Below are 56,004 nucleotides of genomic sequence, written 5' to 3' on the forward strand. Positions count from 1 at the left end.
GGCCGGGGTATGCAGGTCCGCGTTCCCAGTGCAACTCATGGCATTGGCCGACTGTTGATCCGTCATGATCAGCAGCACGTTCGGCGGGCTCACCCGGCTCCTCGCAGCAATGACCGTACGGCCGGTGCCGCGCCCTGCTTAATGAGCCGTTCCAGGCACATGACGACCAGGCCGCGAAAGTCGCGATCCGCGCCAAGGTCACCGCCGAACACGGAGAGTAGCTCATCGACCATGCGCCGCGGATCCGGGCGAGCAGCGACGATCTTGTGGATGTCGGCGCTCAGCGGATCGTGAACGATGATGGGCGCGCCGTCGTCCGTGTGGCCCGCGCTGACGTATCGCATCCAAGCCGCGATCGCCAGCGCGATCCACAGCGGTTCACGGCCGGCGGCCAGGCAATCGCGCGCGGGATCGAGCAGGCGCTGGGGCAACTTCTGCGTGCCGTCCGTGGCGACCTGCGCGGTTCGGTGGCGCAAACCGCGGTTGGCGAACCGGTTCAGCAGCGACCGCTTGTAGGCGCGAAGGTCGAACCCGTCGAGCCCGTACAGCGTCGGTGTGATGTCGTCGTCCATCAGCCGACCGGCCAGTTCGGCGAAGGCGGGCTCCGCCATGGCGTCCGCGATGTGTTCCTTGCCGGCCAGCCCGCCGAGGTAGGCCAGCATCGAATGGCTGCCGTTGAGCAGGCGCAACTTCATGCGTTCATAGGGGCTCACATCCGCGACCAGCAAGGCGCCGGCCGCCTCCCAGGCCGGGCGGTCACTGGCGAAGTCGTCCTCGATGACCCACTGCCGGAACGGCTCGGTGACGACCGGAGCGTGGTCATCGAATCCCAGCCGCGTGGCGGCCTCGGCCCGGTCGCTCGCGGTGGCGGCCGGGACGATCCGGTCCACCATGCTGGACGGGAACCGTACGTTCTCGTGTATCCAGGCGTGCGCGGCCGTACCCCGCCTGGCGCAGAAGTCATCGACCAGACCTGCGAGGACAGCACCACCCTGGGGAATGTTGTCGCAGCACAGCACCGTGAGGGGACCGGCATCGGCCGCGGCGCGCGCCTCCAGGCCACGGACGAGCCGGCCGATCACCCCGCCGCCCAGATAGCCCTTCTCGGTGACGGTCAGCGAGACGATCTGCGTCGCCTCGGCCGTGAGGCGGGCGGTCAGCACGTCTGGGTCATCGCCCGCGTGCCGCACTTCTCTCAGCGGGCCCAGAACGCGCAGCTGGACCTCGGCGTCATCCTTGGCCTGCACGGTGTAGAGCCCGTCCTGCGGCGCGAGCCGGTCGCGTACGGCTGCGCTGCGCTGGCTGAATCCACAGATCCCCCAGCGGTCGTCACCCGTGGCCGCCATCGCATCCTCGGTGAAGACCGCCTGGTGCGCCCGGTGGAAGGCGCCCAGACCAAGATGGACGATCCCGGTGGACCGTGGCTCCGCCACCGGCCGCAGCGCGGGATCGATGCGCGGGAGCACGGCGCGCCGCAACCTGGTCACCACTGGTGCATGCTCCCGTCCATCAGCCGGTTGATCGTGAGGGTCACCACGTTCCGGCCAGGGCAGGTGACGATGACCTCAACGTCGAGGATCTTCATGCGTGTCTCCGTAGGCGGCCGCATCGGCGAAGAGTGTGCTCGCAGTGTGCTCGCGCAAGGCCGAGGCGGGGCAGTCCACCGAGACCGGCCCTTCGAGGGTCGCACGCAGCGCCTTGTGCTTGGCCGCGCCGGGAACGGTCACGATGAGCCGCTTCCCCGACAACAAAGTCGGAAGGGTGAGCGTGACCGCGCGCGTCGGCACCTCATCGAGGGTGGCGAAGCAGCCGTCGGTGACCTGCTGTTTCCTGCATGCATCGTCCAGTTCGACAACCTTCACATGTAGGGGGTCATCGAAATCGGCGACCGGAGGGTCGTTGAAGGCCAGGTGACCGTTGTCGCCGATGCCCAGGCAGATCAGATCCAATGGCCCCGCCTCCAGCAACTCCGCGTATCGGGCGCAGGCCGCCTGCGGGTCACCGTCGGGATCGATGGCATGTGTCTGTCCGGGGCGCACGCTGTCCCAGATCTCGCGACGGAGAAACTTGTCGAATCTCTGGGGCGCCTCCCGGGGCAGGCCAACGTACTCGTCAAGGTGGAAGGCGACGACGCGGGACCAGTCGATGTCCGGGGCGGCGCGCAGCCCCGTAAGCATCTCCAGCTGTGACGGTGCGGCGGCGAACGCGACCCGGGCATGGTTCTGGCGATCCAGAACGTCGCGGAGTGCCTGTGCCGCAGCACTTGCCGCCGCGGCGCCGGCGTCGGCTCGGTCTCGATAGACGCGCACGGTCAGGCGCCCGGCGGAAGTGGAGTGGATCATCGACCATCTCGCTCAAGTGGTGTAACCGATTGCATGATTTCTACTTCGGTAAGGTGCAGGTGGTCAACCCAGCCCGAGCAGGGGGAGCGAAAGTGAGCCGGCCAACGATCTATTCCATCGCCGAGAGGTGCGGGGTTTCGGCCGCGACCGTGTCCCGTGCGTTCACGCGGCCGGAGTTGGTCAGCGCGTCAGTGCGAGCGCGGATCTTCCGCACGGCCCAGGAGCTGGACTATCAGCCGAGCACCGCCGCACGCGGGTTGGTGACGGGCCGCACCGGCATGATCGGCCTGGTCGTCCCCGACATCACCAACCCGTTCTTCCCGCCCTTCGTACGAGCCGTTCCGTTCAGCACGCGGCCGGCCGCACCGGCAACTCGATCGTGCTCATGGACGCCGAGGAGAGCGCGGCCCAGGAGTCGCTGCTGGTAGGGCGGCTGCGTGGCACCGTGGACGGTGTGATCATCGCGTCGCCGCGCTCGACAGGCGCCGCCCTGAGCGAGGCGGCTCGCGGCCTGCCCAGCGTCCTGGTCAACCGGGTTCTGAAGCAACTGCCGTCCGTGGTGTGTGACAACACCGCGGCCCTGTTCGACGCCGGCGACCACCTCTACGCTCTGGGGCATCGCACGATCGCCCTGCTGGCCGGGCCGAGCGCGTCCTGGGCCGCCGCGCGGCGGTCCCAGGCGATCCGTCGCTGGGCCGGTGGCAGCCGCGTGAGACTCCTCGAGCTCGGCCCGTTCCGGTCCACCTTCAAGGGCGGCATGCAGGCGGGTGCGGCGCTGCTGGGCACCGATGCCACCGCGGCCTTCGCCTTCGATGACCTGATGGCCTGCGGGGTCATCGCCGAGCTGACCGCTGCCGGGGTCTCCGTGCCGGCGCAGCGCAGCCTGGTGGGATGCGACGACGTGCTTCTGGCACAGACGATCACGCCCAGCCTGAGCACGGTGAGTGCCCCCATGGACGACCTGGGGAAGATGGCCGTGCAGACCTTGATCAGGCAGATCGAGGCGCCCGCGGGAGAGCCCGTCCACGCCAAGTTGCCAGGGGTGTTCGTGGCTCGCGGATCGACCGCCCCGGCACCGAAACGCTGAGATTTCCCCTCTTGACCGGCCAGGAGTGAGGCGACAAGATACTGCAATCGATTACATTCGTCGCCCAGGGAGGATGCTCATGGACGACGTCCCCTCGCACGTTTCGAGTTGGCCGGACCGATGAAGGCGCTGCGAGGCAGGCTCGCGGACGGGCGGCCGGTCGAGGTGGAGTTCGATCGCGACCGCATTGCCTCCGTCAGGGAGCTCCCGGACGCGCCCGATCTCCTGATCCTTCCCGGCCTGGTGGATGTTCAGGTCAACGGGTATGCCGGACTCGACGTCAACGCCGAAAGCGTCACCGTTGACGAGGTGACCGCCCTGGTCGGCGCCTTGTGGCGGCGCGGCGTGACGACCCTGTGCCCGACGATCATCTCCGCACCCGAGGAAAGGATCGTCAGGGCGCTGAAGGTGATCGCCGACGCGCGCGCCAGTGACCCGCTCATCCGCCACGCCATCCCCGGGATTCATGTAGAAGGGCCGTACCTGTCCTGCGACGACGGCCCACGTGGCGTCCACGACATCCGCCACCTCAGGGATCCCGACATCGAAGAGTTCGAGCGCTGGCAGAAGGCATGCGGCGATCTGGTGCGGATCGTCACACTCGCCCCGGAGCGCGCCGGATCCGCCGCCTACATCTCCGAGGTCACGGGCAGGGGAACCATCGCCTCGATCGGTCACACCGCGGCCTCGGCGGACCAGATCCGAGCCGCGGCGCAGGCCGGAGCGCGACTGTCCACCCACCTCGGCAACGGCACCTCGGCTTCGTTGCCGCGCCACCCCAATCACCTCTGGGCACAGCTTGCGGACGACCGCTTGGCCGCGACCTTCATCGCGGACGGGCATCATCTGCCCGCCGACACTTTCACCGCGATGGTCCGAGCCAAGGGAATGGATCACGCACTGCTCGTCAGCGACGCCGCGACGCTGGCCGGCTGCCCTCCTGGCGATTACACGACGCCCGTCGGCGGCCGCGTCTCGGTCGCGCCCGACGGACGTTTATTCCAGACCGATTCGAATCTGCTGGCAGGCTCGGGCCGATGCCTGACCGAATGCGTCGCATGGGTCTGCACCCACACGGAGGTCAGCCTGCCCGCAGCCGTACGGCTGGCCGCCACGAACCCCAGCCGACTGCTGCGTCTTCCCGATAGGGGAGAGATCGCGCCAGGCAAGCGAGCCGACCTCACCGTGACCACGCCCGACTTGTCGGTACGGACGACCTATGTCAAGGGGGAGGCCGTTTATGAAACCTGACGTCACCGTTGGCATCATCGGCTACGGGCTCATCGGCCGCATTCACGCGGAGGCGGTCTCGAAGGTCGATGGCGCCATTCTCGCCGGCATTGTGAGCAGCGGCGAGGACGTGCCTCCGGGAGTGCACCGATGCGCCACGGACGAGGAGTTGTACGCCGAGGTTGCTCCTGACGTGGTGGCGATCTGCACGCCGCCGACCCTGCATGCCCGGCAAACGCAGTCCGCACTTGAGCATGGCGCCCATGTCCTTGTCGAGAAACCTCCCGCGATCACCGTTGCCGAGCTACGGGATCTGCAGAAGCTCGCCGAGTCAGCCGATCGGCGGTTTGCGGTCGTCTCACAACAACGGCTTCTCCCGCACCTGGCGCACGTCGCGGAGATCGTTCATTCCGGACGGCTGGGGCGGCCACTGCTCGGCGAGGTCCGTCTGCACTGGCATCGCCCGCAGAGTTACTACGAGATCGCCGCGTGGCGGGCGACCGACCCGCTCGGTGGTTCTCTGCCCAATCAGGGCTGGCACGCCGTCGACTTGCTGACCTGGTATCTCGGTCCGGCCACATGGGTCACCGGCCAAATCGGAACTCTCGCTCACGTGGCCGAGGTCGAGGACACGGCCGTCGCAACCGTGCGATTCTCCGGCGGCGCACTTGGATCGATCGTCACCACCACCACGACCCCGCCCGGCCATCCAACCGAGATCAGCCTCTTCTTCGAACGCGGTACCGTCCGCATCCACGACACGGAGATCGTCACCTGGCCTGACGAGATCCCCTTGCCTGGCCGTGGTCGCGTGTCCAGTGGTGCCGCCGATCCCGCCGCGATCGGCGCTGACGGCCACCGTCGCCAGTGGCAGGACCTCATCGACGCGGTCCGGACAGGCGGGCGGCCGGCCGTGACCGCCGCCGAGTCGATCCACACGCTGGCCCTGATCGAGGCCGTTTACACGTCGGCGAGAACGGGCCGAGCCGTTGCTTTGGAGCGAGCATGACGATCAAGCTTGCCGTGGCCGGTGTACGGCATCCGCACATCAACACGATCCTGGCCGAGGCGGAGTCGCGGCGGGACGTGGAGCTGGTCGGCATAGCCGAGCGCGATCAGGAGCTCAGGAGCGGCTATGCCGAGCGATATGACGCGCCCGCCTACGAGGACCACACCCAGCTGCTGGATGCCGTTTCCGCGGATGTGATCGCCATCGGCGACGTCTTCGGTGATCGCGGGCCGATCGCCGTTGACGCGCTGTCCGCGGGCGCTCACGTCCTGTCCGACAAGCCGCTGTGTACGGCCGGCACTGACCTGAACGCGATCCATGAGGCGTGGCGGCGCAGCGGGCGGATGTTGTCGGTCGCCTTCGAGAAACGCTTCTATCCGCCGACCATCGCGGTGTCCGAGCTGCTCAGGAACGGTGAACTCGGTGAACTGGCGTTGATCACCGCCACGGGGCCGCACAAGCTCACCCGGCACAACCGGCCGGCATGGATTGCTCTGTGCCTGGGCATTCACCACATCGATGTGATGCTTGCCCTGATGGGACCATGGCGGCGGGTGAGTGCCATGGCCGCACGGCTGGCGCGGGACATCGAGACCGACGACGTCTCGATCGCGATCGTGGAGTTCGCCAATGGGGCTCTGGCGACGGTCGTCAACAGCGCCTTGTCCCCGCGAGAGGTGAGCCACCTCCGGATCGACACCTCACGCGCCACGATCGAGGTCAGTCATCTGTACGGCTACTCCAACGCCGATTGGACCTACACACCCGCCCCGCAGGTCGCCCCCGAAGTGGCGGCGAAGTGGCCGCCGGATGTGGACGAGCCGAGCGGTCACCTGGCCCAGTTACGCGAGCTGGTCGCGGATATCCGGGCAGGGCGACGGCCGGAGACCAGCGGTGCGGGCGGACGCGCCGCGCTGGAGCTGATCACCGCGATGTACAAGTCGGCGTTCACCGGTCAGCTCGTTGACCAAGGCAGCATCGGTCCGAGCGATCCCTTCTATACGTCTCTCCACGGCGAGGCGCAGTCACACGGTCCCGAGATCGGAAGGAACCCATGAGGAGATCACTTTCACGAAGGGCACTGTTAGCGGTCGTTCCCGGGGCCGCGTTGGCGGTGGCATCGGCGACTGCGGGACACGGCCAGGAATCGGCGTACTCCGCGTTCCGGCTTGCCCGCCTGCGGCCGGGAGATCCCAGCCGACCGGAGATCACACTGCCCGACGGTTACGTGTTCGTGCCCGGAGCGAAATACGACGTGGCCAGCCGCGCGGAGTATTACACCTTCGTCCAGGGGCCCGCAGCGGACGGCGTCGAAGTCCACGTGCGTTGGCCCGACGTCCGCGTTGAAGCGGTCGTGCACATGGACGACCGGCTGCCAATTCGCCACGACCCCGGTGACCCCTGGGCCTTCACCTTCACGCTGCCCGTGAGAAACCCCACGATCGACTCGCTCCAGCCGACCCTTCAGATCTGGAGCCACCCGGAGGTGACCGGCTCGTTCTATTGGCGAATTGAACACAACGACCCCGATCGAGCCGCAGGACCGTGGACCGAGGTGGCGTGGCCCGCGAACCAGGTCCAATCGCAGATCCATCAGTTGTTCGCCACCGAGGCGATCTGGCGGGACTCCGGACTCCTGGCCACGGCCGCGGCCAAGGGACATCGCTGGGTACTGATGGGCTTCGAGACCAACAACACCCTGCACCCGGACAATCCGCCGCACTGGCACATGTCCTACAACGCCGGTCCGGACTGGAGCTCGCCGACCAACAACCCACACTTCTGGATCGACAAGGACGGCAGGAACTTCTACAACGGCATGGACGTCACCGGCCACGGCCGCCTCCGATACCGGGTCGGCGACCCGGCACCGTTGTACGACTTCTCCGGCGACGCCAACGACGGTCGCGGCGAGCTGGTCGTCACCATCACCATCCGGGAGGACGGAGGGCTGGATGTCGACCCACCGGGCGGGCCTCGTTACTCCATGACCGCCGGGCCGGCCGGAGACCTTGTCGACGAAGTCGCGGTACGCCGGGCGGATCGCCCTTGGCTACGCATCCGGACCCGCGACAGAGTGCACGCAGGCCTGCTGACCGCCAACCTCCATGACCTGCAGGAGCCCTCGCGGACTCAGCAGATCGTCCACCGCTACGACAGGCTCACCGGCGTACTCACCAAGTAGCGGATCGACCCCTCGGGGCGCACTCCAGTCGGCGACCGTTGGCGCGCCACCCAGGTGGCCCGGTCGGTCTTTCCTCCTCCTGGGACCCAGGGGGAGGACGGCCTGGCCACAGCGGCCGTGCCCAGCTCGCAGGCGAAATCTCGTGGATGCCATAGCGGAAACGCAGATCATGCCGTTTTTGCGGTTAATAGATGGCATTTAGGCTGGAATGTGCGACAGGTATGGTGGGGTTTGTGACGAGGTTTCGGATCAGCGAGGCAGCCGGGCTGCTGGGGGTCAGCTCCGACACCGTGCGCCGCTGGGTGGACGCCGGACGGCTGACGGCCGAGCGGGACGAGCACGGTCACCGGCGGGTTAACGGCGGGGACCTGGCCGCGTTCGCCCGTGCCCAGGTCGAGGCGCCCGGCGACGGCGGTCGCTCCTCGGCGCGCAACCGCTTTCGCGGGATCGTCACCGAGGTGCTTCGCGATGCGGTGATGGCGCAGGTGGAGATCGCCGCGGGGCCGTTCCGGGTGGTGTCGTTGATGAGCCGCCAGGCTGCTGACGAGCTCGGCCTGGAGGTGGGGGTGGTGGCGGTCGCCGTGATCAAGTCCACCAACGTCGTCGTCGAGATTCCCGGCCGCGAACACGTGCCCGGCAGCTAGATAAGGAGCCCTTCTTGGTGTCCAGGCGTCTTTTCCGATGGGCCCTCGCGCTTCCCCTCGCGCTCGCGATCGCCGGGTTGTCCGGCTGCGGCTCCAGCCAGCCGGACGCCTCGACGGCGTCCGCGTCCGCTGCCGCGGGCGGGGGCGCCAAGGAGGTGACGGTGTTCGCGGCGTCGTCGCTGACCGGCACGTTCACCGAGCTCGGCAAGACCTTCGAGGCCGCTCATCCGGGCGCGACGGTGAGGTTCAACTTCGGCTCCAGTGCGACGCTGGCCCAGCAGATCACCCAGGGAGCGCCCGCGGACGTTTTCGCCGCCGCCAGCCCGGCCACCATGAAGACCGTCACCGACGCCTCCCTGGCGGGTTCGCCGGCGACGTTCGCCCGCAACAAGCTGCAGATCGCCGTGCCCGCGGACAACCCGGCCATGGTGGACGAGCTGAAAGACCTGACCGACCCCAAGGTGAAGGTCGCCCTGTGCGCCGAGCAGGTGCCCTGCGGAGCCGCCGCGATCAAGGCGCTGGACGCGGCCGGGCTGAAAGTCACCCCCGTCACCCTCGAACAGGACGTCAAGGCCGCCCTCACCAAGGTCGAGCTGGGTGAGGTGGACGCGGCACTGGTCTACAAGACCGACGTCATCGCCTCTGCGGGCAAGGCCGAGGGCATCGACTTCACCGAGGCGGACCAGGCGATCAATGACTACCCGATCGCGACACTGGCCAAGGCGCCCGCCGGTGACCTGGCTCAGCGGTTCGTGGACCTGGTGCTGTCGCAGCAGGGCAAGGACGTGCTGGCCAAGGCCGGCTTCGAGGCCCCCTGACTCCCATGGCCGCCGCCGAGCAGAAATTCCCGGCCGACCCGCAGGACGGGTCCGCCGGCCGCGCCACCACATCCCGCCGGACTTCCGCGCGTCCGCCGTGGATGCTGCTGGTGCCCGCCGTGGCCGGGCTGGCGTTCCTGGTGCTGCCGCTGGCCGGGCTACTGATCCGCGCCCCGTGGCCGACACTTCTGGCGCGCCTGGCCGAACCGCACGTTCTGGAGGCGCTGCGCCTGTCGCTGGTGTGCGCCACCATCGCCACCGCGGCGTGCTTGCTGCTCGGCGTGCCGCTGGCGTGGCTGCTGGCCCGGGTGGACTTCCCGGGCCGACGCCTGGTGCGTGCCCTGGTCACCGTTCCGCTGGTGTTGCCCCCTGTCGTGGGCGGTGTGGCGCTGCTCCTCGTGTTCGGGCGGCGCGGCCTGATCGGGCAGTGGCTGGAGGCCACGTTCGGGATCACGCTGCCGTTCACCACCGCGGGCGTGATCGTCGCCGAGGCGTTCGTGGCGATGCCGTTCCTGGTCATCAGCGTCGAGGGCGCGCTACGAGGCGCCGACCAGCGCTTCGAGGAGGCCGCAGCCACGCTCGGCGCTTCCCGCTGGACCGTATTCCGCCGCGTGACCCTGCCGCTCATCATGCCGGGCGTGGTGGCCGGGGCGGTGCTGTGCTGGGCGCGGGCCCTTGGGGAGTTCGGCGCCACGATCACCTTCGCGGGCAACTTCCCCGGCACCACCCGCACCATGCCGCTGGCGGTCTACCTGGCGCTGGAGACGGAGCCGGAGGCCGCGGTCGTGCTCAGCCTCGTCCTGCTGGCCGTCTCCGTGATCATCCTGGCCAGCCTGCGCGATCGGTGGGTGAGCAGCCCATGACCCTGCAGGCGCACCTGGTGGTCACCCGGCCCGCCTTCGCCCTCGACATCACCCTGCAGGTCGCGCCGGGGGAAGTGGTGGCACTGCTCGGTCCCAACGGCGCGGGCAAGACCACCGCCCTGCGTGCCCTGGCCGGCCTGACGGCCATGGCCGGCGGGCACATCAGCCTGGACGGGCAATCCCTGCACACCACGGCCGCCGAGCAGCGGCCGATCGGCATGGTCTTCCAGGACTACCTGCTCTTCCCGCACCTGTCCGCCCTGGACAACGTCGCTTTCGGCCCGCGCTGCCAGGGCGCCTCCAAGGCCGAGGCGCGCCGCGTCGCCGCTGCTCAGCTCGCGCGCGTCGGCCTGGCCGAGCACGCGGCCGCCAAACCCCGGCAGTTGTCCGGCGGACAGGCGCAGCGGGTCGCGCTGGCCCGCGCGCTGGCCGTACGGCCGCGCCTGCTGCTGCTGGACGAGCCGCTGGCCGCGCTCGACGCCCACACCCGGCTGGAGATCCGCTCCCAGCTGCGCCGCCACCTGGCCGGGTTCGACGGCGCCACCGTCCTGGTCACCCACGACCCCCTGGACGCGATGGTGCTGGCCGACCGGCTGATCGTCATCGAGAACGGCGCCATCGTCCAGCAGGGTGCCCCGGCCGACGTGGCGCGCCGCCCGCGTACCGACTACGTCGCTCGCCTGGTCGGGCTCAACCTGTACCGAGGGGTGGCCGATGGCCGGACCGTCAAGGTCGGCGAATTGCCGCTCAGCACCAGCGACCCCCTGCAGGGTCCCGTGTTCGTCGCCTTCCCGCCTGCCGCCGTCGCCCTCTACCGCACCCGCCCCGACGGCAGCCCCCGCAACCAGTGGCCGGCCACCATCGGCGGCATCGAACGGCACGGGGACAACGTCCGCGTGCACCTCGACGGCCCGATCACCGCCTTCGCCGACATCACCCCTGCTGCCCTAGCCGACCTCGACCTGATGACCGGGCAGCAGGTGTGGGCGTCGGTCAAGGCCGCCGAGACCCACGCCTACCCGGCATGAGCCGCCCGGTGTTGATCGGTCGCACGTGTCCTTGCGCGCAGCGGGGGCGCATGCGCCCCGGGAGCGCGGGTAATGACCGCCCACCGGATGAAGGATGGGTGGCATGGGATTGTGGATGAGGTTGAGGGGTCGGTTCGGGCGGCAGGGGCGACGGTTGCGAGCCGTGGCCCTGCAGCGCTTCGGCTGGCGGAAGCTGCGCCCGGGCCAGCAGGAGGCGATGGAGCACTTACTCCACGGGCGTGACGTGCTGCTCGTCATGCCGACCGGTGGCGGCAAGTCGGCCGTCTACCAGGTTCCCACGCTGCTGCTCGACGGACCCACGATCGTCGTCTCGCCGCTCATCGCACTCCAGCGTGACCAGGTGACCGGCCTGCTCAAGGCCGACGCGGGCGGCGCCGTGGCGGTGAACTCGACCTCGTCTGCAGCGGCCGGGTTGGAGAAGGTGACGGCAGGGGATGCGGCGTTCGTGTTCCTGTCCCCGGAACAGCTCGCCAAGCCCGCCGTCGTCGAACGGCTCGCGCAGGCCGCGCCGTCGCTCATCGCGATCGACGAGGCCCACTGCGTCTCATCCTGGGGGCACGACTTCCGCCCCGATTATCTGCGGCTCGGGAAGGTCATCGAGCGTCTGGGGCATCCGCCTGTGGTGGCGATGACCGCCACCGCTGCGCCGAACGTACGCGAGGAAATCGTCCGCTCGCTCGGCCTGGCCGACCCGGCGGAGATCGTCAGGGGGTTCGACCGGCCGAACATCTCGCTGGAGGTCCGGCGGTTCGTCCGCGCCGCGGACAAGAGTCGGGCGCTGGTCGAGTATGCCGCCTCCCACGAGGGCCTCGGCCTGGTGTACGTCGCCACCCGCAGAGAGACCGAGGAGTACGCGGCGACGCTGGCCGGCCGGGGACGCCGGGCCGAGCCGTACCACGGGGGCATGCGAACCGCCGAGCGTACCCGCGTACACGAGCTGTTCACCAAGGGCGACGTGGACACCATCGTCGCGACCTCGGCGTTCGGGATGGGCATCGACCGGCCGGACGTGCGCTACGTGCTGCACGCCGGGCCGCCGGAGTCGCCCGACGCGTACTACCAGGAGATCGGCAGAGCGGGCCGGGACGGCGCGCCCGCCTCGGCGGTGCTGTTCTACCGGCAGGAGGATCTGGGCCTGCGCCGGTTCTTCACCGGCGGCCGAGCCAACGGCGAAGCGCTGCTGCGCGTGGCGACACTGGCTCGCGAGCACGCCGGCACGGTGCCTGCGGGCGAGTTGGCGGCGCTGCTCAAGATGAGCACGTCCAACCTCACCAGGCTCGTCAACCTGCTGGAACGGGCCGGCGCGCTCACCGTGACCGACACCGGCGACCTGCGCTACACCTCCGGCAGGCTGACGCCGGAGCGGGCCGCCGCGCGGGCGGCCGAGCTGGACGAGGCACGACACCGCGTCGACGACTCGCGAATCGACATGATGCGCGGCTACGCGGAGACCAGGGGCTGCCGCCGCCGGTTTCTGCTCGAATACTTCGGCGAGCCGTACGCCCGGACGTGTGGCGCGTGCGACACCTGCGCGAACGGCGAGGCGCGCGAGCTGGAGCCGGCGCCCGGCAAAGGGGCGTTCCCTGTGCGAGCGAAAGTGACGCACAAGATGTGGGGGCCAGGGACGGTCATGAGCCGGGACCATGACCGGATCACCGTGCTGTTCGACTCGGTCGGCTACAAGACCCTGTCGCTGGCCACGCTGAAGGACGTCCTGCGAGATCAGGGTGACTCGGACACATGAGCCGCGGCGATGTCCGGGGCGTAGTCGTAGATCCATCCATTGGCGACCAGCGGGTCCGCATCGGAGAAGGCCCGGTCACGTGCCTCCTGCTCCGGCCCGTCGGGCAGGTGGTTGACGTGCGACCGTGCGTGGCTGAGCTCCTGGATCCGGCTCGTGCGCGGAATGCGCAGCGCCTCGTAGCGCTGGAGTGCCCCGGCGGGATCGCCGACCTGGTCGGCGAGGCAGCGGGCGAGGACGGCGGCATCCTCCATCGCCTGCGCCGCGCCTTGGGCGAAGAACGGGAACATCGGATGCGCGGCATCCCCGAGGATCGTGACCGGCCCGCTGCTCCAGCGGTGCAGCGGTGCCCGGTCCAGCAGCGACCAGCGTCCCGGCGTGCCCCCTGCGCGGATCAGATCCAGCAGCCTCGGGTCCCACCCGGCGAACTCCGCGAGGAACTCCTCAACTGTCGCGGTGGCACTCCACGACTCGACGGAGTCGTCGCCTGCCGGGGCGAAGGCGACCAGATTCACGAACTCGCCTGCGGAGACGGGATAGTGCACCAGATGGTGGTCCGGCCCGATCCACAGCGACTGTGCGGGCCTGCGCGCGAAGGCGGGCGCGCGGTCGGCCGGCACCAGCGCGCGAAACGCGCAGATTCCCGAGTACGTCGCCCGCGTGGGCCCAGCGATCGCATTCCGGATGATCGAGTGGATGCCGTCCGCCCCGATGACGACGTCGGCCTCCACCACCTCGCCATCGTCGAATCGCAGGACCGGACACCCGGTAGGGGAGATCAGCTCGACGCAGCGCTTGCCGAGCCGGAGGGCGGACTCGGGCACCGTGGACTTGATGGCGTTCAGCAGATCCGCCCGGTGCGCGGTGTACGTGTGCTCGCCGTACAGTCGCTCGCACGACGCGGCAAGGTTCTCCGCGGACAGGACGGTTCCGTTCTGCCAGCGCCGGAACTCCCATCCCACCTCCAGCCGGACCGCCCGTCGGGCGAACGCGTCCAGCACGCCCAGTTGACGTAGCAGGCGGGCCGCATTGGGTGCGACCACCAGTCCGGCACCGACCTCCTTCAGCTCCGTCGCCTGTTCGTACACGGTGCTGGGCAGTCCCGCTCGATGGAGGAAAGCGGCCGCGGCGAGGCCGCCGATACCGCCACCGAGGATGGCGATTCGCGGTGTTCCGGTGGTTGATCCGGTCATTCTGTTGCACTCCAGTCCGTCGTGGCTCGCCTGGCGAGCCGACCACGGCCGTCATGGTGACGGACCCGGATCGCTCTTCGGACAGACATGGTCATTCAATGAACATCGTTCTTGCATAGCATCGGGGCGATCGCCAGAGAGGGGCACGAGCGGCATGCCACGAACCAACGAGCCGGGCCGGAGTGTGAGTTCGCGCCTTCTCGACATCCTCTTCGCGTTCCGATCCGATCAGCGCGTGCTCAGCCTCGCCGATCTCGTGCGCAGAACGGGCATTCCACACGCCACCGTTCGTCGGCTGGTCATCGAGCTCGTGGACGCCGGTGCACTCGACCGGAGAGAGGACGGCCGGCTCACCGTCGGGCTGCGACTCTGGCAGCTCGGCACCCTCGCGCCTCGGACGGAATCCCTCAGAGCGCTCGCCCAGCCGTTCATGGAGGATCTCTACGCGGCCCTCCACCAACACGTCCAGCTGGCGATCCGGGAGGGCACCGAGGCCGTCGTGATCGAGCGGCTGTCCGCGCCCGAGGCGCTCGGGCTCGTCTCCCGCGTCGGGGGACACCTGCCGCTGCACTGCTCGGGCGTCGGCAAGGTGCTGCTCGGCCATGCCGGCCGCGAGTTCGTCGACAGCATGCTTGCCGACGGTCTGCGGCGGCACACTCGGCAGACCGTCGTCGACCCCGGCATCCTGCGGAAGGAACTCGCCGAGTGCAGGCGGACCGGGATCGCCACGGTCCGGGGGGAGCTGACGGCCGACGCCGACTCGGTGGCCACCCGGATCGTCGACGGGGACGGCCGAGTCGTCGCGGCGATGTCGGTCGTCGTACGCGCCGGCTCCTTGAAACTGCAGGCGGCGCTCCCCACGCTCCTCGCGAGCGGCCTCGGGCTGTCACGGGCGCTGGGATGGCGTCCCGGAGTCAAGGTTCAGGGCCTCTGACTGGCTGTTCCCCCAACTCGCCAAAATCCCGGACCGCCAGGCGGACGGGTGGCAGGTCTCCGGTTCCACTGCGGTTCCCTGGCCGCCGGTCTCCTACAGGGGGCTGATCGCCCGGTCCCTGGCGGACGTGACGATGCTCCAGGGCAACTCGGGCAACGGGAGCCGGTCCGACCCCGGATCCAGGAGCAGGGAGCCGGCGGGCAACCGCGGTGAGTTGGCCGCCACCACCCTGCCTTCGGCGTTCACCAGCGTGATCTGCGTGGGGCTCGCGGCCAGCACGCCGAGCAGCAGCGCCTCGAACCTGGCCGCTCGCACGTCGGCGCCCACCACGCCGAGGAATCGGCCGTCCACCTCGGCGGGCGCGGTGAACGTCAGCATGTACGTGTCGGTGCCGCCGTAGTCGACGTACGGGCCGACGATGTGGCGGCGGCGGGTGCGCTCGGGCACGGCGAACCATTCGGCGGCCGTGTAGTCGTAGAAGTCGAGGCTCTCCGGGTCGAGGTCCACGTCGAGGAAGATCGGATCCTGTTCGGGCGGCGCCTGCCACCACTCCAGCCACCGCCGGCGGTCGGCCAGCACGCCGGGCGCGACGATGACGCCGGCTCCCGCCACCACCTCCTGCGTCCTGCTCAGGCAGGCGAAGATCTCCGGCCGGACCGCGGCCAGGTCGGCACAGACGAACGAGCCGGAGGCGCGATAGCACGCCACGACGCTCGCCAGGATGCGATCCAACGAGCTGAAAATGTCCGCGACGATCGTGTGGACCCGGTCCGCCACCTGGCCGACGTGCCGATCGCTCATCGTTGCCTCCTCACTCGGATGCGACGAGCCGCCAATGGAACTCCATCAGACGCTCTATCCCCTTGTCGATGTGTTCCTCGGTGAGCGACCTTGCCCGGGCCGGGTCGCGCGCCTCGATGGCGTCGATCACCTGGGTGTGGCTGCGTACCACGTCCTGCGGGTCGACGGCCTCCCCGTACGGGAGCCAGAGCAGCTCGCCCACCTCGGCCTGGATGTCGATCTCGGCGCGCGTCAGCCGTACGGACTGGGCGGCGGCGGCCACCTCGATGTGGAAGCGGCCGTCGGCGCGGCGGCGGTCGCCCACGGAGGTGGCCGCGTCGAGGCGGGCGAGGACCTGGCGCAGGCGCGTGACGTTGTCGGCGGAGGCCCGCAGGGCGGCCAGCCGGGCGGCGGTGCCCGCGATCGCGGAGCGGTAGTCGCCGATCTCGCGCAGCTCCGAGGTGCTGAGCTCGCGCAGGCGGCGCCGCAGCCGGGCCGTGGACGGGTCGGAGGGCGCGAGCACGAACGTTCCGCCGCCACGCCCCCTGCGGGTCTCGACCAGCCCGCGCTCGCGCAGGGCGGCCAGGGCCGCGCGCAGCGTCACGGTGGAGACGTTGAGCGCGTTCGCCAGCTCCAGCTCGGCGGGCAGCTGGTCGCCGTCGGCGATCAGGCCGAGCGCGATCGCCTCGGCCAGCCGGCGCACCACGACCTCCACCCGGCCGGAGCCGTCATCGAGCGGCGCGAAGACCGCCGCCTTGGGGAGCGCCCCCGCGCGCTGGTTCATGAGCAGAGCATATTGCCTTTTGAAATATGAACTCATAGTTTTAAGCGCAACCCACCCTAGGGAGGCCACATGCCGGATCCCGAGAAGAGGTTCGCCGAGGAGTGGCGCAACGCCGCCTACAACTGTTTCTCCTCAGGCCACAAGTTCTGCCGCGAGGTCTGCCCGGTCATGCAGGTCACGCGGAACGAGTCCTGGAGTCCCACCGCCTTCCACGCCAACGTCGTGGCGATGGAGAAGGGTGAGCTCGAGGTCGCGGACGTCGCGGCCGACTACGTCAACTGCACCGGATGCGGCGCGTGCGAGCTGCGCTGCCCCAACTCGCTGTTCACCGGCGACTTCTACCGCTTCCGCACCCGTACGGTCGACCTGGTCAAGGCCGTGCGCGGGCTGGCCGTCTCGCAGGGCGTGCACCAGCCGGGCTGGCAGCGCTGGAACCTGCTCACCGACGAGCGCAGGCACGAGCCGGTGCTGAACGGCACCCCGGTCGACCAGGCGCGGGTACGCGACTGGGCCGACGGGCTGGACCTGCCGATCGGCGGGGAGACCATCTTGTTCGTCGACTGCGAAGCGGCCTTCTACCGCACGTCGGTGCCGCGCTCGGTGGCCCGCATCCTCAACCTCGCCGGCTACAAGTTCGGGCTGATGAACGAGCAGTGGTGCTGCGGTGGGCCGGCGGCCGAGATGGGCTATGAGGAGCAGGCGCGCCGGTTCGCCCAGCACAACCTGGACGACTGGCGGGCGGCCGGGGTGCGGCGGGTGCTGGTGCTCGACCCGCACGACTACATCACCTTCACCGAGGACTATCCGAAGTACTTCGGCGACACCTACGACATCGAGATCGTGCTGGTCGTGGAGCTGCTGGCGGAGCTCATCAGGGAGGGCAGGCTGACGCCGCACGTCCCGGTCGAGCGTACGGTGACCTACCACGACCCGTGCCGGCTCAACAAGCGCAAGGGCGTCTGGCGGGAGCCGCGGGAGATCCTGCGGGCCATTCCCGGATTGACCTTCCATGACGTGGACCGGGTGACGCAGTGGTCGTACTGCTCGGGTGGGGGCGGCGGGCTGCCCGTCGAGAAGCCGGAGCTGACCGCGAAGATCAGCGAGAACCGGGTCGAGAAGGCGGCGGAGCTGGGCGTGGACACGCTGGTCAGCGCCTGCCCGTGGTCGGAGCGGCCGTTGTCGGAGGCCGGCCAGGCGCGCTCGATCGACGTCGTGGACCTGCACGAGCTGCTGGCCGAGTCGCTGGGGGTGGCCCCATGAGCGCGCCGGAGGTGGCGTCATGACCGTCCTACTCGGCGACCCCGTGCTGGAGGAGCTCCGGCAGATTCTCGGCCCCGAGCACGTGCTGACCGGCAAGGCCGACCGGCTCAACCGGGCGCGCGTGCCCGCGCCGTTCCCCGTGCACCGGTGGGCGGAGCGCATGCCGGACCTGGTCGTGCTGCCGGCCTCCACGGAGGAGGTCGCGGAGGTGCTCAGGCTGGCCAACAGCCTGCGGATCCCGGTCGTGCCGCGCGACGGCGGCACCGGGCTAACCGACGGCGCGGTGCCCCTGCGCGGCGGCATCGTCGTGGACGTCAAACGGATCAACCAGATCAGGGAGATCGACCTCGACAACCGTACCTGCACGGTCGGCACCGGGATCAACGCGCTCAAGCTCAACGAGGTCCTCGCCCGGCACGGCCTGATATATCCGGATGATCCGGCGTCCTATCCGTGCTCGCTCGTCGGCGGCCGGATCGGCACCAGCGGCTGGTCGCTGATCGGCTCCCGCTACGGACACACCCGTGACCTGGTGCTCAGCTTCGACCACGTGCTGCCGACCGGCCGGGTCATCCACATCGGCGACGGCATCGGGCGGAAGATCACCAAGAGCTCCAGCGGGTACCAGCTCAAGCACCTGTTCATGGGCCATCAGGGCACGCTCGGCATCGCCACCGAGGCGACGCTGAAGCTGTTCCCGAAGCCGGAGGCGGAGTTCTCGCCGTTCTGGGCGTTCGAGGACTACGACAGCGCCTACCGCACGGTCGGGGCGCTGGCGCGGGCCGGCGTGGCCACGTTCGCCGGGGCGGTGCTGTTCGACGAGTGGAAAGTCGACTACCTGCGGCGCGACGACGAGGCCTACATCCCGCAGCCGTCGTCGGTGAAGGCGCTGGTCTGCGCCGCCATGTACGGCTACGAGGACGAGGTGCGGGCCGGCGGCAGGAGGCTGCTGCGCATCGCCCGCTCGCTCGGCGCCCGCTATCTGGGCGACGAGATCTCCGAGGGCGACTGGGCGGCCAGGCACGACAGGTACGCCACGCCGCTGCACGGCCGTACCCGGTCGGGCCAGGTCGTCCCGATGAGCTGGCACTGCGAGGACGCCTCGATCAACTACACGAACCTGCCCGCCGTACGGCTGGCCTGGCACGAGATCGCCGACCGGCTCAGGCGGGAGAGCGACGTGTTCGACGACTGGGGCATGTTCGCCTACACCAACGGCGCGACCGGCGCCGACTACCTCACCGAGATCGACATCGGCATCTGGGAGCAGCGGCTCGACGACGCCGCCTGGGAGGCGTGGGTGCGGGCCAAGCGCGACCTCGCCGCCGTGTCGCTGGCGCACGGCGGCTCGATCAGCGCCTGCCACGGCTCCTGCCGCGAGGGTGAGGTGGATCTGGTGCCCGTCGAGCTCGGCGGCGGGTACGACGTGATGCTCGACATCAAACGGGCCATCGACCCGAACAACATCATGAACCCCGGCAAGTATCTGCTCGACCAGGCATACGCGGAGAAATCGTGAAATATCGCTATCAGGAGGAGATGTCGCCTCCACCGGTTCAGCGGGTGACCGACGTCGCGATCACCCGATTCGAGCACGTCTTCGAGGTCGAGCCCGGCCTCATGGCCGAGCACGTCACGCAGCAGGCCTTCCCCAACTGGGACACGCTGCGCCTGGTCCGGTCCCGGGCCGACCACCTGGCCTGGATGCACCGGCACTTCGCGGACAAGGTGATCTCCGGCGAGGAGTTGCTCGATGACCTCGACGAATGACGCCCCGCTGAGCCCTGGGGCTGACGCAGGGGACGACGCCCGGCTGGCCGACCTCGGCTACACCTCCGAGTTCCGCAGGGACATGAGCCTGTGGGCCAACTTCTCCCTCGGCTTCACGTACCTGTCTCCCGTGGTCGGGATCTACACGCTGTTCGCCTCGTCGCTGGCCGTCGGCGGCCCGCCGATGATCTGGAGCCTGGTCATCGTGGGCGCCGGGCAGTTCCTGGTGGCGCTGGTCTTCGGTGAGATCGTCTCGCAGTACCCGCTGACCGGCGGCATCTACCCCTGGGCCAGGCGGCTATGGGGACGGCGGTGGGCCTGGATGACGGGCTGGGTGTACCTGGTCGCGCTGCTGGTGACGATCGCCAGCGTGGCGTACGGGGCGGGGCCGTACTTATCCGCTTTTCTCGGGATCGAGGTGGGCACGGGGAACACGATCCTCTGCGCGCTGATCATCCTGGCCGTGGCGCTGGCCATCAACATGGCCGGGACCAGGGCTCTGGCGATGGCGGCGATCATCGGCTTCGCGGCCGAGCTGGTCGGGGCGCTGGCCGTGGGCGGGTGGCTACTGCTCACCCAGCGGCACCACGGGCTCGGGGTGCTGTTCGACTCGTTCGGCGCCGGGTCGGAATCCGGATATTTCATCGCGTTCCTGGCCGCCGGGCTTATCGGGATATTTCAGTACTACGGATTCGAGGCGTGCGGTGATGTGGCCGAGGAGGTGCCCGACCCGACGCGGCGCATCCCCAAGGCCATGCGCATGACCATCTACGTGGGCGGTGCCGCCGCGACGTTCGTCTGCCTGGCGCTGCTGCTGGCGGTGCCCGACTTCGCCGCCGTCGTCTCCGGCGCCGACGGCGACCCCGTCACGAACGTGCTGACCACCGCCTTCGGCGCCACCGGCCTCAAGGTCGTGCTCGGCGTGGTGCTGCTGTCGTTCCTGTCGTGCGCGCTCAGCCTGCAGGCGGCGGCCAGCAGGCTGCTGTACTCCTACGCCCGCGACGACATGATCGCCGGCAGTCGCGTGTTCAGACGGTTCTCCAGGGCCAGGCGCATCCCGCCGAACGCGCTCCTGGTCGCCGCCGTCGTACCCGCGCTGGTCGTGCTCGGCTCCATCGTGTCGGAAGACGCCCTCATCAAGATCATTTCCTTCGCGGTCCTCGGCATCTACCTGGGCTTCCAGATGGTGGTGCTAGCGGCGTTGCGGGCCAGGTTGCGCGGCTGGCGCCCGTCCGGGCCGTTCACGCTCGGCCGCGCGGGGCTCGCCGTCAATGTGGCCGCGCTGGTCTACGGGGTGCTCGCCATCCTCAACATGGCCTGGCCCAGGACGCCCGACGCCCCCTGGTACGACAACTACCTGGTGGCCCTGTCCGGACTGGTGGTGGTCGGTGCCGGGCTGGTCTACCTGCTGGTCGCCAGGCCGTACGACAAGGGCGACGCCCCTTCGGGCGACGCCATCCCTCAGGAGGTCGCACGATGAAGTTCAGTTACGTGATGCTGCCCGACTACCCACTGCGCGAGTCGCTGGCGTCCATTCGCCTGGCCGACGAGCTCGGCTTCTACGCCTGCTACGCGGCCGACGAGACCTGGCACAAGGATCTGTGGCTGCTGTTCGCCGCCGCGGCCCAGCAGACGTCCCGCATCAGGTTCGGGCCCAGCGTGTCCTCGGTGGTGCTGCGCGAGCCGACCCTGATCGCCCAGGCGGCGGCCACGCTCGACGAGCTCAGCGACGGGCGGGCCGAGGTGGTGCTGTCCAGCGGCAACTTCGGGCTGCTCGCGCAGTACAACATCGACTGGACGGTCACCAAGCCGCTCTCGCGCGTGAAGGAGGCGGCGCACGTGGTCCGCACGCTGCTGGACGACGGCGCGATCACCTTCGACGGCGAGTTCTTCAAGTACAGCGGCCTGTTCACCTTCGCCCGCCCGGTACAGGACCGCGTCCCGGTCAAACTCGGCGCGATGCGCGGACCGCGCTCCTTCCGGGCGGCCGGCGAGCACTCCGACGGCGTGCACCACGCGCTCAGCTACACCCGCGAGGCCTACGACTACCTCGTCCAGCACTTCAGAGCCGGCGCGGAGAAGGCGGGCAAGGACGCCTCGACGATGGACATCGGCGCCTGGGTCGTCTTCGCCACCGGCCCGGACTCGGCCGTGGCGAAGGAGGCCGCCCGCAGCATGGTCGGCCTCTACGCCTCGTCCATGCCCGCCGAGCAGCTCGAACGCAACGGCGTCGACCCGAACGCGATGAAGCCGATCGTCGACGCCCTCGGCGCCGGCGACCTGGCCAGGGCGATCGAGCTGACCACGCCCGAACTGGGGGAGCGGCTGTCCATCGCCGGCACCCCGGAGGAATGCGTGGCCAAGATCAAGCGCGAGATCGAGCCGTCGGGCGTCAATCACATGATCCTGGCCATCACCGACGCGACGTTGGTCAAGCAGTTCATGGGACGGGAGCTGCCCGAGGTGGCGGATGTGGACAGCCAGCTCAGGCTGATCCACGACCAGATCATGCCCGCCTTCGCCTGACCGGAAGGGGTACGGCGGACGACGCCGTACCCCTCGGCCGGCCCCGGTGGCGGCTCATGCGTCGACCCCGCGGACACGGAACCGGCGCCACCGCGCGTCGATGCCCTGCCCGTCGAGCGAGCGACTGCGACCGTCCCGGATCGGCAGCATCGTCCAGATCCCGAACCCGAGGCGAACGCGTTCGGGGACGAACGTGCCGTGGGTCTCGTACACCGTGTTGCCGTCGACGCGCCAGACCGCCGTCGATCTGCTCCGGTCGAGCGTGATCTCACACGTGCGAAGCCGGGTGGCGAAGTCGTCGTTGAAGTCCTCATACGGCGACTCGACCACGTGGTAGAACGGCTCCTCTGCCCCCCACGCGCCCAACTGCTCGTGCAACGCGAGCACGCGGGAGGAGGTGCCGCAGACGGCGAACACGCGCTTGCTGTCGAAATCGAAAGCGTGGAAGGCGGCCATGCCCCGACGGTAGTCCCCGGGTTCGCCGCCGATGTTCTCGACCGCGAGGTCGGCGGCGAACGTCGCGGGCCGATCCGGCGGCAGCTCGAACTGGTGCGTCGAGAAGATGAGGTACTTGGCGCTGTCGGCTGGCTGGAACGTGTCGTGCGACAGCGAGAAGCGCGGGATCGTCACCCGCACCTCACCTTCGCCGACGGCCAGCTCCGCGTTGGGGTCCAGCGGGATGTGGTCGCCGCCCGCCGGGAGCGGCAGGCGCGCCGGGCTCCAGCGCGCAGCGTCGAGGTCCGGCCCCGTGAGCTCGTCGTACGTGACGAAGCCGTCGCGATACGTCGCCATTATGCGTCTCCTTCTGTTCACGCCCTCTAGAGGAAGACCCCCGGCGGCACACAGATGTGACGTCACATGCAGATTGCCGAGCGTGCATACGTTCCGATTCATTCCGGAACTGATCGCCACGAGCGGCCTCACATGCCCGCTGTAGTCTCCTCCTTCGGTTCGGTGACGGGCTCTCGCCGGCGCGAGATGACCAGCGGCGAAAGGACTTCGGAGCGTATCGGAGCGAGTAATCCTCCAGCGTGCTGTTTTTGGTCCACGAGTTGTAACGCCGGGCTTGTTTGACGGTCGCCGACATCTGACCTTCCTTTTCGGACGGTGCCGAATGATTCGCATTCCGAAGTTGTGGCAAGGCTTCGGCGTCTTTCAACCCCGCCCTGGACTGTGCTGAGCTTCGGTGAAGGCATGCTCAAAGCTCATATTGCGTGGCCAGGGCGGGGTTTTCTTTTGCGCCATGAAGCGGAGGTGGAAGCGTCGTGCGCGCGGTGCTGAAAGGCAAAATCGATGAGGGGATGTTCGGATAAGTGTGATCCTGGAGAATTCAGGACGGTGCGCTTTGCGATTCGCGCTCTTCCGGCTGCTCGGCGGGGGCGAACATCAGACGTAGGCCCAGGAAGGCGCAGAGGGGGCCGAGGGCGCTCATCGCGGCGGAGCTCACGAAGGCGGCGGCCAGATTGTCGGAGGCGAAGCCGAATCCACCGAAGTAGGTGGCGAACAGCGACGCGAACCCGAAGAACATCCCAGGGATGAGGGAGAGCACCTGGAGGCGGCCGGCCGCCAGCAGTGTGCCGTTGACCACGAAGATGACCAGCCCCAAAGCCACGGTCTGGCCGAATGACCCGGTGCCGAACATATTGCCCGTCGCGCGGTTGAGCAGGATGGCGACCACTCCGAATCCCGCCCCGGCGGTGGTGGCGGTGATCAGTTTCACCGCGTTGGCCTTGGTCGGACCGCCGAGGAGGAAGGTACCGGCCCAGGTGATGAAGATGGCCCACGTCGGCAGGTTGAGCGGGCTCATGGCGAGGAAGACGGTGGCGAAGGCGACGATCGAGGCGCTGACCTCATGAGGTAGGCGAATGCGCATGCAGGGGCTCCAATACGGAGGTCTTGCCGAGTGCAGGAGACAGGTGCCTCAGTCCAGGCCGCCAGGCTTGGCCAGAAGTTCACGCAGAGCCGCGTCGATGAACGCGGTGTCCTTCGGATTGCTGCCGTGCCCGGCGAAGTGGCCCCAGATGCCTGGTATCACGCGGAGTTCGGCGTTGGTCATGTGGCTGACCGCCCATTCCTCGTCCTCGGGCGGGAAGTAGAGGTCCTTTTCCGCGGGCATCACGATGGAGGTCGCCTTGATGGAGGCGAGGGCGGCCTCGGTGTCGCCGTCGAAGCCGGGGGTGCGGCCGACATCTCCGTTCTGCCAGGTCCAGAGCATGGCCAGCAGGTTGTTCGGATCCCGGCCGTCCAGGAAGAACCCCTCCCAGAAGCCGACGAGGAAATCCTCCAGGGAGGTGTAGCCGAGCTCCTCCCAGGACTTCTCCCAGTAGAAGGCCTGGGAGAAGCCCCACCCGGCGTACACCCGGGCCAGGGCGCGCAGCCCGGTGGCCGGCCATTGCTCGCCGTACCAGCCGCCGGCGAAGACGGAGTCGGCCGTCAGGGCGGACTTGACGCCTTCCAGGAAGACGAAGTTGTGGGCGCTCGTGCGCGCCGAGCCGCAGAACGGGGCGATCCGCTCGACCATCTCCGGGTGGCTCACCGCCCACTGGTAGGTCTGCCCTGCACCCATGGACCAGCCGGTCACCAGCGCTATGCGCTCGATGCCGAACACTTCGGTCACCAGCTTGTGCTGCGCCACGATCTGGTCGTAGACCGTGATGTGCGGGAAACGAGCCCGGTCGTAGGGGGCGGGGGTGTTGCTCGGCGAGCTGGACAGGCCGTTGCCGAGCATGTTCGGGACGATGATGAAGTACTGCTCCGGGTCGAGCGCCATGCCCCGCCCGATGAGCCACTCGTTGTCCCAGTGCCGCCCGGAGTACCAGGTGGGGTAGACGATGACGTTGCTCTTGTCCGCGTTGAGCTTGCCGTACGTCGTGTAGGCCAGGAACGCGCCGCGGAGAGTGGCGCCGTGCTGGGTGGTGAAGTCGCCCAGGTCGAAGGTCTGGTAGTCGTTCATGGGAGGACCCTTTCTGAAGGGTGAACGGGAACGTCAGGAGGTCACCGCGCATCGGCCGCGATCGGCCTTGCGCGGACCGTCGGCCGTCGGGCGGATGTCGAAGTCGAAGATCGCCGTCGGCAGGTAGAGCGTGCTGCATGCGTTGGGGATGTCCACCACGCCGCTGAGCCGGCCCTCGATCGGCGCCGAGCCGAGAAGCAGGTAAGCCTGCTCGCCGCTGTAACCGAAGGACTTGAGGTATTCGATGGCGTTCAGGCAGGCGTTGCGGTACGCCATGGTGGCGTCGAGGTAGTGGTTGGTGTCGGTGGTGTGGTCCACGGAGATGCCGACGAACGAGAGGAACTCGCTGTAGCGAGGCTCGACGTTGCCGGGCATGAAGATCGGGTTCGTGGTCACGCCGTACTTCTCCATGCCGCCCTTGATGAGGTCGACGTGGAGGTCCAGGAACCCGCCCATCTCGATGGCGCCGCAGAAGGTGATCTCCCCGTCGCCCTGGCTGAAGTGCAGGTCGCCGGCGGACAGCAGGCCGCCGGGGACGTGCACGGGGTAGAAGACCCGGGAGCCACGGGTGAAGTTCTTGATGTCGTGGTTGCCGCCGTTCTCCCGGGCCGGCACCGTGCGGGCGCCCTCGTGGGCGATCCTGGCCGCGTTCTCACCGGTGAGCTGCCCCGCCAGCGCGTTGTCCGCCAGCGGTGGCAGCGCCAGCGCCGGCACCCGGTACGGATCGGTGTCGATGAGGGCCTGTTCCCGGGCGTTCCAGCGGGCCAGCAACTCGGCGGACGGAGCGGTGCCCATGAGGCCGGGATGGGTGATCCCGGTATACCGGACACCGGGGATGTGCCGCGAGGTGGCCATCTGTCCGTGGAAATCCCAGATGGCTTTGTACGAGTCCGGGAAGTAGTCGGTGAGGAACCCGCCACCGTTGTCGCGGGCGAAGACACCGGTGTATCCCCAGCCCGAGCCCGATCCGTCGCCCGTCGGTTGCGGGATCGGACCCAGGTCCAGGATGTCCACGATGAGCAGGTCTCCCGGCTCCGCTCCTTCCACCGCGATCGGGCCGCTCAGCATGTGAGCGTGCGTCAGGTCGACGTCGCGGACGTCATTGGCCGAGTCGTTGTTGCCGATCTGGTTGTCGGTCCAGTCCCGGCACTCGAGACGGAATTCCGTTCCCGGCGACACGGTGGCGGCCGGCGGGATGTCCGGGTGCCAGCGGTTGTGGCCCGGGACCTTCTGATCGCGCATGGACAGGGTCTGGTCGACGCTGAAGATGACTTCCGGCATGTGCTGCCTCCAAACGGGTTTCGCCGATCAGGGCTTCGGCAGAAGGGCGTGTCGGGGGTCCGCCGTCCGTGCGGGTGCCCGCCGGGATGCGGGGACCGCGTCGACGACGCAGGGCTCGTACGCGCTTGCGTCCTGGGCGTGCAACGCTCGGGCCAGCGCGGCTGTTGTGCGGACCACCATCGGGGAGGTGAAGACACGACGTGACTGGTGACCGCACGCTTCACACGGTTCCTCCGGCCGGGCCTCCCCGATCGGGCGTACCACGTCGAAGGGGCCGCATCCCGCACACCGGTACTGGTACGTAGTCATTACACTCCTCAAAAACTTCGCGATTGAAGTATTTTTGGAGAAAGTAAATCTGGAAGGCGAGAGACGTTACATGCAGGTAAACGCTGCGCGCCGCGCGTTCGGGTGGCGCTACGCCCCGGAGGTGAGGTCAGACTCTCTCTAGGAGAGCTGCTGGAGGACGTCCCACTGCAGGCCGTCGGCGGCCGCGAGGAACACACGCTGATTCAGATGGCGGTTTCGCACCTGGACGGTGCCGCGCGGACTCTCGTACTCCAGCCCCTCGGCCATCGCCTGGATCCGCTCCACGTCCAGCACACCCGCCCTGCGCAGCAGCTCGGTGAGCATGCGCACGCCTTCGTAGCAGGACTCGCCCAGGCTGTTGAGCACCGGCGCCTGCAAGCCGAACCTGCGCCTGTAGGCCGCGGCGAAGTCCAGCCCGGACGCGGTGGGCAGGTCTTCGAAGTATCCCGCCGAGGTCATCAGGCCCCGCGTGTTCTCCGGCCCGGTGGCGAGGAGGACGTTCTCCTCGATCAGCGAGCTGAACCGGACGTGGTCTCGATCCAGCCCCGCACTGCTGAACGCGCGGTTGAAGTTGACGGCGTCATTGCCGATCAAGAGCATGAGGACCGCTTCGCACCCGCTGATCGCGACCCGGCTCAGCGTCTCCCCGAAGTCCTCGGTGCCCAGCGGCACATAGATCTCGTCACACACGACGCCGCCCAGTTCGGCCAGGTAGTGCCGGGCCGCGCGGGCCGACGATCGCGGCCAGACGTAATCGTCGCCCACGATCGTCCATCGCCGGATTCCCAGCTCGCTCGCGAACCATTCCAGCGTGGGCCGCAGCTGGCGATTCGGCGTCTCCCCGGTGAGGAACACCCCAGGAGACCGCTCGCCGCCCTCGTAGAGCGCGGTGTAGACGTACGGCACCCGTCCGCCGATGCGCGGAGCGACGACCTCGCGTACCGCGGAGATGTGCCAACCGGCCACGGCGTCGATCATGCCTGCGCAGATCAGCGCGTCGATCTCGTTCGCCACCTGCTCGGGCGGCGCCCCACCGTCGACGAGCACAAGCCGCAGCTCCTTGCCCAGCACTCCCGACTCGGCATTGACCTCTTCGGCCGCCAACTGCGCGCAACACTCGCAGGACGGCCCGAAGATCCCGGCCGGGCCCTGGAGCGGTATCACGAGGGCGACGTCCAGCGTGTCATGGCGCTTGGGCCCTGCGGGAGAGCCGGGCCACAGGCGCGACTTCTCGATCATGTAGGTAACGTTATCTATTACTTGTTACTGAAATATTTCACAGCGATAAGGAATGGTACCGTGGGAGGGAAGGCCACCACGATCTCTTGGCAGGGAAGTTGACGACTGCAGCGACCGTACATCGCGACCTCGACTTCGCGCGGCTCCTCACGCTCGTCGAACGGAGTGTCGTACAGAAGCTCGGTGCGGCGCTGAAAGCGGACAACGCCACGATCGAGGAGTGGCGCGTGCTGTCACTGCTGGGCGACGGCAACGGTCACCCTATGACCGAGGTCGCCGAATTCGCGGTGCTCTCGCCGCCGAGCCTCACCAAGGTCATCGACCGCATGGTGTCGTTGACCCTCGTGCATCGCCGGGTGGATGAGGCGGACCGTCGGCGCGTGCTGGTGTTCGCGACGGAGCGCGGGCGCCAGGCACTCGAGAAGTGGACCGCCACGGTGGAGTGCCAATACAAGGACATTGTCGACGCCATCGGCGGCGAGGAGATCGCCCTGCTGCGGGCCCTGCTGGTCCGCGTGTCCGGCCGTCTGGGGCAATGACCCGGAGGCGTGCTGCGTGCGATCGCCGTCATCTCGCACCGGCACGGCTCGATTTTGCCCCTAAAGCCTCGCCTGTAGGTCCTGCTCGACCTGCTGTGCGAGCAGGCGGTGGCGGTTGGCTCGATTGACTTCCTGCCGATGCGGATCCGGGATGGGCGCCGCGAGCAGGAGGCGCTGCGTGTACGGATGCTCGGGGCTCGATGTCACGACGTCCCCGTCCCCGTCCTCGACAAGCTCCCCTCGATACATCACCGCCACCCGATGGCTGATGTAGCGCACGACGCCCAGGTCGTGCGACACGAACAAATATGCCACAGCAAGCGACTCCTGCAGCTCGATCAGCAGATCGAGCACGGTCGCCTGGGTCGAGAGATCAAGTGCCGACACAGGCTCATCACAGACGACGAGCTTCGGACGCAGCGCGAGTGCCCGGGCGATCGCGACTCGCTGGCGCTGGCCGCCGCTGAACTCCCGCGCATAGCGGTCCACGGCGTCCTTCGGCAGCCGAACCTGGTCGAGGAGCTCGCGTACCTGCGCCTTGGCGGCGTGTCGCCTGACGCCGGTGACCCAGAGTGGCTCGGTGAGGATGTCGCCGACCGTCATGCTCGGGTTGAGCGAGGTGTAGGGATCCTGGAAGACCACCTGCAGCTCGCGCGCGAGCCCGCGGCGCGCACGGCGCGAGGCGTGCCCGATCTCCCGGCCCTCGAACCGAATCGAGCCGGCAGTCACCGGGGCGAGGCCGAGAATGGCGCGGCCGAGTGTGGTCTTACCCGAGCCCGACTCGCCGACCAGACCGACGGTCTCGCCGGGCTTCACGTCGATCGAGACCCCGTGAAGGGCACGGAACGGTTTCGAGCGGAAACCCTTCGACGGATACTCGACAACGAGGTCTCGAACCTCGAGCAGTGATTCAGACACGAGACTCTCCCGTAGCCTTCGCGCGGGCGAGCCGGGACGGCCGCCCGTCGAGCATCGAGCCGAGCAGCGAGCGCGTGTAGTCGTGCCGCGGCGTGTCGAAGATCGCCTGGGCGTGCCCGCCCTCGACGATCTCGCCCTGCCGCATCACGAGGACGCGATCGCAGATGTCGGCCACGACACCGAAGTTGTGCGTCACGAACAGCACGCCGAGACCTTTCTCCTGCTGCAGGTCACGGAGCAGGTCGAGGATGTCGGCCTGCACCGTGACGTCGAGCGCCGTGGTCGGCTCGTCGGCGACGAGCAGTTCGGGATCGCATGACACGGCACCGGCGATGAGGACTCGCTGCGCCATACCGCCGGAGATCTCGTGCGGGAAGGCACGGTACGTGCGCGCGGGGTCCGGGATGCCGACCCGTGCGAGCAGGTCGAGCACGCGGTCACGCGCCGCCGCTCGGGAGAGGCCGAGGTGCACCCGGACGACTTCGCTCAGCTGGTTGCCGACCCGGAACGACGGGTCGAGGTTGCTCATCGGCTCCTGCGGGATGTAGCCGATCCGGCGCCCGCGCACGGTGCGCAGGAACGACGCCGAGCGGCCGAGAAGCGGCTCGCCGGCGAGCGCGATCGCCCCAGAGGTGACCTCGCCGCCGGTCGGCAGCAGGTCGAGGACCGAGAGCGCGACTTGGGTCTTGCCCGATCCGGACTCGCCGACGAGGCCGACGACCTCGCCGTGTGCGACATCGAGCGAGACTCCGTGTACGACCTCGATGGAACCGGCGCTGTAGGCGACGCGCAGATCTCGGACCGAGAGCAGCGCGCTCGACGGGGCCGCCGTTCCTATTGTCTCGGGAGCTCCGCTCCCTTCGTTGTTCCCGGCCGGGGAAGCAGTGACGCGGTGGCGGCGCCGGACCGGCTTCGCGGCGCCCGCCTGCAGCGCGTCCCGCAGACTGCTCGCGAACAGGGCGAGGGCGGCCGAGGTCATGAAGAGGGCGAGGCCGGGCCAGAACAGCATCTGCGGAGCCTGGAAGATGTTGAGGAAACCCTCGTTGAGCATGGAGCCCCAGCTGGCGGTCTGAGGGTCGCCGAAGCCGAGGAACTCGAGTCCGGCCTGGATGTTGATGCAGATCGCCAGCACCATGGCGCTGTGCATGATGAGCGGCCCGCGTACGACGCGAATCATGTGCCGGGCGATGATCCTGGTGTCGCTCAGGCCGGACACCAGGGCGGCGTCGATGTAGAGCTCGTTGCGTACCCCGCTCACTGTGGCGCGCACCAGGCGGTACGCGCCGGGCGCGAGCATGACGCCGAAGATGACCATCGACGTCCAGATGGAGGGGCCGAACACCGTGCGCAGCGCCAGCAGGACGATGATCGCAGGCAGCGCCTGGAGCAGGTTGGAGGCCCACGAGGAGACCGAGTCGAAGGTCCGGCCGTAGTAGCCGGCGATGAGCCCTGCGGGCAGTCCGATGACGAGCGAGGTGAGGAGGGCGATGGTCGCGCCGAGCAGGCTGACCTGGGCGCCGTACAGAAGCCGGGAGAGCAGGTCGCGGCCGGCGCTGTCGCCGCCGAGCGGGTGCCCGGCGGAGATCGTGGCGAAGATGTCGTCGAGCGACGACCGGGCCGGGTCCTGGGGGGCGAGCACGGGCGCCAGTACGGTCGCGAACAGGATGAGCAGCAGGACCATCAGCGAGATGATCCCCAGCGGGTCGTGCAGCACCTTGCTGATGACACCACGCCGTGCCGCGACCGCTGTGGGGGCCGGGATCGAGACCATCTGGCTCATGAAAGACGCACCTTCGGGTTGAGAAGGCCGATGGCGAGGTCGACCACGAGGTTGACCAGCACGACGATGGTGGTCATCACCAGGACGACACCCATGATGACCGGTACGTCGCCGTTGATCGCCCCGTTCGTGGCGGCGAGGCCGAGTCCGGGGAGTGCGAAGATGCGCTCGACGAAGACGGCGCCGCTGAGCGTGCCGACGAAGGTGAGCGCGACGACCGTCAGCGCCGGTGCGCTCGCGTTGCGCAGGACGTGCACGACGACCCGCCAGGACGGCAGGCCGCGCGCACGGAGCGTCCGCACGTAGTCCTGTTCGAGGACGTCGATCACGGCGCCGCGCACCTGCTGCGCCACGCCGGCGACCGCGCCGACCATGAGGGCGACGATGGGCAGGGTGATCGATGCCAGCCACTGGCCGGGCGAGGCGGTGAAGGGGACGAATCCTGTCGCAGGCAAGAGCCGCAGTTGCAGCGCGAGGCCCGACACGAGCAGCAGTGCGAGCCAGAAACCCGGCACCGCGAAGCCGACGATCGCGACCACCTGAAGCGCGATGTCGAGGGCGCCCCGGCGGAGTGCGGCGGTGACGCCCAGGGCGAAGGCGAGCAGCGTCGAGACCAGGATCGAGCCGATCACGACGGTGAGGGTGACGGTGGCCCGGCTGGTGACCAGGGAGCCCACGGGCTCCGCCGTGAACCAGGAGCGGCCGAGGTCGCCCAGGGACAGGTGCCCCACATAGTCGACGAACTGAACGTACAGCGGCCTGTCGACACCAAGCTCGGCCGACTTGGCGGCGACCTGCTCGGGCGTCGCGTTCTCACCCAGGATCTGCCGCGCGGCGTTCGCCGCGTTGCCGTACATGAGCAGGAACGTGAGGGATGGGACCACCAGGAGCACTGACAGACCCGCGCCGATTCTCTTCGCGAGGAACGCCAACAACTTGACTGCCTTTCCGGCACCCTCTCCGGACGGACGGACCGAGCCCGGCCCCTCCGGAGACGGTGCTTCTTACCCAGCGGCGGGCGCGTAGTTGTAGATCGACGGGATGTTCTGGTCCTTCTGCAGCGTCACGTTGACGGGGCCGGCCACGAAGTACTGCTCCTCGATGAACAGCCAGGGGTCGAACCAGACGTTGTCGACGAGGAACTTGTTGATCTCACCGATGATCTTGGCGTGGTCCTTCTCGGCCGCGGCCGGGTAGGACTGGATCAGCTGGGACAACTGGGGGTCGGTCGTGTGCAGCGGATTCCAGGTGGCCTTCTCGACGAGATAGTTGTTGATCACTTTCCAGTCTGTCGGCCCCGCGCCGAAGATCGCGGGGGACATCGCATACTTGCCGCTCTGCAGGCCCGCGAAGTATTGCGGGATCGTGCCGAGGTTCTTGAATGTGACGCGAATGCCGAGGGCGCCGAGGCTGTTCTTGTAGTTCTCCATCGCGGCGGGCGTGGTGTTCGCGTTGATCGGCAGGGTCAGGTCGAAGCCGCCCGCATAACCCGCCTCCGCCATGAGCTTCTTCGCGCCGGCGACGTCGTAGCCGTAGGCGTTGTTGAGCGCTTCGCCGTATCCGGGGGAGGCCTGCCGGAAGATCTGCGTGTTGGGCACGCCGGTGTCCGCCATCAAGGCTTTCCGGATCTGCGGCACGTTGAACGACATCGCTATCGCGCGGCGAACCCGCTTGTCCCCGAGCGCCGGGACGATCGAACCTGTGCGATCGTAGAAGATCATGCCCATCCACGAGATGTTGCTGTCCGGAGTCAGATGTTTGATACCCGCGGCCGTGGCGGCCTTGCGGTTGTCGGCGCCGGTGAGGTTGGCGGCGTCCACCTGACGGCTCTGGAGCGCGTTCAGCAGCGACACCTCGTCGGGGAAGATCTTGAACACCACCTTGCCGAACTGCTGCAGCTCGGGGTTCCAGTACTGCGGACGCGCGGTGAAGGTGTAAGTCGAGCCCTGCACCGTCGCGGCGGTGTCGAGCACATAGGGGCCCGAGCCGACCGGGGTCGTGGCGAGGCTCTGCGGGTTCTTGAGCGCGGCGGGACTGGCCATGCGACCGGCGGCGTCCGAGAGGTTGTAGAGGATGTCGGGATCGGGCGAGGTGTAGGTCAGCGTGACGGTGTCCGCGTCGACGACCTTGACCGAATCGAGGAGGGCGAGCTCACTCGAGAGTGGACCGGTGCCGTCGTGGAAGTGCTCGATGTTCGCCTTCGCCGCCTCGGCGTCGAAGGGAGTGCCGTCACTGAAGGTGACGTTGGGGCGCAGGTTGAGCGTGACCGACTTGTTGTCGTCGGCGAGTTTCCAGTCGGTCGCCAGCATGGGGGCATAGGTGCCGTCCGGCTTGCGCAGGATGAGTGAGTCGTAGGCGGCCTGGGCGTAGGGGACGAAGTTGGCGTCACCGGCTCCGGCGGGATCGAACGTCTGCGGCGCGACGATGCTGCCCAGGGTCAGCGTGCTGGTGGCGGCGCCGCTGGCGCTCTGCGGCTCGGCGCCGGCGCAGGCGGCGGCACCCATGGTGACGCCGACAGCGAGAGCCGCTGCGACGACGGTGCGGATGTGCATGAATACTCCCTTGTGTCCGTGGCGCGGCGGCGACGGCGTGGCGGGTCCTTGCTCAGCACCTGATCGGTCAGGCTTGGAGGACGATCGTCCGCATCGCCTGAGCGATGCGGAGCGCCCGGGCGTCGCAGCCGCCGGGCGGTGGCATGCGGCGGACGACGTACCCGAAGCTGATTCCGGTTTCCGGATCGTGGAAGCCGAGCGCGCCGCCCATGCCGTCGTGGCCGAACGCACGGAATCCGCCGAACAGGAGCCCCGGGACGGGCTTCTGGAAGACGATGCCGTAGCGCCGCTCGATCCCGATCACCTCGTCGATGCCGGCCACCTGGGGTTGGGCCAGTTGCGCGATGGTGTCGGCGGAGAGCAGCGGGGCGCCGGTGAGGCCCACGGTGCTCTCCGCGAAGAGGGCCGCGATGCCGCGCGCGGACGCGGTAGCGCCGGCGGCCGGCATGCCGATGGCGCGATCGCGCCGGGCCTGGCGACGACGCTCGTCCTCGTTCGTGGGGGACGCGGCGCCGGCCATCACATAGGCGCCCAGCTGGCCGGGCGTGCGGGGGAAGGGCGGGCCGGCGGAGCCGGCGACCGGGCGCATCGGCAGCAGGTCGAGAGCGCGCGGTTCGAGCTCCTTGGGAAGCCCTAGATAGAAGTCGAGGCCACGCGGCCCGCGGATCTCCTGCTCGTAGAACTCGGCGAGGGTGCGGCCGGTGATGCGGCGCACGATCTCGGAGCCGAGGATGCCGATGGTCACGGCGTGGTAGCCGAAGGCCGAGCCGGGATGCCAGAGCGGGCGCTGCGCGGCGAGCAGTTCGGCACCACGGACGGTGTCGGCGAGCTCGTCGCGGGTCAGTCCGGGCACGGCCTGCGGCAGGCCGGCCTGGTGGGAGAGCAGCTGGCGGACGGTGATCGCGGCTTTGCCGGCGGCGGCGAACTCGGGCCAGTAGCGCGCCACAGGGGCGTCCAGGTCGAGACGGCCGCGTTCGAGGAGGAGGCCGATGCTCATGGCGATCGTGCTCTTCGACACGGAGTAGGGGATGAGCAGGCTCTCCCGGGTGATCTCGGGGCCGATCGCGATGTCCAGCACGAGCTCCGTGCCTGCGTAGGCGGCGATCTGGAGGTCGTCGTCGCGGAACTCCCCCTGCTCGGCGATGCCGTCGATGAGTGGGCGGAACGGAGCGGCGACGTACCCGTCGAATCTCGTCGTGGGGGCGGTCATGCGATGCCTCCCTGCGTTGTCACAGTGGCGCGTGAACAACAGTTAGGGGAAACATACTGACCAGTGGTAAGTATGTCAATGATGCCGGATATGCCGGGCCTTCGCTTGATCAATAAGCTGGAGTCGCACATGCCACCTGCCTCGCCGGCGGCCGCCGCTGACACGCTGACTGCACGGGACGGCGCCCGCTTCAGAGACCTGAACGACAACGGCACGATGGAGCCCTACGAGGACCCGCGACTGTCCACTGCCGAGCGGGTCGCCGACCTCGTGACTCGTCTTTCGCTCGCCGAGAAGGCCGGCCTCATGTTCCACACCCAGGTGGTCGCGACCCCCGACGGCCGGGTCTCGAACGCGCCGATTCGACCGGGCCGCGTGGGCGCCGCCGACCTCGTCGGCGGCAAACTCATCACGCACCTCAACGTGACCGAGATGCCCGGACCGCGGGAAATGGCGCGCTGGCAGAACGCGGTGCAGGAGCTCGCCGCGCGGAGCCCGCACGGCATCCCGGTCACGCTTTCGACCGACCCGCGACACGGTTTCGGGCACAACGCGGCCGCTTCCTTCGCGGCGACCGACTTCTCCGCCTGGCCCGACCAGATCGGCTTCGCCGCCATCGGCGACGCCGATCTCGTTCGCCGATTCGGCGACGTCGCACGACACGAGTACCTCGCTCTCGGCCTTCGGGCGGCGCTGCATCCCTCGGTCGACCTCGCGACCGAGCCGCGCTGGGCACGCCAGTACACGACCTTCGGCCAGGACGGCGAGCTCGCCGGCCGCCTCGTCGTCGCGTACTTGGAGGGTTTTCAGGGCGCGACCCTCGGTCCCGGCAGCGTCGCCTGCATCACCAAGCACTTCCCCGGCGGCGGGCCGCAGCGCGACGGGGAGGACCCCCACTTTCCTTACGGGCGCGAGCAGACATACCCCGGCGGGCGCTTCGACGAGCACCTCGCGCCCTTCCGCGCGGCGATCGCCGCCGGCACCGCCGGCCTCATGCCGTACTACGGGATACCGATGGGCCTCGAGTGGGAAGGCGAGCCGATCGAGGAGATCGGCTTCGGCTTCAACCGGCAGATCATCACCGGCCTCCTGCGCGAGCATTTCGGCTACGACGGCGTGGTGTGCAGTGACTGGGGACTCGTCACCGACGCGCTGTCGCCCGACGGGAGCCGCATCCTGCCCGCGCGGGCCTGGGGCGCCGAAGAGCTCACGCCGCGCGAGCGCGTACGTCGCATCGTGGAGGCGGGGTGCGACCAGATCGGCGGCGAGGAGTGCGTCGACCTCCTCATCGACCTCGTCGAAAGCGGCGACATTCCCGAGTCGCGGATCGACGAGTCCGCGCGCCGGCTGCTCGCGGTGAAGTTCGATCTCGGGCTGTTCGACAATCCGTTCGTCTGCGAGGACGAGGCCGCCGCCGTCGTCGGCGCGCCGCAGTTCGTCGCTGAGGGGCTGGCCGCCCAGGCTCGCGCCATGGTGGCGCTCACCCCGCTCGACGCGTTGCCGGTGCAGCCTGCGCGGCTCTACCTCGACGGTCTCGACCCGACGGCTGTGGCAGGGGCCGCCGAGGTCGTCCACGACCCGCGCGACGCCGACCTGATCGTGGTCCGGGTCGCGGCGCCGTGGGAGGCCCGCGACACGTACATGCTGGAAAGCGGCTTTCACGCCGGCAGGCTCGAGTTCGCTGAAGCCGACATCGCCCGGATCCTCGATCTCGCGGCGGTGGCGCCGACGGCTCTCGTGGTGGGGCTGGACCGGCCCGCGATCCTCACCCCGTTCCTCGACACCGGACTCACCTTGCTGGCCGAGTTCGGCGCCTCCGATCGTGCGGTGCTCGACGTCGTCCTCGGCGTGGCGAAGCCGCAGGGACTGCTGCCGTTCGACCTGCCACGCTCGATGGCCGCCGTCGAGACGAGCCTGCCCGACGTACCCGGGGACACCGCCGACGCATTGTTCCGCGCCGGATACGCTGCCAGCAGCACCGCCGGGATCACACGGACCTGAGATGAAGGGAACACTGGTGCCCGACAGGGAAGCGCCCACACCGTCGCGCCCCCGCCCCTATGAGAGCCCCGGCCCTTACGAGAAGGGGCGGGCGAAGCGGCGGGAGATTCTCGACGCCGCGCTGGAATTGATCGCCGTGAACGGCTATGGCAACACGAGCGTGCAGCAGATCGCCGACGCGGCGAACCTGACCAAGGCAGGACTGCTCTACCACTTCGGCTCGAAGGAGAACCTCCTGACCGAGGTGCTCCGTCGCCGCGACGAACGCGACGTCGCCGCCTTCACGAACAGCGACGCCGCCGAACCGCGCATCACCCGCATCGTCCGGCACAACAGCGAGGTGCCCGGCCTCGTGGAGCTGTACTCGGCGCTGATCCAGGAAGGAGTCGACCCCGAGCACCCCGCACACGACTTCTTCAGTGAGCGTTTCCGCCGGGTCACCGGAAACGTGCGCGCCGACATCGGGCACGCCATGGACGCAGGCGAACTGCGGCAGGGGCTCGACGCCGAGATGCTGTCCCGCATCCTGATCGCGGTCGCGGACGGTCTCCAGCAGCAGTGGCAGTACGACCGCTCGATCGACATGGGAGCGCATCTCGACTACCTGTGGTCGCTGCTCGGTACGGCACGGGCTCGGGACATCGACGTGCCTGAGAATCCCGCCAATGGGACCGGCTCCCCGGGCGGCACCCCGGGCGGCACGGCATGAACGGCCGGGGATTCGGGCCGCGCACTCTGCTCGCCGACCTCCTCGACCACGCCGAGGCCCGCGGCATCATCCGGCGCACGTTGCCCGGGGTCGTGAACTCGCCACTGCTCATACAGCTGCGCCGGCGCTCCCTCGGCGACATCACGGCCGCCGGCCCGTACGCTCGGCTCACCTCCGCACAGCTCGACGACCTGTGGCGCGAGCTTGCCGCACTCGATGCCGGTGACCCACGCGTACGCTCCGATCCGCCGGCGATCGCGCCGGATCCCCACTACGAGCCGCCCGGCACGCCTCGCGCTTCGGCCGAAGTGATCTCCGCACCCGCTGCGGGCGAAGTGTGGGCGACCTGGGAGCTCGCACTCGACGGACCGAGCCATGGCAATCCGTTCGTCGACGTCGAGTTGCACGCACGCGTGACCGCCCCCGACGGGTCGGTACGCCGGATCGGCGGCTTCTACGACGGCGACGGGATCTGGCGCATCCGGCTGCTGCCCGACCAGGCCGGACGCTGGGTCGTCACAACGGAGGCGACCACGCCCTCCCTCGACGGCGTCACCGTGGAGCTCACCGCGGCGGCCGGTACCGGCCGAGGGCCGGTCCGGGTGGCCGACCGGTATCACTTCTCGCACGCGGACGGCACGCCTCATCTGCCGCTCGGTACGACCGCGTACGCATGGACCCACCAGAGCGAAGCGCTGCAGGAACAGACCTTGCGTACGCTTGCCGGCTCGCCCTTCACCAAGATCCGGATGGGGATCTTCCCGAAGTCGTATCTCTTCAATGCCAACGAGCCTCCGCTCTATCCGTTCGAGCAGGACAGCGACGGGGCGTGGGACTTCACCCGCTTCAACTCCGCCTATTTCCGCGCCTTCGAGCGTCGGGTCGCGGATCTCGCGGCGATCGGCGTCGAAGCCGATGTCATCCTGTTCCACGCCTACGATCGCTGGGGCTTCTCGGACATGGGTGCCGCCGTGGACGACCGCTATGTCCGCCACGTGGTCCGGCGATTGTCGGCATTGCCGAATGTCTGGTGGTCGCTCGCCAACGAATACGACCTGTTGTTCTCGAAGACCGTCGATGACTGGGAGCGGCTGGCCGCGATCGTCGTCGAGGAGGACCCGGTCGGGCACCTGTTCTCCATCCACAACTGCTTCGGCTTCTACGATTACGGCCGGCCGTGGATCACCCACGCGAGTGTGCAGCGCATCGACGTCTACCGCACCGCCGAGAACACCGACCAGTGGCGTGAGCAGTGGGGCAAACCCGTCGTCATCGATGAGTGCGCCTACGAAGGCGACATCGACCAGGGATGGGGCAACATCACCGGGGAGGAGATGACCCGGCGGTTCTGGGAAGGCGCGGTGCGCGGCGGTTACGTCGGGCATGGGGAGACCTACCTCAACGATCGCGAAGAGCTGTGGTGGTCAAAAGGCGGCGAACTCGTCGGCTCGAGCCCGGATCGGATCGCCTTCCTCAAACGGATCATCGAGGAATCACCGACCGGTGTGCTCGACCCGCTGCCAAGTGACTGGGACACCCCCTGGGGCGGCGTGGCGTCGCGCTACCTGATCGCCTACTTCGGCTTCAACCGGCCGTCGTATCGCGACATCACGATGGAGCCCGGCACGGTCTGGACGGTCGACGTGATCGACACGTGGAACATGACCGTCGAAACGCTGCCCGGCACATACTCGGGCAGCTTCCGGGTCCCCCTGCCGGCGCGCCAATACATGGCGATCCGACTGGTCGCGGCCGACGCGTAGCCAATCGGCCGGAGGGGTCGAGGCCCCGCGCGACCATCTCCTTCAGGAGGCGGTCACGCGGGGCTGATTGTCGCTGGTCACTTCCTGGCGAACACGCCGAACTCGTCGGCGTTCTCGGCGGTGACCAGCTCGCAGTCGATGGACTGCTTCTCCTCCTTGTCCGTCTTGCCGGTCTTGATGAACTGGTCGGCCTGGTCCACGGCGCTGGTCGCGCCGAGCGCGGCCGGCTGCAGCGCGGTGGCGTGCATCTCGCCCGCCTTGATGGCGGCGATGGCGTCGGGACTGCCGTCGAAGCCGACGACCACGACCTTCTTCAGCAGGCCCGCGGCCTTCAGCGCCGCGACCGCACCCAGCGCCATGGTGTCGTTGCCGGCGATGACACCCTGGATGTCGCGGTCCTTCTGGATGATGGTCTCCATCTTGGTGAACGCCTCCTGCTGGTCCCAGTTGGCGCTCTCCTTGGCGACCGGCTTCATGTCCGGGTACTGGGAGATCACGTCGGCGAAGCCCTTGGAGCGCACGCTGGCGTTGGTGTCGGACTCCTTGCCGACCAGCTCGACGTAGTTGCCCTTGCTCTTCATGGCCTCGACGAACGATTGCGCGACGAGCTGGGCGCCCTGGGAGTTGTTGGAGACGATCTGGGCCTTGGCGACGCCGGTGGCGTTGATCTCCCGGTCGATCAGAAAGACCGGGACGCCGCCCTGCGTGGCCTTGCGCACCGGGCCGATGGAGGCGTCGGCGCCGGCGTTGTCCAGGATGATCGCCTTGGCCTGGCGGGAGATGGCGGCGTCGATCAGCTCGCTCTGCTTGTTCGGGTCGTCGTCATGGGAGGCCACGGACGTCTGGTAGCCGAGCTTCTCGGCCTGAGCTTTCGCCGCCTCGGCCTCTGCTTTGAAGAACGGGTTGTCGTGCGACGGAGTGATGATCGCGATCAGACCGCCGGCCGCCGGGCTACCGGCTTGCGCGCTGGTCGCGGGCTGGTCGCCGCCGCCGCTGCCGCACGCGGCCAGCGTGGAGCAGCCGAGTAGGACGGACAGGGCCAGGGTGACGACGCGTGTGGGGGGCATCCGTGTCTCCTTGTGGTTCAGTCTTGCTTCTTGCTCGCGGCGACCGCCGCCGCGGCGGCTCCCCGCCGCTTGAATCGCTGCTGGCCCTGGTCGAGCATCACAGCGAGGATGATGACCGCGCCCTTGATGAGGATCTGCCAGAACGTCGACACGCCCAGGATCACCAGGCCGTCGGCGAGGAAGCCGATGACGAAGGCGCCGACCAGGGTGCCGCGCACGGTGCCCCGGCCACCGCTGAGCGCGGCTCCGCCGATCACGACGGCGGCGATCGCGTTGAGTTCGTACGTCTCCCCGGCCTGCGGGGCGGCCGAGGTCAGCTCCGAGGCGATGATGAGCCCGGCCACGGCCGCGCACGCGCCGGAGATCACGTACACGATGGTCTTGACCCGCCGGATCGGCACGCCGGACAGATCGGCGGCCCGCTCGTTGCCGCCGGTGGCGTACAGCCAGCGGCCGAAGGGTGACTTGGCCAGCAGCAGCACGATCGCCACCGCGAGCACGATCATGATCCAGATGGACGTGGGCAGGCCGAGCGGGCGGCCGCTGCCGAGCAGGCCGAAGCCGGTGTTGCCGAGGGCGGGGTTGCCGCCCAGGTTGGGATAGGTGGCGCCGTCGGAGATGAGCATGGCCGCGCCGCGGGCCACGTACAGCATGCCGAGGGTGGCGATGAAAGGCGCCACGTTGAAGCGGGTGATGAGCACGCCGTTGACGGCGCCGACCGCCATGCCGACCGCGACGCACAACACGATGACCACCCACACCGGCGGGTAAGCGATCACGCCACCGACGTGCAGGCCCTGCAGCAGCTCGCCGGCGACCACCCCGGACAGTCCGACGATGGAGCCGACCGACAGGTCGATGCCGCCCTTGAGGATGACCAGCAGCATGCCGAGCGCGATCACGGCGTTGATCGCGACGTGCTTGGTCATCGTGATCAGGTTCGGGACGGTCAGGAACGAGTCCGACAGCAGGCCGAAGATCACGATGAGCACGCCGAGCGCGATGAAGGCGCGCAGCTCGAAGGCGACGTTGAGCAGCGACAGACGGCGGGCTTGGGCGGCGGCCTGCTCTGGCGGTGCGGTGGTTGCCGTTGCCGTCATGACGAACCGTCCTGGGTTCCGCCGCCGGACACGCGCATCAGTTCCTCCCGGGTTAGCTCGCCGCGCCGAAACTCGCCGACGAGGCTGCCGCGGGCGAGCACGAGCAACCGGTCGGGGATGTGCAGGGCCTCTTCGGCGTCGGATGTGGTGAACAGGACGGCCAGGCCGCGCCGGGCCTGGGCCGCCATCAACTCGAAGATGTCGGCCTTGGCGCCCACGTCGACGCCGCGGGAAGGCTCGTCCAGCAGCAGGACGCGCGGCCCGGTCAGCAGCGCCTTGCCGATGATGACCTTCTGCTGGTTGCCGCCGCTGAGCGAGCCGATGGCCGCCTGGGCGCCGCTGGTCTTGACGGTGATGTCGGTGATCGTCCGGGAGACGGCTGCGCGCTCGCGTGGCTCGGAGACGAACAGGCCGCGGACGAACGTGCCGAGCGCCGCCAGGGACAGGTTCTGCCCGACGGACATGGTCTGGACGAGGCCGTCGCGCTGGCGGTCCTCGGGGACCAGCACCACGCCGCGGGTGATGCGCTCGCGGATGCCGCTCTCGCCGAGCGGTGTCCCGGCCAGCAGGATCTCACCGGAGGCGGGGCGGAGGCGGCCCGCGAGCGTTTCCAGTAGCTCCGTGCGGCCGGAGCCCATCAGCCCGTAGACGCCGACGATCTCCCCTTCGCGGACACCGAGCGACAGCCCGTTCACGGCGAGCCGATCGGGGGTGGCCGGGTCGGCCACGGTGAGGTCGCGGACGGTCAGAGCCTCCTGACCGAGCACCGGTTCGCGGCTCGGGAACAGGGCGTCCTGGTCTCGGCCGACCATCTGCTCGACGATCCAGCGGATGTCCACCCGGGCGGCCTCGGCGGTGGCGACGAGTGCGCCGTCGCGCAGCACCACGACGTCGTCGGCGATGTCGAGGGCCTCGTCGAGGTGGTGGGAGATGTAGACGACGGCCACGCCCGCGGCGGTGAGCTCCCTGATCACCCGGAACAGCACCTCTACCTCGGGCGCCGTCAGGGCGGAGGTCGGCTCATCCATGATCAGGACACGGGCCCGCTGGAGCAGGGCGCGGGCGATCTCCACGAGTTGCTGCTGGCCGAGCCGCAGGTCACCGACCAGCCGGTCGGGATCGACGTGTTCCTCCAGCCGGTCGAGGACGGCTGCCGTCGCCTCGCGTTGTGCCTTGCGGTCGACGGCACCGTAAGCGGTGCGAAGCTCCCGGGCCAGGAACAGATTGTCTTGGATGCTGAGGTTCGGGCACAGGCTCAGCTCCTGGTGGATGATGGCGATGCCCTGGTCGGCGGCGTGCCGGGAGGACTGGAGCCGCACGGGCCGCCGGTCCAGCTCGACGTGGCCGGTGGTGGGCTGCTCGATCCCGGCCAGGATCTTCATCAGCGTCGACTTGCCGGCGCCGTTCTCGCCGAACAGGGCCGTCACGCGGCCGGGCGCGACGGCGAAGTCCACGCCCTTCAATGCGTGTGTGCCGCCGTAGACCTTGGTGACCTCGCAGGCCCGCAGCACCGGCCCGGTCACGAGATCGCCACCGGTGTGATCGTCACGGTCTGCGGTGTCAGCAGCGTGAACGCTCCGACGAAGGAGATGTCCTTGCCGTCCAGCGCGGCCGCGTCGAGCCCGTTGAGTAGCTTGTCGCGCATCTCGTTGTTCAGAGCGGTGGCCGCGTCGGCGTACTCCACCTGGTTGGTGAACTGGCCGAACGTGATGAACCCGGCCGCGTCCCGCAGCGCGGTGCCGTTGATGGCCGGGCCGATCTGCAGCGACACCCTGGTGTCGTCCGGCAGACCCTTGACGGTGACCGGCAGCAGCCCAGACTTGGCCTGCCCGGCCTTGCCCGTCGCCTTGACGGCGAAGGTGTAGGGGCCGGTGCCCTGGCGTTTGCCGTACTTCTGCCCGGCGGCCTCCTTGTCGTCAGTCAGGGCCTTGACCAGAACCGGCAGGTCGACGGCGGCGGCCTGGATGGCGGGCACGACCTTGGCCTGGTAGTTCTGGGCGCCGAAGGCGGCAGGGTCGAACTTCTTCGGCGCCGCGGCCGCCGCGGTCTCCGCCGTCCGGTACTCGGTGTCGACCGCCATGAGGACGACCAGCACAGCGATGGCGGCGGCGGCGATCCAGCGGGCCGGGATGCGCCGACGACCGGTCAGCGCCGTCATGGTCATGTGCTGCTCCTTTTCCCCGCAGGCCGGGATCTGCGGACTGCCCCGTGCCAGGCGTCCTTCCTGGCCGCGCGTTCCATCTCATCGAGGGCGGGCTCGAACACGTCCGCAGGCCGTGGCCGCTGTTCCAGCTGTTCGATGGTCCACAGCTTGGCCGCGAGCCCTGCGGCGTCGGCCACGCCGAGGCAGGACAGGTCGTGCTCGCCGGAGCGGGCGACGACGCGCCCGCTGAGGTCCGCCTGCAGTTGCATCAGCCGGGCGCTGTGGGTGAGCCCGCCGTCCGCCATGAGGACCCGTACTCGTCCGACCGCCCGGTCGATCGCCGCCACGACGTCCTCGACCTGGAAGGCGACGGCCTCGAGGGCGGCGGCGAAGAGCTGGCCACGTCGTGTGCCCAGCGACAGGCCGGTGAGGACCGGGGTGGCGTCGGGCTCCCACCACGGGGCGCCGAGTCCGCCGAAGGCGGGCACGAAGTGCACGCCGTCCGGCCCTTTGCCCTCGGCCTCGGCCAGCAGCGCCTCGGTGCGGATGCCGAACAGCTCGGCGAGCCAGCTGATCATGCGGCCGGTGGCGCGGATGTTGCCCTCGACGCACAGCACAGGGCCGTTGTCGATGTCCCAGGCGATGCTGCGGCACAATCCGGGCGTCCGACCGCCGTCGCCGATGGCCATCACGGACGAGCCGGTGCCGTAGGTGGCCTTCACCACCCCGGGCCGCCAGCCGGCGTGGGCGAACATCGCGGCGTGCGAGTCGCCCATGACCGCCAGGACCGGGACCCCGTCGGGGAGTGGTGCCAGGTCACGGACGGTCGGGAAGGCTCCGCAGGAGGCCACCACCCGCGGCAGCACTTCGCCCGGCACGCCGAACAGTCCCAGCAGCCGGGAGTCCCATTCCCTGGTCTCGATGTCGAGGAGCTGGGTGCGCGAGGCGTTGCCGACCTCGATGACATGCTCTCCGCCGAAGCGGCTGAGCAGCCAGGAGTCGACGGTTCCCAGGCACAGCTCGCCCGCGCGGCTGCGCCGCCGGTCCGGATCGTACGCGTCGAGCAGCCAGCGGGCCTTGAGCGCGGAGAACATGGGGTCCAGCGGCATGCCGGTCACCGCCCGCACCAGCTCAGCCGCGCCGGTGGCGGCGAGCTCGTGGCACCGGGCGGCGGTGCGCTGGTCCTGCCAGCTGAGCAGCGGTCCGAGGGGCTCGCCGGTGCGGCGCTCCCACAGCACCAGGGACTCTCGCTGGTTGCTGAATCCCACGCCGGCGATCCGATCGGCCTGTGCGGGGTTGACGCACTCGGCGACCGCCAGCCGCACGCTCTGCCACAGCTCGTCGGGGGACTGTTCCACCCAGCCGGGGCGGGGCTGGGCCTCGGTGACCGGCGCGACCGCGCGGGAGACGACGCGGCCGGCCCGGTCGACGAGGAGCGCCTTGGTGGAGCTCGTGCCCTGGTCGATGGCCAGGATGAGTGGGTCAGCCATGGCGGAGCAGGCCCCGCGCGGACTCGGCGATCCCCTCGGGGGACATCCCGTAGCGGTCGAGCAGGAATGCCGCGGACCCGGTCGGTGCGAACTCCGGTACGCCGAGGATCGTGACATGCGCCGGATGATGCTGGACGACAGCCTCGGCGACCGCGCCGCCGAGACCTCCGGCGGTGGTCGACTCCTCGACGGTCACGATACCGGCGGTCTCCCGTGCCGCCGCCACGACCGCCTCCACGTCGAGCGGCTTCACCGTCGGCATCGACAGCACCCGCGCCGAGATCCCTTCGGCCGCGAGCTGCTCGGCGGCGACCAGCGCCCGCCACAGTACGGTGCCGTTGGCGATCAGCGTCACGTCGGTCCCGTCGCGCAGCGTCACCGCTTTGCCGGGGACGAACTCGTAGTCGTCCGCGTTGACCTGTGGCACGCTCATGCGGCTGACCCGGACGAACACCGGCCCGTCGACCGCGGCCGCCCAGCGCAGCGCGGCACTGGTCTCGACGGGATCGGCCGGGACGATGACGGTCAGGTTGGCGATGGCCCGCAGCCAGGCGATGTCCTCGATGGAATGGTGTGTCGCACCGAGTTCGCCGTAGGCGACACCGGGGCTCATGCCGCAGAGCTTCACGTTGTGGTTGGAGTAGGCGACGTCGGCCTTGATCTGTTCCAGTGCTCGTGCGGTGAGGAAGCAGGAGGCCGCCGACACGAAGGGAATCCGGCCGCCGTTCGCGAGCCCCGCGGCCACGCCGACCATGTCCTGCTCGGCGATGCCGACGTTGATGAGCCTGTCGGGGAAGGACTTGCGGAAGCTGTTGAGCTTGCTGGAACCGATCGAGTCGTTCACCACTCCGACGATCCGGTGGTCCTCGTGGGCCAGCTCCGACAGGGTCGCGACGTAGGCGTCCCTGCAGTCGAAGCGGGGCAGGTCGGCGACCGAGGTTCGCGGCATCAATACTCCTTGCCGAATCGGGGATGGCGCACCGTCTCCAGTTCGGTCAGCGCCTGGTGGTACTCCGCCTCGTTCGGCACCTTGTGGTGCCAGGCGACGTTGTTGCTCATGAACGAGATCGGATGCCCCTTGTGCGTGTGGGCGATCACGAACGTGGGCTTACCGGGCCGGAACGGTACGGCCGACAGCACGTCGAGCAGTTCGCCGTGGTCGTGCCCGTTGACCTCGACCACGGCGAAGCCGAAGGCGGCCGCCTTGTCCGGCAGCGGATCGAGGTCGTTCGTCTCCTTGACGGTGGCACCCTGCTGCAGCCGGTTGCGGTCGACGATCACGGTCAGCCGGTCGAGCTGGTGCTGCGAGGCCGCCATCATCGCCTCCCAGTTGCTGCCCTCCTGCAGCTCTCCATCGCCGACGAGCACATAGGTACGCCGCAGGGACACGTCCAGCTTGGCCGACAACGCGTGTCCGACCGCGACAGGCAGCCCGTGCCCGAGCGGCCCCGTGTTGGCCTCGACGGCCTGGACCTTCGTCCGGTTGGGATGCCCGTTCAGCGCCGACAAGGGCGCGAGGAAGGTCGCGAGGTCGGCGACCGGGAGGAAGCCGAACGCCGCCAGCGTCGTGTACAGCGCACCCGCGACGTGACCCTTGCTGAGGATGAACCGGTCGCGCTCCGGATCAGTGAGCCGGTCGGGGCTGATGTCCAGCACCGCGCCGTACAGGGTGGCCAGGATGTCGATCGCCGAAAAGTCGCCGCCGATGTGCCCGGCGCCCGCGTGGTACACGAGCTTGAGGTCCTGAATCCGGATCTGCCGCGCGGCTTCGGCGATGTGCGCGATCTGCTCGGCGCGGCCGGCGTACGGGTCCAGTCTGCCGAGCACGGGCATGGTGACGTGCTCGGCAGTATCCACCGGATGGGTCGCGGTCATGAGACCTCCTTCGTCGGCCTCATGACCAACGTGCTGTGTTCATTGATGACCTCGACAAGCTCGGTCATTTGTTCTCCAGTCCTGCCATCGAGGTCAGCAAGGCGTTCTGGACGAGCCGTTGCGCCGCGAGCGCGTCATGCGCGGCCTGGGCGGCGGCGAGAGCCGCGTCGTCCAGCACGTCGAGCGCGCGGTGCACCGCCTTGAGGAAGCGGATCGCCTGCTTCGCCGCCTGGACGCTGTCCTCGCGGAACGGGAACTGGTCCAGCTGCCACACCCCCTGCCAGTCGTTCTTGCGCAGGGTGTGGAAGAACTCGAAGGTCTCCACCAGGTGGACGGAGCCGACGACCATGTCGTCGTCCCAGCCACGCATGTTGTCGTTGACGTCGATCGCGAACAGGCGCCCGTAATCGATGGCCAGTTGCGCCGCGTCGGCCGGTGTCTCCTGCCCGTAGAGGGAGTGACCGAAGTCGAGAAGGATGCCGAGGTTCGGCAGGCCGATCCGTTCGATGCCGAGCAGTGTCCTGGCCACGCTCGGAAAGATGATCTTCACGCGCGGCTCACGCGGCTTGTACTCGATCACATAGTTGATCTCCGGGTGGGCGGAGCACAGCTCTTTCAAGCCGTCGAGCGCGAGTTGCCAGATGTCGTGGTAGTCCACCTGGAACGGGTAGTCCCACCCGTCCTGGCCGGGCCACAGCTTCACGTAGGAGCAGCCGAGTTCCAGGGCCACCTCGGTGGCATCGTGCATCAAGGCGAGCGCACGCTTGCGGACCGCCGGATCCGGGTTGGTGAACGACCCCTTCACGAAGTCCCGCGTGTAGATCTCGGGGGTGATCGCGATGGCTCGCAGACCGTTGTTGTCCAGCGCGGCCTTGACGTCGTCGAGCGTGCCGTCAAAACCGGCGAACGGCCAGTTGAGGTCGACGACCGACAGGTCGCCCACGGCTCCGGCCCGGTCGATCTGCTCCAGCAGGCCGACCGGGGGCCCGTACCCGTCGGTGGCGTAGCGGTCCTTGTAGGTGGCGAAATGCCAGATGCCGGCGCCGAAAGTCGGCATATCCGTCACGATGATCACTCCTAGTCGGTCATCCCTTGGTGGCTCCGGCGGTCAGACCGCCGACGATCCACCGCTGGAGCAGCGTGTACGCGATGAGGATCGGCACGACCGCGATCAGGATCCCCGCGGCCAAGCCGGTGTTGTTGTTGGAGAACTGGCCCTGGAAGTTGAGCAGCCCGACAGGGAGAGTTTTGTTCGCGTCGGAGTTCAGCAGAATCAAGGCGAACAGGAACTCGTTCCACGTGGCCACGGCGTCCAGGATCGCCACCGTGACCAGGGCAGGTGCGGACAGCGGCAGCACGATCCTCCAGAAGATCCGCCAGTCCCCGGCGCCGTCGACGCGCGCCGCTTCCACGATCTCGTTCGGGAGCTGCCGGAAGAACGACTGCAGGACGAGGACCTCGAACGGGATGCCGAAGGCGAGGTACGGGCCGATCAGGCCGATGACGCTGTCCGTCGCGCCGGCGGTTCGCATCATGATGAACACCGGGACGATCGCGATGTAGATCGGGATCGTCAGCCCGAGGAAGACCGAGAACATCACGGTCCTGCGGAACTTCATCCGCAGCTTCGCCAGGGCGAATCCGAGCATCGCCGAGATCAGCACGCCGAGCGGCACCTTGAGGATCAGCAGCAGGGCGCTGTTCCCGTACGTCGTGGCGAAGTTGCCGATGTCCCAGGCGTCGGCGAAGTTCTCCCAGGTGAACGCCGACGGCCAGGACAGCGGGCCATTGCCGATGAAGTCCGAGAGCGGCCGGATCGCGGTGACGAGGAGCAACGCCAGCGGTGAGATCCAGAAGACCGCCACCACGGCCACCACGATCGTCAGGCCGAGGCCGCCCTTGCCCTTGGCAGGTTGCACCGGCTCGGCCGGGGCGACGGCTGTTGTCGTGGGGGCGGAAACAACCGACGTCATGTCGCGCGCTCCCTGGTCTGCGACAGCACGTACGGGATGCCGACCGCGATCGCCACGACAGTGATCACGACGGCGATGGCCGTGCCGTATCCGGCTTGGTAGTACTGGAAGACGTTGGCGTACATCCATGTCCCCATCACCTGGGTGGCCGTGCCCGGACCGCCGTAGGTCATGGCGTAGACCATGTCGAAGACCTTGAAGGAGTCGATGAGGGACAGTGCCAGCACGATGTAGTGCGCGGACCGCAGGCTCGGCATGGTGACGTGCCAGAACTGTCGCCGGCGGTTCGCCCCGTCGACTCTCGCCGCCTCGTAGAGCTCCGACGGAATCCCTTGCAGGGCGGCGAGGTAGAGCAACATCGGGAACCCGGTCCGCAGCCACACCGCCGGCACCATGACCGCCCACAGCGCGGTGGAGTCCTGCCCGAGCCACGGCTGGGCCAGGCCGTCCAGACCGATCAGGCCGAGGAAGGCATTGATGGCGCCGTACTGCGGGTTGTAGAGCCACCCCCAGATCGAGGCGATCGAGACGAGCGGCAGCACACCCGGCGCGTAGAAGATCAACCGCAGCACGGGTTTGCCGCGGACCTTGCCGTTCAGCACCATCGCGAGCGCCAGGCCCATCGTCACCGGGAAGACGATCGTCACCAGCGACCAGATGAGATTGTTCCTCGCCGCGGTCAGCACCACCGGGTCGCTGAACATCCGCCCGTAGTTGTCCAGCCCCACGACGTTGTACGCCGGGCTGAGGCCGTCCCAGTCGGTGAAGCTGAACCACAGGGACGACGCGGCGGGATAGACGAGGAAGACGACGTAGACCCCCAGCGCGGGAAGGGCGAACAGCCACGGCCGCCATCGCCCCCGCCGGGCAGGGTGGACATTGAGGATTGCCATCAGCTGCCCCGTGTCAGTTACGGGCCCAGGCGGAGACGATCTCCTGCATCTTCTTGGCCGCCGCGGCCGGCGTCATCGAACCCTGGAGAAGATCACTCTGTACGCTGAAGTACTGGTCCGCTTCCTTCTTGGGGAAGGCCTGGTCCTGGATGGTGTAGAAGGGGCTCCCGCCATACTTCTCGCCCCACTCCGCCGACAGCGGCAGCTCCTTGGGATCCGGCTCGGCGCCCTTGACCGTGGAAGAGGTGATCTGCATGGCCTTCTGACTGTCCGGCTTCATGATGAAGTCGAGCAGGGCCGCGGCCTTGTCCTTGTTACCCGACCTGGCGTTGATCATGTAGCCCTCGACGAACCCGGAGTGCCGGGCCGGGGTGTGATCGGTAGGCAGCTGGAAGTTCCCGAACTGCGCGGGATCTTTCTTCGCCGCCAGGATGGCCGAGGTCTCCGACCACTGCCCCTCGATGCTGTACGCGGTCTTGCCCTCTACGTATGCCCGCCCGATGTCCGCGGGATCGAGGCCCAGCGCGCCCTCGGGCAGCCACTTCTCGTCCTGCCACTTCTTGAACAGGGTGAACGCCTCGACGACTTCAGGCCGGTCCCAGCTCTCCTGACCGACCAGCAGCTTGTCGTGGAGCTGAGGACCTGCGGTGTGCTCGAGCAGGTACTCGAACAGGCGCATGACATGCCAGCCGAACTTGCCGCCCAGCCCGCACGGTGTCACTCCGGCGGCGACGAGCTTCCCGTTCATCTCCTCCAGCTCGGCGTACGTCGTGGGCGGGGCGGTGACGCCGGCCTTGGCCAGCAGCTCCTTGTTGTACCAGGCACCCAGGCCGCGCGCCGTGAACGGGACGCCGGCCTTGACGCCCTCGAAGGTCATGCCCTCGATCGCCGCGGTGTTGATCGAGGAGTCCCAGCCGTACTTCTGGTAGTACGGCGCGAGGTCCGCCGCCTGCTTGGCCTTCGCGAACGGCGCGCCGATCTGCCCGCCCCAGATGCGCCAGATGTCGGGTCCGCTGCCGCCCAGCAGCTCCGTCCGGAGCTTGTCGGGATACTGGGCGGCGCCTGAACCGGGAAGGCTGTCGATCGTGGTGATCGTGCCGTTCTGCTCGTCGAACTTCTTCACCTGGGCCTTCAATAGGCCGATCGTCTCATCGTCCTCGTAGGTGAACAGGCGGAGCTTGTTCGACGTCGGCGCCGTTGCGCCGCCGCCGCTGAGAGAGGCCCCGGTGCAGGCGGTGAGAGCGACTCCGGTCACCGCGACGGACGAGAGGGCGAGGAATCCTCGACGGGTGTACGACCTGCCAGTCATGTCGATCTCCTTACATGGACGGTGCGTCAGCCGTGCTCGCGGCCGAAGGCCCGGATCTTGGCGAACATGTCCTCCAGCAGGAACCGCACGTCGACCTCCTCGCAGACCCGGATCGGGTGGTTCGAACCGGGGAGGTAGGAGCCGTCCGCGCCGAAGCGGGGAGCGGGTCTCACCCGAAGGTTTCCGCTCTTGGGGAAGAGCATCAGCGCGATGGCCGGCGAGTCGCCCAAGGAGCGGGACTCGATCGGCTCAGGATGGTAGGCCGCGTTCCACTCGTGCAGCTGCTTGATCAGGTAGCGACCCAGCGGGCCGGCGTCGCCGATCTTCTCCTCCAGCTCGGCATAGCTCACCGAGACCTTGGTGTAGACGTCTCTGGGCACCTGCCACACGGTGATGCCGGAGTCGAACACCACGTTGGCGGCGGGGATGTCGTTGGAGAGGTTGAACTCGATCCCCGGGCCTTCGTCGTACCCGCGGTATCCGGGGCCCCCGATCCAGATCACGACCACCGGTCGTCGTACGAGGTCAGGGTCGAGGAGGATCGCGGAGGCCATGTCGGTCAGCGGCCCGAGGAACGCCACGTAGAGCGGATCTTCCTCGCTCGCGAGCTTCGACTCCTCGATGATCAGCCGCGCGCCGGGGGAGTCCACCGCGGTGTGCTCGTCCGGCAGCGCCGTCGCCGCGCCGTTCGCGACGGTGACGGAATCCGTCATACCGAGCAGATCCAGCAGCAGGTCGATCTCCTCGCGCGACTCCTCCATGCTCCGCCGGGATCGCCGGGTGCCGAAGTGAGCGGGGATCAGCCCGCGCATGCCGAGAGTCGGCGACAACAACCCGTGCACGATGGCGAACTGGTCATCCGCCTCGTTCTTCGCGTCCGTGTTGATGATCACTCTGCGTTGACGCATCGCAGTCTCCATTGCATAATTATGCGCTACCGCATAATATTCCGTGTCGGTAGGTTGGCTGATTCGTGGAGCGCTGTCAATAACTTGATGCGACGTTCGACAGTGAGGAGCTTCTCCTGGACGACGAGCAGGCCGTGATGCCGGCGATCGACCAGGGCGTGACCCCCGGCTCCGGGATGGCCGGCCCGCCCGGCGGCACCTCGGCCCGGGTTCGAGCGCGCGATGAGTGACATCCGGGATGGAAAATGTTGGGCAACCAGACTCCGCGATGGTGAAGGGGACGGATCCTGATGGCTGTGCACGCGGCCGGCGCCGGCCGGTCTGTCCCCGACGGGCGGGTGCGGCTGATCACCAAGGTCGCGCACATGTACCACGAACAGGGCATCCGTCAGGCTGACATCGCGGACGCCCTGCACATCTCCCAGACGAAGGTGTCCCGGCTGCTCAAGCGAGCAGGCGAGATCGGCATCGTACGAACCGTGGTCGTCGTCTCCCAAGGCGTTCACTTGGCGCTCGAGCAGTCCCTGGAGAGCCGGTACGGTTTGCGGGAGGCGGTCGTCGTCGATGTCGACGGTGACGAGTCGGAGATCATCGCCAGTATCGGCTCGGCGGGAGCGGCCTACCTTGAGGCGACCCTGACCGGCGGAGAGCGGATCGGCATCTCGCCGTGGAGCCAGACTCTCCTTTCAGTCGTCGACCGGCTGCACCCGCTCCGCGTGGCAGGCGCCGAGCGAGTCGTCCAACTCGTCGGCGGCGTCGGCGAGCGTGCCGTCCAGGCCAAGGCCAATCGCCTCCTGAATCATCTCGCCGAACTGATCGGCGCCGAACCGATCTACGTCCAGGCTCCGGGCCTGGTCGGCACGGCCGAGATCCGCCGGAGTCTGGTCACCGATGCGGCCATGCAGTCAGTGGCCGAGGAGTGGCAGAACCTCACGATGGCGTTGGTCGGCATCGGCAGTGTGCAGCCCTCGCCGTTGCTGCGGGACAGCGGTAACGCGATCGCCCCCGCCGACCAGGATCAACTGCTCGCCGCGCACGCCGTCGGCGACGTCTGCCAGCGGTTCTTCGACTCGACCGGTCAGCTGATCCGCAGCGACCTGAACAGCCGCGTCGTCGGTATCGACCCTGATACCTTCCGTACGATTCCGCGCCGGATCGGCCTGGCCGGCGGCGAGCGCAAGCACGCGGCCATCCGCGCGGCGATCAGCGGCGGCTGGGTCAACGTCATCATCACCGATGTCGCGACGGCCCATGCGCTGCTCGATGAGGATCAGCGCGTCGAGCGCCCGATGGTCTTTTGACGTGCTCCTCCCCATGAATGGAGAGGATTCTCATGGCCGCTACGCCGCCACCCCTGGGGTGGTGCGGGTAGTCCCGCCATGAGGTGCTTGACGCTTCACCGGCCCCAGTGGTGCAGGGCCTCCACGTCCAGTGACCGCCTGTCCGGCGGCTGAGTTGTACCGATACAGCTGGGTGCGGGCGGCGTTGACGTCGGCGTTGCCGATCCATCCGCAGGCTGTGTTCTTGCACACGAACCGGGACTGGCTCTCGCGGGAGCCTTCGGTGATCGTGTGGCAGGCGTGGCATTCCTGGCTGGTGCCCGGCGCCGGGATGTAGACGACCTTGCCGCCCTTGTCGGTGGCCTTGTAGGTGAGGAACTCGGCGGTGCGGCCCCATGCCTGCCCGGCGATGGCGCGGTTCAGGCCGCGTTTTTGGGCGACGTTCCTGCCCGGCGCGTCGATGGTGCCGGAGGCGGAGGCCATCATGTTCGTGACCTTGAGGTCTTCGAGCACGATGACGGAGAACCGGTCGGTGAGTTTGGCGGTGGTCTGGTGCTGCCAGTCGATGGCCCGGCGCTTGGCTTTGGCGCGCAGGCGGGCGATCTGGTTGTAGGTTTGCTTCAGCCGGTTGCTGGCGGGCTGTCCGGGTTTGGCTGCTCGTTTTTGGCGGGCGGCTTTGCGTTCCAAGCGGAGCAGGCGTTGCTGTTCCCCGCCGGTCAGCCACTGGGTACGGTGGAAGATCTTCTCTCCGGTGGACAGCGCCAGGGGCACGGCGATGCCCCGGTCGATCGCGGTTGGCGGCCCCGGATGCGGGGCGGGCACCGGCTGGCTGGTCTGGGTGCGGAACACGATGTGCCACCCGCCTGCCTCCTTGACCAGCCGCGCCCCGGTGATCTTCCCGTCCGGGCCGCCCTTCGTGACGCCGGGCAGGTCCTTGGTCCACCGGAAGCGGACCCGGCCGAGTTTGGGGATGGTGACCGCGCCCCACCGGCGGTTGATCCGGGTGATGTTCAGGTCCCGCGCCTGGGGGACGTCCACCGCCATCCGGGAGCGGAATCGGCTCTTGAACGTGGGGCGTCCGGCCGGGTGGTCGGGGTTGAAGTAGTTCGCCCACGCCTGCCGGTAGGTCTTCAGTACGGCTTGCGCCGCTTGGGCGGGCAGGTCGTTGAGCCAGTCGATCTCCTTGCGGGCGACCCGGATGGCCTCGTCGCACTGGGCCAATGACGCGAACCGGCCCTGTCGGAAGGTGCAGAACTCGTGCAGCAGGTTCCACAGCGTGCGCGCGTTGTGTGCCTGGCCGTCCAAGACGGCGCTCTGCCGCTGGTCCAACTCCAGGCGCGCGACCTGAGCACGATTGCGTTTCCGCAGCCCCACGCGACGCATTCTATCGTTTGGTGTATGTCACCGCGATGGGAACCGAACCCCGACATCAGAACCGGACGTCACTGCGTTCACGACCTGAGCGCGCATTTGGTGTTTGTCACGAAATATCGGCGGGACGCACTCACCGGCCCGATGCTGAAGCGCTGCGAACAGATCATGAAAGAGGTGTGCGAGAAGTTCGACTGCGAGCTGACCGAGTTCAACGGCGAGCACGACCACGTTCATCTCTTCGTCCGCTACCCGCCCAAGGTCGCTCTGTCCTCCCTCGTCAACTCCCTCAAAGGCGTCTCGGCCCGCTACCTCCGCCAGGAATACAGCGTCCACGTCCGCAAATACCTGTGGGGCGGCCACTTTTGGTCCCGCTCCTACTACGCGGGCTCGACCGGCGACGCCAGCCTGGCGACCGTCCGCACGTATATCCAGTCTCAGGACCGGCACCAGAAATGAGACAAGACCAGACGCGGTCACGACCGGTTCCAAGAGTGCGGGTCAGGGCACGCTCAGGCCCTGGAGGCCTTCCCACGCGGGTCTTCACCTCCCGCCTGAAGGCGGGAGCACTGGCCCGCACCTCGGTAGAAGGCCCTCGGATTCGCGTTCTTGATGTCGAAGGCGCGCTGGATCGTTGACAAGACCATGGCTCTAAGCGGCCCGTCCAAAGGGCCGATGCCCAGCAATGGTCTGGGCGAGCGCATCGGCGGGGAGCGGCACGCCGCGCACCTGCACGGCCCCTGCGCGCCAGCGCGTGTTCCCCGTACGCGCATCGCGCCCCCCTGTGGATCCGCCGCGGCTCGTCAGGTCAGAAGCGTCGGCACTGGTCTTCCTTGTTGCCACCGACGACGTTCTTGCCGCCGGTCGGCTTCGGGCGGTTCTCCTTGCACTGCAGGTCGCCCTTGACGGCGTTGCGGTGGATCTGGGCGCCGCCGCGGTTGCCCATCACCTGGATGTTGCCGCCCACCCGGTTGCCGTTGACCCGCTGGTAGCGGTGGTTGTCGTCAAGCTGAACATCGCCCTTGATCCGCGATGAAGTGACCGTGGCGGCGCCGCCCTGCTTCACCTGGACGCTCCCGTCCACCCACGAGCCGGAGATCACCGATACCGATCGCGCCCCCTCGGC

53 protein-coding genes (2 of these 53 only partly in view) are annotated in these 56,004 nt (G+C 68.5%); 22 read left to right on the forward strand and 31 right to left on the reverse strand.

The features are described from left to right. From ACTWPT_RS34885 to ACTWPT_RS34895, 3 genes are all read right to left on the reverse strand, one after another. Nucleotides 1-93, reverse strand: the 5' portion of a protein-coding gene (locus ACTWPT_RS34885; RefSeq protein WP_443181767.1) for a sulfatase-like hydrolase/transferase. 528 nt of this gene lie to the left of the window's left edge; the window shows 93 of its 621 coding nt (coding positions 1-93); the start codon lies at nt 91-93; the stop codon falls past the left edge of the window. After that, nucleotides 90-1,490 (reverse strand): mannitol dehydrogenase family protein, encoded by a 1,401-nt coding sequence (locus tag ACTWPT_RS34890; protein WP_443181768.1) that lies wholly within the window; start codon nt 1,488-1,490, stop codon nt 90-92. The genes ACTWPT_RS34885 and ACTWPT_RS34890 overlap by 4 nt, the downstream gene beginning before the upstream one ends. A gap of 75 nt (nt 1,491-1,565) precedes the next feature. Beyond that, nucleotides 1,566-2,342, reverse strand: a complete 777-nt coding sequence (locus ACTWPT_RS34895) for a glucosamine-6-phosphate deaminase (protein WP_443181769.1) — start codon at nt 2,340-2,342, stop codon at nt 1,566-1,568. Nucleotides 2,343-2,727: 385 nt separating this feature from the next. Between ACTWPT_RS34895 and ACTWPT_RS34900 the strand changes: the two genes are divergently transcribed. From ACTWPT_RS34900 to ACTWPT_RS34945, 10 genes are all read left to right on the forward strand, one after another. After that, complete coding sequence (locus ACTWPT_RS34900) at nt 2,728-3,429, forward strand: LacI family DNA-binding transcriptional regulator (protein ID WP_443181770.1); 702 nt, start codon at nt 2,728-2,730, stop codon at nt 3,427-3,429. A gap of 120 nt (nt 3,430-3,549) precedes the next feature. Beyond that, complete coding sequence (locus ACTWPT_RS34905) at nt 3,550-4,680, forward strand: N-acetylglucosamine-6-phosphate deacetylase (protein ID WP_443181771.1); 1,131 nt, start codon at nt 3,550-3,552, stop codon at nt 4,678-4,680. Then, complete coding sequence (locus ACTWPT_RS34910) at nt 4,670-5,668, forward strand: Gfo/Idh/MocA family protein (RefSeq protein ID WP_443181772.1); 999 nt, start codon at nt 4,670-4,672, stop codon at nt 5,666-5,668. The genes ACTWPT_RS34905 and ACTWPT_RS34910 overlap by 11 nt, the downstream gene beginning before the upstream one ends. Further along, the gene (locus ACTWPT_RS34915) at nt 5,665-6,726 is read left to right on the forward strand and encodes a Gfo/Idh/MocA family protein (RefSeq protein ID WP_443181773.1); all 1,062 of its coding nucleotides are present in this window, start codon (nt 5,665-5,667) and stop codon (nt 6,724-6,726) included. The genes ACTWPT_RS34910 and ACTWPT_RS34915 overlap by 4 nt, the downstream gene beginning before the upstream one ends. A 56-nt stretch (nt 6,727-6,782) precedes the next feature. Beyond that, nucleotides 6,783-7,853 (forward strand): hypothetical protein, encoded by a 1,071-nt coding sequence (locus ACTWPT_RS34920; protein WP_443181774.1) that lies wholly within the window; start codon nt 6,783-6,785, stop codon nt 7,851-7,853. 233 nt (nt 7,854-8,086) lie between these two features. Then, on the forward strand, nt 8,087-8,497 hold the full coding sequence (locus ACTWPT_RS34925; RefSeq protein ID WP_443181775.1) for a TOBE domain-containing protein: 411 nt from the start codon (nt 8,087-8,089) through the stop codon (nt 8,495-8,497). 17 nt (nt 8,498-8,514) lie between these two features. Then, nucleotides 8,515-9,315: a molybdate ABC transporter substrate-binding protein gene (gene modA, locus ACTWPT_RS34930; protein ID WP_443181776.1), complete on the forward strand. Its 801-nt coding sequence runs from the start codon at nt 8,515-8,517 to the stop codon at nt 9,313-9,315. Nucleotides 9,316-9,320: 5 nt separating this feature from the next. Continuing rightward, nucleotides 9,321-10,178 carry an ABC transporter permease gene (locus ACTWPT_RS34935; protein ID WP_443181777.1) on the forward strand — a complete coding sequence of 286 codons (858 nt, stop codon included), beginning with the start codon at nt 9,321-9,323 and terminating at the stop codon, nt 10,176-10,178. Further along, nucleotides 10,175-11,206: an ABC transporter ATP-binding protein gene (locus ACTWPT_RS34940; RefSeq protein ID WP_443181778.1), complete on the forward strand. Its 1,032-nt coding sequence runs from the start codon at nt 10,175-10,177 to the stop codon at nt 11,204-11,206. The genes ACTWPT_RS34935 and ACTWPT_RS34940 overlap by 4 nt, the downstream gene beginning before the upstream one ends. A gap of 115 nt (nt 11,207-11,321) precedes the next feature. Next, nucleotides 11,322-12,971 (forward strand): RecQ family ATP-dependent DNA helicase, encoded by a 1,650-nt coding sequence (locus tag ACTWPT_RS34945; protein WP_443181779.1) that lies wholly within the window; start codon nt 11,322-11,324, stop codon nt 12,969-12,971. Here ACTWPT_RS34945 and ACTWPT_RS34950 read toward each other — a convergent pair. Further along, nucleotides 12,950-14,161 (reverse strand): FAD-dependent monooxygenase, encoded by a 1,212-nt coding sequence (locus tag ACTWPT_RS34950; protein WP_443181780.1) that lies wholly within the window; start codon nt 14,159-14,161, stop codon nt 12,950-12,952. The genes ACTWPT_RS34945 and ACTWPT_RS34950 overlap by 22 nt on opposite strands. Before the next feature lie 184 nt (nt 14,162-14,345). Here ACTWPT_RS34950 and ACTWPT_RS34955 point away from each other — a divergent pair, with 184 nt between their 5' ends. Then, on the forward strand, nt 14,346-15,095 hold the full coding sequence (locus ACTWPT_RS34955) for an IclR family transcriptional regulator (RefSeq protein WP_443181781.1): 750 nt from the start codon (nt 14,346-14,348) through the stop codon (nt 15,093-15,095). A 93-nt stretch (nt 15,096-15,188) separates the two neighbouring features. Here the strand turns inward: ACTWPT_RS34955 and ACTWPT_RS34960 are convergent, their stop codons facing one another. After that, nucleotides 15,189-15,896: a PDC sensor domain-containing protein gene (locus ACTWPT_RS34960; RefSeq protein ID WP_443181782.1), complete on the reverse strand. Its 708-nt coding sequence runs from the start codon at nt 15,894-15,896 to the stop codon at nt 15,189-15,191. Between the two features lie 10 nt (nt 15,897-15,906). Further along, nucleotides 15,907-16,659 carry a FadR/GntR family transcriptional regulator gene (locus ACTWPT_RS34965; RefSeq protein ID WP_443181783.1) on the reverse strand — a complete coding sequence of 251 codons (753 nt, stop codon included), beginning with the start codon at nt 16,657-16,659 and terminating at the stop codon, nt 15,907-15,909. Nucleotides 16,660-16,728: 69 nt separating this feature from the next. Here ACTWPT_RS34965 and ACTWPT_RS34970 point away from each other — a divergent pair, with 69 nt between their 5' ends. From ACTWPT_RS34970 to ACTWPT_RS34990, 5 genes are read left to right on the forward strand one after another with little or no spacing between them, the layout of a single operon-like run. Then, the gene (locus ACTWPT_RS34970) at nt 16,729-17,919 is read left to right on the forward strand and encodes a (Fe-S)-binding protein (protein WP_443181784.1); all 1,191 of its coding nucleotides are present in this window, start codon (nt 16,729-16,731) and stop codon (nt 17,917-17,919) included. 19 nt (nt 17,920-17,938) lie between these two features. Then, nucleotides 17,939-19,438 (forward strand): FAD-binding oxidoreductase, encoded by a 1,500-nt coding sequence (locus ACTWPT_RS34975; protein WP_443181785.1) that lies wholly within the window; start codon nt 17,939-17,941, stop codon nt 19,436-19,438. Continuing rightward, on the forward strand, nt 19,435-19,689 hold the full coding sequence (locus tag ACTWPT_RS34980; protein ID WP_443181786.1) for a hypothetical protein: 255 nt from the start codon (nt 19,435-19,437) through the stop codon (nt 19,687-19,689). The genes ACTWPT_RS34975 and ACTWPT_RS34980 overlap by 4 nt, the downstream gene beginning before the upstream one ends. Further along, complete coding sequence (locus tag ACTWPT_RS34985; protein WP_443181787.1) at nt 19,673-21,169, forward strand: APC family permease; 1,497 nt, start codon at nt 19,673-19,675, stop codon at nt 21,167-21,169. The genes ACTWPT_RS34980 and ACTWPT_RS34985 overlap by 17 nt, the downstream gene beginning before the upstream one ends. Then, nucleotides 21,166-22,215: an LLM class flavin-dependent oxidoreductase gene (locus ACTWPT_RS34990; RefSeq protein ID WP_443181788.1), complete on the forward strand. Its 1,050-nt coding sequence runs from the start codon at nt 21,166-21,168 to the stop codon at nt 22,213-22,215. Before ACTWPT_RS34985 ends, ACTWPT_RS34990 begins: the two co-directional genes overlap by 4 nt. 54 nt (nt 22,216-22,269) lie before the next feature. Here ACTWPT_RS34990 and ACTWPT_RS34995 read toward each other — a convergent pair whose 3' ends face one another. The 6 genes from ACTWPT_RS34995 to ACTWPT_RS35020 form a co-directional block, all read right to left on the reverse strand. Then, nucleotides 22,270-23,007: a DUF6081 family protein gene (locus tag ACTWPT_RS34995; protein WP_443181789.1), complete on the reverse strand. Its 738-nt coding sequence runs from the start codon at nt 23,005-23,007 to the stop codon at nt 22,270-22,272. A 538-nt stretch (nt 23,008-23,545) separates the two neighbouring features. Next, complete coding sequence (locus ACTWPT_RS35000) at nt 23,546-24,088, reverse strand: DUF1097 domain-containing protein (protein WP_443181790.1); 543 nt, start codon at nt 24,086-24,088, stop codon at nt 23,546-23,548. 48 nt (nt 24,089-24,136) lie between these two features. Further along, on the reverse strand, nt 24,137-25,168 hold the full coding sequence (locus ACTWPT_RS35005; RefSeq protein ID WP_443181791.1) for an alpha/beta fold hydrolase: 1,032 nt from the start codon (nt 25,166-25,168) through the stop codon (nt 24,137-24,139). 33 nt (nt 25,169-25,201) lie between these two features. Then, nucleotides 25,202-26,449, reverse strand: a complete 1,248-nt coding sequence (fmdA, locus tag ACTWPT_RS35010) for a formamidase (protein ID WP_443181792.1) — start codon at nt 26,447-26,449, stop codon at nt 25,202-25,204. A gap of 27 nt (nt 26,450-26,476) precedes the next feature. Continuing rightward, the gene (locus ACTWPT_RS35015) at nt 26,477-26,758 is read right to left on the reverse strand and encodes an FmdB family zinc ribbon protein (protein ID WP_443181793.1); all 282 of its coding nucleotides are present in this window, start codon (nt 26,756-26,758) and stop codon (nt 26,477-26,479) included. A gap of 138 nt (nt 26,759-26,896) precedes the next feature. Continuing rightward, on the reverse strand, nt 26,897-27,997 hold the full coding sequence (locus tag ACTWPT_RS35020; RefSeq protein ID WP_443181794.1) for a substrate-binding domain-containing protein: 1,101 nt from the start codon (nt 27,995-27,997) through the stop codon (nt 26,897-26,899). 98 nt (nt 27,998-28,095) lie between these two features. Here ACTWPT_RS35020 and ACTWPT_RS35025 point away from each other — a divergent pair, with 98 nt between their 5' ends. Then, nucleotides 28,096-28,536, forward strand: a complete 441-nt coding sequence (locus ACTWPT_RS35025; RefSeq protein ID WP_443181795.1) for a MarR family winged helix-turn-helix transcriptional regulator — start codon at nt 28,096-28,098, stop codon at nt 28,534-28,536. A 60-nt stretch (nt 28,537-28,596) separates the two neighbouring features. Here the strand turns inward: ACTWPT_RS35025 and ACTWPT_RS35030 are convergent, their stop codons facing one another. From ACTWPT_RS35030 to ACTWPT_RS35050, 5 genes are all read right to left on the reverse strand, one after another. Continuing rightward, entirely contained in the window at nt 28,597-29,454 is an 858-nt protein-coding gene (locus tag ACTWPT_RS35030) for an ATP-binding cassette domain-containing protein (protein WP_443181796.1), read from the reverse strand. Continuing rightward, nucleotides 29,447-31,234 (reverse strand): ATP-binding cassette domain-containing protein, encoded by a 1,788-nt coding sequence (locus tag ACTWPT_RS35035; RefSeq protein ID WP_443181797.1) that lies wholly within the window; start codon nt 31,232-31,234, stop codon nt 29,447-29,449. Before ACTWPT_RS35035 ends, ACTWPT_RS35030 begins: the two co-directional genes overlap by 8 nt. Beyond that, nucleotides 31,231-32,169: an ABC transporter permease gene (locus ACTWPT_RS35040; RefSeq protein ID WP_443181798.1), complete on the reverse strand. Its 939-nt coding sequence runs from the start codon at nt 32,167-32,169 to the stop codon at nt 31,231-31,233. Before ACTWPT_RS35040 ends, ACTWPT_RS35035 begins: the two co-directional genes overlap by 4 nt. Before the next feature lie 69 nt (nt 32,170-32,238). Continuing rightward, complete coding sequence (locus tag ACTWPT_RS35045) at nt 32,239-33,786, reverse strand: ABC transporter substrate-binding protein (protein WP_443181799.1); 1,548 nt, start codon at nt 33,784-33,786, stop codon at nt 32,239-32,241. 67 nt (nt 33,787-33,853) lie between these two features. After that, entirely contained in the window at nt 33,854-34,996 is a 1,143-nt protein-coding gene (locus ACTWPT_RS35050; RefSeq protein ID WP_443181800.1) for a serine hydrolase domain-containing protein, read from the reverse strand. A 129-nt stretch (nt 34,997-35,125) separates the two neighbouring features. Between ACTWPT_RS35050 and ACTWPT_RS35055 the strand changes: the two genes are divergently transcribed. From ACTWPT_RS35055 to ACTWPT_RS35065, 3 genes are read left to right on the forward strand one after another with little or no spacing between them, the layout of a single operon-like run. Continuing rightward, nucleotides 35,126-36,997, forward strand: coding sequence for a glycoside hydrolase family 3 protein (locus ACTWPT_RS35055; protein WP_443181801.1), 1,872 nt, complete (start codon nt 35,126-35,128; stop codon nt 36,995-36,997). 1 nt (nt 36,998) lies between these two features. Next, a complete protein-coding gene (locus tag ACTWPT_RS35060; RefSeq protein ID WP_443181802.1) occupies nt 36,999-37,706 on the forward strand; it encodes a TetR/AcrR family transcriptional regulator in 708 nt (235 codons plus the stop codon). Beyond that, nucleotides 37,703-39,469, forward strand: coding sequence for a DUF5605 domain-containing protein (locus ACTWPT_RS35065; RefSeq protein ID WP_443181803.1), 1,767 nt, complete (start codon nt 37,703-37,705; stop codon nt 39,467-39,469). Before ACTWPT_RS35060 ends, ACTWPT_RS35065 begins: the two co-directional genes overlap by 4 nt. Nucleotides 39,470-39,546: 77 nt before the next feature. Here the strand turns inward: ACTWPT_RS35065 and ACTWPT_RS35070 are convergent, their stop codons facing one another. From ACTWPT_RS35070 to ACTWPT_RS35125, 12 genes are all read right to left on the reverse strand, one after another. After that, the gene (locus ACTWPT_RS35070) at nt 39,547-40,536 is read right to left on the reverse strand and encodes a D-ribose ABC transporter substrate-binding protein (RefSeq protein ID WP_443181804.1); all 990 of its coding nucleotides are present in this window, start codon (nt 40,534-40,536) and stop codon (nt 39,547-39,549) included. Nucleotides 40,537-40,553: 17 nt separating this feature from the next. Beyond that, the gene (locus ACTWPT_RS35075; protein WP_443181805.1) at nt 40,554-41,636 is read right to left on the reverse strand and encodes an ABC transporter permease; all 1,083 of its coding nucleotides are present in this window, start codon (nt 41,634-41,636) and stop codon (nt 40,554-40,556) included. Beyond that, a complete protein-coding gene (locus ACTWPT_RS35080; RefSeq protein ID WP_443181806.1) occupies nt 41,633-43,159 on the reverse strand; it encodes a sugar ABC transporter ATP-binding protein in 1,527 nt (508 codons plus the stop codon). Before ACTWPT_RS35080 ends, ACTWPT_RS35075 begins: the two co-directional genes overlap by 4 nt. After that, nucleotides 43,156-43,800, reverse strand: a complete 645-nt coding sequence (locus ACTWPT_RS35085; RefSeq protein ID WP_443181807.1) for a DUF2291 family protein — start codon at nt 43,798-43,800, stop codon at nt 43,156-43,158. The genes ACTWPT_RS35080 and ACTWPT_RS35085 overlap by 4 nt, the downstream gene beginning before the upstream one ends. Continuing rightward, nucleotides 43,797-45,269, reverse strand: coding sequence for an FGGY-family carbohydrate kinase (locus ACTWPT_RS35090; protein WP_443181808.1), 1,473 nt, complete (start codon nt 45,267-45,269; stop codon nt 43,797-43,799). The genes ACTWPT_RS35085 and ACTWPT_RS35090 overlap by 4 nt, the downstream gene beginning before the upstream one ends. After that, nucleotides 45,262-46,218, reverse strand: coding sequence for a transketolase family protein (locus tag ACTWPT_RS35095; RefSeq protein WP_443181809.1), 957 nt, complete (start codon nt 46,216-46,218; stop codon nt 45,262-45,264). Before ACTWPT_RS35095 ends, ACTWPT_RS35090 begins: the two co-directional genes overlap by 8 nt. Continuing rightward, nucleotides 46,218-47,144 (reverse strand): transketolase, encoded by a 927-nt coding sequence (locus ACTWPT_RS35100; RefSeq protein ID WP_443181810.1) that lies wholly within the window; start codon nt 47,142-47,144, stop codon nt 46,218-46,220. Before ACTWPT_RS35100 ends, ACTWPT_RS35095 begins: the two co-directional genes overlap by 1 nt. 64 nt (nt 47,145-47,208) lie before the next feature. Then, nucleotides 47,209-48,201, reverse strand: a complete 993-nt coding sequence (locus ACTWPT_RS35105; protein ID WP_443181811.1) for a sugar phosphate isomerase/epimerase family protein — start codon at nt 48,199-48,201, stop codon at nt 47,209-47,211. A 28-nt stretch (nt 48,202-48,229) separates the two neighbouring features. Continuing rightward, complete coding sequence (locus tag ACTWPT_RS35110) at nt 48,230-49,117, reverse strand: carbohydrate ABC transporter permease (RefSeq protein WP_443181812.1); 888 nt, start codon at nt 49,115-49,117, stop codon at nt 48,230-48,232. Next, a complete protein-coding gene (locus ACTWPT_RS35115) occupies nt 49,114-50,010 on the reverse strand; it encodes a carbohydrate ABC transporter permease (RefSeq protein WP_443181813.1) in 897 nt (298 codons plus the stop codon). Before ACTWPT_RS35115 ends, ACTWPT_RS35110 begins: the two co-directional genes overlap by 4 nt. Before the next feature lie 13 nt (nt 50,011-50,023). After that, nucleotides 50,024-51,319 (reverse strand): ABC transporter substrate-binding protein, encoded by a 1,296-nt coding sequence (locus tag ACTWPT_RS35120; protein WP_443181814.1) that lies wholly within the window; start codon nt 51,317-51,319, stop codon nt 50,024-50,026. 26 nt (nt 51,320-51,345) lie between these two features. Further along, entirely contained in the window at nt 51,346-52,227 is an 882-nt protein-coding gene (locus ACTWPT_RS35125) for a nucleoside hydrolase (RefSeq protein WP_443181815.1), read from the reverse strand. 338 nt (nt 52,228-52,565) lie between these two features. On the opposite strand from ACTWPT_RS35125, the gene ACTWPT_RS35130 reads away from it, so the two are divergent. Then, the gene (locus tag ACTWPT_RS35130) at nt 52,566-53,528 is read left to right on the forward strand and encodes a sugar-binding transcriptional regulator (protein ID WP_443181816.1); all 963 of its coding nucleotides are present in this window, start codon (nt 52,566-52,568) and stop codon (nt 53,526-53,528) included. Nucleotides 53,529-53,567: 39 nt separating this feature from the next. Here the strand turns inward: ACTWPT_RS35130 and ACTWPT_RS35135 are convergent, their stop codons facing one another. After that, on the reverse strand, nt 53,568-54,881 hold the full coding sequence (locus ACTWPT_RS35135; protein WP_443181817.1) for an RNA-guided endonuclease InsQ/TnpB family protein: 1,314 nt from the start codon (nt 54,879-54,881) through the stop codon (nt 53,568-53,570). Nucleotides 54,882-54,905: 24 nt separating this feature from the next. Between ACTWPT_RS35135 and tnpA the strand changes: the two genes are divergently transcribed. Then, the gene (gene tnpA / locus ACTWPT_RS35140) at nt 54,906-55,337 is read left to right on the forward strand and encodes an IS200/IS605 family transposase (protein WP_443181818.1); all 432 of its coding nucleotides are present in this window, start codon (nt 54,906-54,908) and stop codon (nt 55,335-55,337) included. A 349-nt stretch (nt 55,338-55,686) separates the two neighbouring features. On the opposite strand, the gene ACTWPT_RS35145 is transcribed toward tnpA, so the two are convergent. Beyond that, a protein-coding gene (locus ACTWPT_RS35145) for a hypothetical protein (protein WP_443181819.1) crosses the window boundary here: on the reverse strand, nt 55,687-56,004 show its 3' portion. It continues 252 nt past the right edge of the window; the window shows 318 of its 570 coding nt (coding positions 253-570); its start codon lies off the right edge, out of view — the gene reads right to left on this strand; the stop codon is at nt 55,687-55,689.

The organism is Nonomuraea sp. 3N208, assembly GCF_052245935.1.
Classification (GTDB): domain Bacteria; phylum Actinomycetota; class Actinomycetes; order Streptosporangiales; family Streptosporangiaceae; genus Nonomuraea.

What these genes read in the sequence shown, in the direction of transcription:
- ACTWPT_RS35035 (WP_443181797.1), bottom strand. Translation starts at nt 31,234, where the DNA reads ATGAGCCAGATGGTCTCGATCCCGGCCCCCACAGCGGTCGCGGCACGG.
- ACTWPT_RS34975 (WP_443181785.1), top strand. Translation starts at nt 17,939, where the DNA reads ATGACCGTCCTACTCGGCGACCCCGTGCTGGAGGAGCTCCGGCAGATT.
- ACTWPT_RS35015 (WP_443181793.1), bottom strand. Translation starts at nt 26,758, where the DNA reads ATGACTACGTACCAGTACCGGTGTGCGGGATGCGGCCCCTTCGACGTG.
- ACTWPT_RS34965 (WP_443181783.1), bottom strand. Translation starts at nt 16,659, where the DNA reads ATGAACCAGCGCGCGGGGGCGCTCCCCAAGGCGGCGGTCTTCGCGCCG.
- ACTWPT_RS35000 (WP_443181790.1), bottom strand. Translation starts at nt 24,088, where the DNA reads ATGCGCATTCGCCTACCTCATGAGGTCAGCGCCTCGATCGTCGCCTTC.
- ACTWPT_RS35085 (WP_443181807.1), bottom strand. Translation starts at nt 43,800, where the DNA reads ATGACCATGACGGCGCTGACCGGTCGTCGGCGCATCCCGGCCCGCTGG.
- ACTWPT_RS35090 (WP_443181808.1), bottom strand. Translation starts at nt 45,269, where the DNA reads ATGGCTGACCCACTCATCCTGGCCATCGACCAGGGCACGAGCTCCACC.
- ACTWPT_RS35060 (WP_443181802.1), top strand. Translation starts at nt 36,999, where the DNA reads ATGAAGGGAACACTGGTGCCCGACAGGGAAGCGCCCACACCGTCGCGC.
- ACTWPT_RS34940 (WP_443181778.1), top strand. Translation starts at nt 10,175, where the DNA reads ATGACCCTGCAGGCGCACCTGGTGGTCACCCGGCCCGCCTTCGCCCTC.
- ACTWPT_RS34970 (WP_443181784.1), top strand. Translation starts at nt 16,729, where the DNA reads ATGCCGGATCCCGAGAAGAGGTTCGCCGAGGAGTGGCGCAACGCCGCC.
- ACTWPT_RS35050 (WP_443181800.1), bottom strand. Translation starts at nt 34,996, where the DNA reads ATGACCGCCCCCACGACGAGATTCGACGGGTACGTCGCCGCTCCGTTC.
- tnpA (WP_443181818.1), top strand. Translation starts at nt 54,906, where the DNA reads ATGTCACCGCGATGGGAACCGAACCCCGACATCAGAACCGGACGTCAC.
- ACTWPT_RS34905 (WP_443181771.1), top strand. Translation starts at nt 3,550, where the DNA reads ATGAAGGCGCTGCGAGGCAGGCTCGCGGACGGGCGGCCGGTCGAGGTG.
- ACTWPT_RS34895 (WP_443181769.1), bottom strand. Translation starts at nt 2,342, where the DNA reads ATGATCCACTCCACTTCCGCCGGGCGCCTGACCGTGCGCGTCTATCGA.
- ACTWPT_RS35020 (WP_443181794.1), bottom strand. Translation starts at nt 27,997, where the DNA reads ATGATCGAGAAGTCGCGCCTGTGGCCCGGCTCTCCCGCAGGGCCCAAG.
- ACTWPT_RS34945 (WP_443181779.1), top strand. Translation starts at nt 11,322, where the DNA reads ATGAGGTTGAGGGGTCGGTTCGGGCGGCAGGGGCGACGGTTGCGAGCC.
- ACTWPT_RS35110 (WP_443181812.1), bottom strand. Translation starts at nt 49,117, where the DNA reads ATGACGTCGGTTGTTTCCGCCCCCACGACAACAGCCGTCGCCCCGGCC.
- ACTWPT_RS35075 (WP_443181805.1), bottom strand. Translation starts at nt 41,636, where the DNA reads ATGACGGCAACGGCAACCACCGCACCGCCAGAGCAGGCCGCCGCCCAA.
- ACTWPT_RS35100 (WP_443181810.1), bottom strand. Translation starts at nt 47,144, where the DNA reads ATGACCGCGACCCATCCGGTGGATACTGCCGAGCACGTCACCATGCCC.
- ACTWPT_RS35055 (WP_443181801.1), top strand. Translation starts at nt 35,126, where the DNA reads ATGCCACCTGCCTCGCCGGCGGCCGCCGCTGACACGCTGACTGCACGG.
- ACTWPT_RS34935 (WP_443181777.1), top strand. Translation starts at nt 9,321, where the DNA reads ATGGCCGCCGCCGAGCAGAAATTCCCGGCCGACCCGCAGGACGGGTCC.
- ACTWPT_RS35125 (WP_443181815.1), bottom strand. Translation starts at nt 52,227, where the DNA reads ATGCGTCAACGCAGAGTGATCATCAACACGGACGCGAAGAACGAGGCG.
- ACTWPT_RS34910 (WP_443181772.1), top strand. Translation starts at nt 4,670, where the DNA reads ATGAAACCTGACGTCACCGTTGGCATCATCGGCTACGGGCTCATCGGC.
- ACTWPT_RS35120 (WP_443181814.1), bottom strand. Translation starts at nt 51,319, where the DNA reads ATGACTGGCAGGTCGTACACCCGTCGAGGATTCCTCGCCCTCTCGTCC.
- ACTWPT_RS35005 (WP_443181791.1), bottom strand. Translation starts at nt 25,168, where the DNA reads ATGAACGACTACCAGACCTTCGACCTGGGCGACTTCACCACCCAGCAC.
- ACTWPT_RS34985 (WP_443181787.1), top strand. Translation starts at nt 19,673, where the DNA reads ATGACCTCGACGAATGACGCCCCGCTGAGCCCTGGGGCTGACGCAGGG.
- ACTWPT_RS35095 (WP_443181809.1), bottom strand. Translation starts at nt 46,218, where the DNA reads ATGCCGCGAACCTCGGTCGCCGACCTGCCCCGCTTCGACTGCAGGGAC.
- ACTWPT_RS34915 (WP_443181773.1), top strand. Translation starts at nt 5,665, where the DNA reads ATGACGATCAAGCTTGCCGTGGCCGGTGTACGGCATCCGCACATCAAC.
- ACTWPT_RS35065 (WP_443181803.1), top strand. Translation starts at nt 37,703, where the DNA reads ATGAACGGCCGGGGATTCGGGCCGCGCACTCTGCTCGCCGACCTCCTC.
- fmdA (WP_443181792.1), bottom strand. Translation starts at nt 26,449, where the DNA reads ATGCCGGAAGTCATCTTCAGCGTCGACCAGACCCTGTCCATGCGCGAT.
- ACTWPT_RS34990 (WP_443181788.1), top strand. Translation starts at nt 21,166, where the DNA reads ATGAAGTTCAGTTACGTGATGCTGCCCGACTACCCACTGCGCGAGTCG.
- ACTWPT_RS34950 (WP_443181780.1), bottom strand. Translation starts at nt 14,161, where the DNA reads ATGACCGGATCAACCACCGGAACACCGCGAATCGCCATCCTCGGTGGC.
- ACTWPT_RS35115 (WP_443181813.1), bottom strand. Translation starts at nt 50,010, where the DNA reads ATGGCAATCCTCAATGTCCACCCTGCCCGGCGGGGGCGATGGCGGCCG.
- ACTWPT_RS34900 (WP_443181770.1), top strand. Translation starts at nt 2,728, where the DNA reads ATGGACGCCGAGGAGAGCGCGGCCCAGGAGTCGCTGCTGGTAGGGCGG.
- ACTWPT_RS34960 (WP_443181782.1), bottom strand. Translation starts at nt 15,896, where the DNA reads ATGAGCGATCGGCACGTCGGCCAGGTGGCGGACCGGGTCCACACGATC.
- ACTWPT_RS35045 (WP_443181799.1), bottom strand. Translation starts at nt 33,786, where the DNA reads ATGCACATCCGCACCGTCGTCGCAGCGGCTCTCGCTGTCGGCGTCACC.
- ACTWPT_RS35105 (WP_443181811.1), bottom strand. Translation starts at nt 48,201, where the DNA reads ATGCCGACTTTCGGCGCCGGCATCTGGCATTTCGCCACCTACAAGGAC.
- ACTWPT_RS35070 (WP_443181804.1), bottom strand. Translation starts at nt 40,536, where the DNA reads ATGCCCCCCACACGCGTCGTCACCCTGGCCCTGTCCGTCCTACTCGGC.
- ACTWPT_RS34995 (WP_443181789.1), bottom strand. Translation starts at nt 23,007, where the DNA reads ATGGCGACGTATCGCGACGGCTTCGTCACGTACGACGAGCTCACGGGG.